42 protein-coding genes, 1 pseudogene and 1 riboswitch (2 of these 44 only partly in view) are annotated in these 57,671 nt (G+C 56.0%); of the genes and pseudogenes, 24 read left to right on the forward strand and 19 right to left on the reverse strand.

The genetic code is table 11. The features are described 5' to 3' along the window. From pilM to G5B47_RS07970, 3 genes are all read left to right on the forward strand, one after another. A protein-coding gene (gene pilM, locus G5B47_RS07960; protein WP_165096452.1) for a pilus assembly protein PilM crosses the window boundary here: on the forward strand, nt 1-200 show its final stretch. The gene continues 1,438 nt to the left of window position 1, outside the view; only the last 200 of its 1,638 coding nucleotides appear in the window; its start codon lies off the left edge, out of view; it ends in the stop codon at nt 198-200. Continuing rightward, complete coding sequence (gene pilO / locus G5B47_RS07965; RefSeq protein WP_165096454.1) at nt 184-849, forward strand: type 4a pilus biogenesis protein PilO; 666 nt, start codon at nt 184-186, stop codon at nt 847-849. The genes pilM and pilO overlap by 17 nt, the downstream gene beginning before the upstream one ends. 109 nt (nt 850-958) lie before the next feature. Next, nucleotides 959-1,138: a hypothetical protein gene (locus G5B47_RS07970; RefSeq protein ID WP_165096456.1), complete on the forward strand. Its 180-nt coding sequence runs from the start codon at nt 959-961 to the stop codon at nt 1,136-1,138. 31 nt (nt 1,139-1,169) lie between these two features. Here G5B47_RS07970 and G5B47_RS07975 read toward each other — a convergent pair whose 3' ends face one another. Beyond that, nucleotides 1,170-1,589 (reverse strand): CBS domain-containing protein, encoded by a 420-nt coding sequence (locus G5B47_RS07975; RefSeq protein ID WP_165096458.1) that lies wholly within the window; start codon nt 1,587-1,589, stop codon nt 1,170-1,172. A 385-nt stretch (nt 1,590-1,974) separates the two neighbouring features. Then, a complete protein-coding gene (locus G5B47_RS07980) occupies nt 1,975-3,402 on the reverse strand; it encodes a VanW family protein (protein ID WP_165096460.1) in 1,428 nt (475 codons plus the stop codon). A gap of 286 nt (nt 3,403-3,688) precedes the next feature. Here G5B47_RS07980 and ftsE point away from each other — a divergent pair, with 286 nt between their 5' ends. From ftsE to G5B47_RS08005, 5 genes are all read left to right on the forward strand, one after another. After that, nucleotides 3,689-4,375 (forward strand): cell division ATP-binding protein FtsE, encoded by a 687-nt coding sequence (gene ftsE / locus G5B47_RS07985; protein ID WP_165096462.1) that lies wholly within the window; start codon nt 3,689-3,691, stop codon nt 4,373-4,375. Further along, nucleotides 4,365-5,279, forward strand: coding sequence for a permease-like cell division protein FtsX (ftsX, locus tag G5B47_RS07990; RefSeq protein WP_165096464.1), 915 nt, complete (start codon nt 4,365-4,367; stop codon nt 5,277-5,279). Before ftsE ends, ftsX begins: the two co-directional genes overlap by 11 nt. Before the next feature lie 48 nt (nt 5,280-5,327). Beyond that, the gene (locus G5B47_RS07995) at nt 5,328-6,641 is read left to right on the forward strand and encodes a murein hydrolase activator EnvC family protein (protein WP_165096467.1); all 1,314 of its coding nucleotides are present in this window, start codon (nt 5,328-5,330) and stop codon (nt 6,639-6,641) included. 119 nt (nt 6,642-6,760) lie between these two features. After that, the gene (locus G5B47_RS08000; RefSeq protein ID WP_165096469.1) at nt 6,761-8,227 is read left to right on the forward strand and encodes a S41 family peptidase; all 1,467 of its coding nucleotides are present in this window, start codon (nt 6,761-6,763) and stop codon (nt 8,225-8,227) included. 209 nt (nt 8,228-8,436) lie between these two features. Continuing rightward, nucleotides 8,437-9,810, forward strand: a complete 1,374-nt coding sequence (locus tag G5B47_RS08005; protein ID WP_165096708.1) for a PDZ domain-containing protein — start codon at nt 8,437-8,439, stop codon at nt 9,808-9,810. 1,018 nt (nt 9,811-10,828) lie between these two features. Here the strand turns inward: G5B47_RS08005 and G5B47_RS08010 are convergent. After that, entirely contained in the window at nt 10,829-11,473 is a 645-nt protein-coding gene (locus G5B47_RS08010; protein WP_165096472.1) for a response regulator, read from the reverse strand. Nucleotides 11,474-11,519: 46 nt separating this feature from the next. Beyond that, entirely contained in the window at nt 11,520-12,758 is a 1,239-nt protein-coding gene (locus tag G5B47_RS08015) for a histidine kinase (protein WP_328804482.1), read from the reverse strand. A 231-nt stretch (nt 12,759-12,989) separates the two neighbouring features. Here G5B47_RS08015 and G5B47_RS08020 point away from each other — a divergent pair, with 231 nt between their 5' ends. The 4 genes and pseudogenes from G5B47_RS08020 to G5B47_RS08035 all read left to right on the forward strand — a co-directional run bounded on the left by G5B47_RS08020 (nt 12,990) and on the right by G5B47_RS08035 (nt 18,223). After that, the gene (locus G5B47_RS08020) at nt 12,990-13,925 is read left to right on the forward strand and encodes an ABC transporter ATP-binding protein (RefSeq protein ID WP_165096474.1); all 936 of its coding nucleotides are present in this window, start codon (nt 12,990-12,992) and stop codon (nt 13,923-13,925) included. Nucleotides 13,926-13,937: 12 nt separating this feature from the next. Further along, nucleotides 13,938-15,110, forward strand: coding sequence for an ABC transporter permease (locus tag G5B47_RS08025; RefSeq protein WP_165096476.1), 1,173 nt, complete (start codon nt 13,938-13,940; stop codon nt 15,108-15,110). Next, complete coding sequence (locus tag G5B47_RS08030) at nt 15,103-16,320, forward strand: ABC transporter permease (protein ID WP_165096479.1); 1,218 nt, start codon at nt 15,103-15,105, stop codon at nt 16,318-16,320. The genes G5B47_RS08025 and G5B47_RS08030 overlap by 8 nt, the downstream gene beginning before the upstream one ends. A 747-nt stretch (nt 16,321-17,067) precedes the next feature. Beyond that, nucleotides 17,068-18,223, forward strand: a pseudogene (locus G5B47_RS08035) (cation:proton antiporter). A 24-nt stretch (nt 18,224-18,247) separates the two neighbouring features. On the opposite strand, the gene G5B47_RS08040 reads toward G5B47_RS08035, so the two are convergent. Further along, complete coding sequence (locus G5B47_RS08040; RefSeq protein ID WP_165096482.1) at nt 18,248-19,171, reverse strand: DMT family transporter; 924 nt, start codon at nt 19,169-19,171, stop codon at nt 18,248-18,250. 172 nt (nt 19,172-19,343) lie between these two features. Between G5B47_RS08040 and G5B47_RS08045 the strand changes: the two genes are divergently transcribed. Beyond that, nucleotides 19,344-20,228 carry a LysR family transcriptional regulator gene (locus tag G5B47_RS08045; protein WP_165096484.1) on the forward strand — a complete coding sequence of 295 codons (885 nt, stop codon included), beginning with the start codon at nt 19,344-19,346 and terminating at the stop codon, nt 20,226-20,228. 213 nt (nt 20,229-20,441) lie between these two features. Further along, nucleotides 20,442-23,462, forward strand: coding sequence for an efflux RND transporter permease subunit (locus G5B47_RS08050; RefSeq protein ID WP_165096487.1), 3,021 nt, complete (start codon nt 20,442-20,444; stop codon nt 23,460-23,462). A gap of 191 nt (nt 23,463-23,653) precedes the next feature. On the opposite strand, the gene G5B47_RS08055 is transcribed toward G5B47_RS08050, so the two are convergent. The 3 genes from G5B47_RS08055 to G5B47_RS08065 all read right to left on the reverse strand — a co-directional run bounded on the left by G5B47_RS08055 (nt 23,654) and on the right by G5B47_RS08065 (nt 27,063). Beyond that, on the reverse strand, nt 23,654-25,450 hold the full coding sequence (locus tag G5B47_RS08055) for an EAL domain-containing protein (protein WP_165096490.1): 1,797 nt from the start codon (nt 25,448-25,450) through the stop codon (nt 23,654-23,656). A 276-nt stretch (nt 25,451-25,726) separates the two neighbouring features. Continuing rightward, complete coding sequence (locus tag G5B47_RS08060; protein WP_165096493.1) at nt 25,727-26,536, reverse strand: alpha/beta fold hydrolase; 810 nt, start codon at nt 26,534-26,536, stop codon at nt 25,727-25,729. A 41-nt stretch (nt 26,537-26,577) separates the two neighbouring features. Beyond that, nucleotides 26,578-27,063, reverse strand: coding sequence for a DinB family protein (locus G5B47_RS08065; RefSeq protein WP_165096495.1), 486 nt, complete (start codon nt 27,061-27,063; stop codon nt 26,578-26,580). Between the two features lie 216 nt (nt 27,064-27,279). Here G5B47_RS08065 and G5B47_RS08070 point away from each other — a divergent pair, with 216 nt between their 5' ends. Beyond that, entirely contained in the window at nt 27,280-28,230 is a 951-nt protein-coding gene (locus G5B47_RS08070) for a helix-turn-helix transcriptional regulator (protein WP_165096713.1), read from the forward strand. 125 nt (nt 28,231-28,355) lie between these two features. Here G5B47_RS08070 and gcvPB read toward each other — a convergent pair whose 3' ends face one another. From gcvPB to gcvT, 3 genes are all read right to left on the reverse strand, one after another. After that, on the reverse strand, nt 28,356-29,816 hold the full coding sequence (gene gcvPB, locus G5B47_RS08075; RefSeq protein ID WP_165096498.1) for an aminomethyl-transferring glycine dehydrogenase subunit GcvPB: 1,461 nt from the start codon (nt 29,814-29,816) through the stop codon (nt 28,356-28,358). Continuing rightward, nucleotides 29,813-31,165, reverse strand: a complete 1,353-nt coding sequence (gene gcvPA / locus G5B47_RS08080; RefSeq protein WP_165096501.1) for an aminomethyl-transferring glycine dehydrogenase subunit GcvPA — start codon at nt 31,163-31,165, stop codon at nt 29,813-29,815. The genes gcvPB and gcvPA overlap by 4 nt, the downstream gene beginning before the upstream one ends. Nucleotides 31,166-31,255: 90 nt before the next feature. Next, on the reverse strand, nt 31,256-32,359 hold the full coding sequence (gene gcvT / locus G5B47_RS08085; protein ID WP_165096504.1) for a glycine cleavage system aminomethyltransferase GcvT: 1,104 nt from the start codon (nt 32,357-32,359) through the stop codon (nt 31,256-31,258). Between the two features lie 403 nt (nt 32,360-32,762). Beyond that, a riboswitch (glycine riboswitch) is annotated at nt 32,763-32,859 on the reverse strand. Between the two features lie 183 nt (nt 32,860-33,042). On the opposite strand from gcvT, the gene gcvH reads away from it, so the two are divergent. Next, nucleotides 33,043-33,435, forward strand: a complete 393-nt coding sequence (gene gcvH, locus G5B47_RS08090; protein ID WP_165096506.1) for a glycine cleavage system protein GcvH — start codon at nt 33,043-33,045, stop codon at nt 33,433-33,435. A gap of 657 nt (nt 33,436-34,092) precedes the next feature. On the opposite strand, the gene G5B47_RS08095 is transcribed toward gcvH, so the two are convergent. The 4 genes from G5B47_RS08095 to G5B47_RS08110 all read right to left on the reverse strand — a co-directional run bounded on the left by G5B47_RS08095 (nt 34,093) and on the right by G5B47_RS08110 (nt 38,183). After that, nucleotides 34,093-34,734, reverse strand: a complete 642-nt coding sequence (locus tag G5B47_RS08095; protein ID WP_165096509.1) for a hypothetical protein — start codon at nt 34,732-34,734, stop codon at nt 34,093-34,095. A 146-nt stretch (nt 34,735-34,880) separates the two neighbouring features. Beyond that, nucleotides 34,881-36,104, reverse strand: coding sequence for an AGE family epimerase/isomerase (locus G5B47_RS08100; RefSeq protein ID WP_165096511.1), 1,224 nt, complete (start codon nt 36,102-36,104; stop codon nt 34,881-34,883). 427 nt (nt 36,105-36,531) lie between these two features. Continuing rightward, entirely contained in the window at nt 36,532-37,407 is an 876-nt protein-coding gene (locus G5B47_RS08105; protein WP_165096514.1) for a flagellar motor protein MotB, read from the reverse strand. Beyond that, nucleotides 37,404-38,183 (reverse strand): flagellar motor protein, encoded by a 780-nt coding sequence (locus G5B47_RS08110; RefSeq protein WP_165096516.1) that lies wholly within the window; start codon nt 38,181-38,183, stop codon nt 37,404-37,406. Before G5B47_RS08110 ends, G5B47_RS08105 begins: the two co-directional genes overlap by 4 nt. Nucleotides 38,184-38,365: 182 nt before the next feature. Between G5B47_RS08110 and uvrB the strand changes: the two genes are divergently transcribed. Together uvrB and uvrA are read left to right on the forward strand one after the other, a co-directional pair. Continuing rightward, nucleotides 38,366-40,357 carry an excinuclease ABC subunit UvrB gene (gene uvrB / locus G5B47_RS08115; RefSeq protein WP_165096519.1) on the forward strand — a complete coding sequence of 664 codons (1,992 nt, stop codon included), beginning with the start codon at nt 38,366-38,368 and terminating at the stop codon, nt 40,355-40,357. Between the two features lie 461 nt (nt 40,358-40,818). Then, the gene (gene uvrA, locus G5B47_RS08120; RefSeq protein WP_165096522.1) at nt 40,819-43,692 is read left to right on the forward strand and encodes an excinuclease ABC subunit UvrA; all 2,874 of its coding nucleotides are present in this window, start codon (nt 40,819-40,821) and stop codon (nt 43,690-43,692) included. A 139-nt stretch (nt 43,693-43,831) separates the two neighbouring features. Here the strand turns inward: uvrA and G5B47_RS08125 are convergent, their stop codons facing one another. Then, nucleotides 43,832-45,466, reverse strand: coding sequence for a nitrite/sulfite reductase (locus tag G5B47_RS08125; RefSeq protein ID WP_165096524.1), 1,635 nt, complete (start codon nt 45,464-45,466; stop codon nt 43,832-43,834). A gap of 473 nt (nt 45,467-45,939) precedes the next feature. Between G5B47_RS08125 and G5B47_RS08130 the strand changes: the two genes are divergently transcribed. From G5B47_RS08130 to G5B47_RS08140, 3 genes are all read left to right on the forward strand, one after another. Further along, a complete protein-coding gene (locus G5B47_RS08130; protein WP_165096527.1) occupies nt 45,940-46,149 on the forward strand; it encodes a hypothetical protein in 210 nt (69 codons plus the stop codon). A 143-nt stretch (nt 46,150-46,292) separates the two neighbouring features. Then, complete coding sequence (locus G5B47_RS08135) at nt 46,293-47,396, forward strand: S1C family serine protease (RefSeq protein ID WP_235949769.1); 1,104 nt, start codon at nt 46,293-46,295, stop codon at nt 47,394-47,396. Between the two features lie 27 nt (nt 47,397-47,423). Then, on the forward strand, nt 47,424-49,346 hold the full coding sequence (locus tag G5B47_RS08140) for a stalk domain-containing protein (protein WP_165096530.1): 1,923 nt from the start codon (nt 47,424-47,426) through the stop codon (nt 49,344-49,346). Nucleotides 49,347-49,531: 185 nt separating this feature from the next. Here G5B47_RS08140 and rfbC read toward each other — a convergent pair whose 3' ends face one another. Together rfbC and rfbA are read right to left on the reverse strand one after the other, a co-directional pair. Then, nucleotides 49,532-50,092: a dTDP-4-dehydrorhamnose 3,5-epimerase gene (rfbC, locus tag G5B47_RS08145; RefSeq protein WP_165096532.1), complete on the reverse strand. Its 561-nt coding sequence runs from the start codon at nt 50,090-50,092 to the stop codon at nt 49,532-49,534. A gap of 19 nt (nt 50,093-50,111) precedes the next feature. Beyond that, entirely contained in the window at nt 50,112-50,990 is an 879-nt protein-coding gene (gene rfbA / locus G5B47_RS08150; RefSeq protein WP_165096535.1) for a glucose-1-phosphate thymidylyltransferase RfbA, read from the reverse strand. Nucleotides 50,991-51,309: 319 nt separating this feature from the next. Here rfbA and G5B47_RS08155 point away from each other — a divergent pair, with 319 nt between their 5' ends. The 3 genes from G5B47_RS08155 (at nt 51,310) to G5B47_RS08165 (ending at nt 56,320) form a co-directional block, all read left to right on the forward strand. Continuing rightward, complete coding sequence (locus tag G5B47_RS08155) at nt 51,310-53,889, forward strand: U32 family peptidase (RefSeq protein ID WP_165096538.1); 2,580 nt, start codon at nt 51,310-51,312, stop codon at nt 53,887-53,889. A gap of 283 nt (nt 53,890-54,172) precedes the next feature. Beyond that, complete coding sequence (galU, locus tag G5B47_RS08160; protein WP_165096541.1) at nt 54,173-55,063, forward strand: UTP--glucose-1-phosphate uridylyltransferase GalU; 891 nt, start codon at nt 54,173-54,175, stop codon at nt 55,061-55,063. A 156-nt stretch (nt 55,064-55,219) separates the two neighbouring features. After that, nucleotides 55,220-56,320 carry a glycerol dehydrogenase gene (locus G5B47_RS08165; protein ID WP_165096544.1) on the forward strand — a complete coding sequence of 367 codons (1,101 nt, stop codon included), beginning with the start codon at nt 55,220-55,222 and terminating at the stop codon, nt 56,318-56,320. Between the two features lie 104 nt (nt 56,321-56,424). On the opposite strand, the gene G5B47_RS08170 is transcribed toward G5B47_RS08165, so the two are convergent. Beyond that, nucleotides 56,425-57,671 carry the 3' portion of an O-antigen ligase family protein gene (locus G5B47_RS08170; RefSeq protein ID WP_165096547.1) on the reverse strand. It continues 1,549 nt past the right edge of the window, so 1,247 of the gene's 2,796 nt are visible here — the last part of the coding sequence; the start codon falls outside the window, past its right edge; its stop codon occupies nt 56,425-56,427.

Genomic DNA, 57,671 nt, shown 5'->3' on the forward strand with positions numbered 1-57,671 from the left:
TTACCGTGGACGCTTCGATCCAGAAGCTGACGGAAGGCGATACCGGCGCAGGCCCCGCGTCAGCGGCGCTAACCAAATCGTATACCGCCATATACAAGGTAAATCTGACCCCCAATAAACCGAAAGAAGACGCGGACGGTACAGATACAAACGGGCAGGAAAACCAAGGGGAGGAGGCCGGAAGTGGAACAAATCAATAAATACCGTTCTCCGATTGTGCTTGGAGTGCTTATTCTTTTCCTGATGCTGCTGGCTTTTTATTTGCTGGGCTTGCAGCCTGCGAGCCGGAAGATCAGCGAACAGGAGGCGCAGCTTGCACAGCTCAATGAGCAGAATCAGCTGCTGCAGTCCCAAATCGACAAACTCCAAAGCTCCTCACCGGGAGCTGAAGAAAAGGAATCGCTGCTGGCGCAGCTTCCGCGCGGCGATAACAGTGAACAATTAATTCTCGATCTGCGGGCCATCGGCACGATGACAAGCGCCAGATTGAAGGACATCAGCTTTACGGCAGGAAATACAAATCCCATTCAGGAAATGACCGGTGCTTCCACTGCCGCCTATCCAACGGTAAAAGCATTGAAAATGACGGCCATCGTCGAAGGCGACTATACCAGCATCCGCAACTGGATGAAGGCGCTGCAAATGCTGCCGCGGATCATTAATGTGGATTCTTTTGTTTTTCAGCGGTCGAGCGCGAAGAATCCGGGTGCCGCCCAGAGCATGAACAGTATTTTAACGGCGACGGTGTCGTTTACGGCTTATTATGAAGAAGCGGATCAAGATAAGGCCGGGGACAAAAATACATGGACCCAATCGGGCTCCGATCAGACGGCTCTTGCCGGCCAATGACCCGGTCATGCCCATCCATATTTCGCTTAGCGTCCGGCTCCTGTAAGGAGGCCGGATTTTTTTCAGCGCCCCCTTTCGAAACCGTTTCCAATATTGCACCAAAAGGAGATTGATAGCCTGGAATCCGGGCATGATCAATAACCTGACGGCAACCAGTATCATCCCGCTCGTGGTCATGCCAAGAGAGGTGCTGGAGGAAGTTTCGCCCAATTCGAGACGTTTCAATATAACGGGCAGGAATGCCGAAGAAGGAAAGCGGGGAAGTGCAAAAAGCGAAAGCCTGCGTTGAGGAGAAACGTAGTAAAGAGAGCGGGTAATGTCTATGGCCTTAATGCGTGCAAATCGGAGACATACACCACTCCCGCCAGCTTGCCGCCGTCCGTAACGATAATGGCGTCGTTCCAATCCATCGGGTTGCGCCCGAGCGCCATAGCCAGAACCTTGCGGGGAGCAGAGCTAATGTCGACAATCAGCGGATGAACATGGGCCAGCTTCATTACCGGCTCTTTGTAAAAAGAATCTGTTTCGCCCCTGCCTGTCGCCGCCAACAGGAATTTCTCGCTCATCAGCAATCCAACCGGCTCGCCGGCTGCATTACAGAGAACAAGGCACTTGGACTCGGGGTGCTCAAACATGGTGCGAAGCGCCTGCCGGCATGTACGGCGGTCAAGAACTACCGGAACGGGCCGAATGATTTCCGCCAGCTTGGAGGCGGTTGATGCTGTCTTTGTGGTCATCATGTGAAGTCATCCTTTCCCGAATGTTAATCTAAAGTTAATTTTGAGTATATCACCAGTATATCAACCGATTGTTAAGGGAAGCACCGGGCTAGGTAAAGCTCAGATGAAATCATTGGAAAAAAGTGATGAAAAAGCCGGAACCGCAAATTGGCGATTCCGGCCTTTCTCGAAATATCAGAAAGTATAAGCTTCGCGCTTATCCTTAACCTGATATTTTTACGAGAAACGGATGCCCTCCTCCTGAGAGGACGGCGAAGCCGTTTCTTCTTAAAATACAAGAATTTATAAGTTTCACGCTTATAAAAGACCTTGTATTTCTACGAGAAACGCACTTGCGTCTTGAAAGACGCCGTCGGGCGTTTCTTCTTAGTTGTCCGGCTCCCGCTTAATTCACCTTCCGGATACCGTCCTCCACGAGCGGACGCTCCGTTGGCTCCGGCGTAAACAGCCCCCCGCTTCCCTGACCGACGGCGACAAGTGCCTTCTGCGGCCGGTAGATGTCGCGCGACAGCCGTTTCCGCTCCACGGCAATGCCATCGACCATACGGGTGAGATAGGTTTCCACGACATACCCCGCTTTGCCTCTCTGGAGCGTGCGGGAGGCTCCGCGCGGCAGCGAAGCGTCGGGGACGGTTCGGCTGCCGGGGGGCAGGATATCCACGGTTTTCGATTCTACCGTGTACGATACATTTTGCGGGAAGGTGCCGAAGAACTTGACCGTCAGCGTCCGGCCCCGGACCGCCGATCGGATCAATAAATAACGGCCGGTGTTATTGCGGAAACGGAAATTGATCGACCCTTGCGCGAAGGTCGCGTCCTGCCCCTTCGGCAGGTAGCTTACCGGAAGGGAGTGGTTGCGCCGCTCCACGATCTCAAGCCCCGTGCGGAGCGCCGCGTTGTACAGCGTGCTGGACACCTGGCAGATGCCGCCGCCGACGCCCGGCTGAAGCTTGCCGTTCACGATGACCGGCGCTTCGCGGAAGCCGGTGGTGCTCACCGCTTTTTCGATCGCTTTGCCGTAATCGAATATTCCGCCCGGGGGAAGGAGCGTGTCGTTCACCGCTTTTGCGGCGGACTCCACGTTATAGATCCTTCCCGGTCCGCTTGAGCCCAGCGAGGTGCTGAATTCGGTGATCTTCCGCGTCACGCCCTGCTCCTGCAGCGAATCAAGCGTCACATCGGGCTGCACCGTCTTGAGGGGAAGCCCGACGACGATTCCCGTGCTCCGCGCAGCCTCCGCCTGGCTAAAGCTGCCAGGCAGCGCGGCCCTCATCGCTTCTTCCAATCCGTTCCAGTCCACCCTCTGGGCGGTGCTTCCCGGCGTGTAGACAATTCCGTCGCTTTCCGTAATTCTGCGGGTGGCGTTCACTGGATCGCCGAAGGAGGCGCTCTCCCACTGGGGGCTCAGGCTGCGTTTCAGCAGCGCGCTGTCCCAATCGCCCTGAAGGCTCCAGACCTTCTGGAACCCGTAGCGGGCTTTCACCCGGTCTAGCAGGCTTCCGTCCGTCAGACGGTCCAGACCGCTCAGAAACGAATCCGCGTTGTACGAAACCCCCGCTTCCTTCAGGGTCAGCCGGATTTTGGCCTCTCCGCCGGCCGTCAGCGTGACCGGAACCGTATGGAGCGATTGCAGCTTTCGTTCCAGTTCCGTGCGCGCCTCGCCCATCTTCATTCCTCCGACCTTCCAGCCCGCGAGTGACGTCCCTTTGGGAACGCTGAGCTGCCCCGCATATAAATACAGCCCTCCGTATACGAGCGAAACCGCCAAAATCAGGCTGATTAACGCGATCAGGACGCCATGTAATTTTTTCATCGCAAGTCTCCTCTGGTACGATAATGTTGCGCCGGGAAGGCGCCGGTTCTGCCGCGCCCGGTCTCTTTAGAAACACGGTCCGCTATTCCGATATAGTTATAAAGACGCGCGGGGCAGGCGTGATATTTCAGATATATGCCCGGACCCGTCAAAACTTTCGGGTACTCAAGCAGTTACGGATTTGTTACAATAGAAACGTTGCGGGTACATTGCAGTTTATGGAAGCTTACGCGGAGGATTGTCGAAGCACGCGGGGCCGATAATGTCAGAATCGGGAAGTGATAACTTGATAGAAATGCAGGATATTTGGAAGACGTATCCCAACGGCACCCATGCCCTTCAGGGAGTGTCGGTCAAAATCGACCGCAACGAGTTTGTATATGTCGTCGGTCCGTCCGGTGCGGGAAAATCGACATTCATGAAATTAATTTATAGAGAAGAGACGCCGACCAAAGGACAGATTTCCGTGGGCGGTTTTAATATCGACAAGCTGAAGCCCCGCAAAATCCCTTATGTGCGCCGTAACATCGGCGTGGTGTTCCAGGATTTCCGGCTGCTTCCGAAGCTGACGGCTTTTGAGAATGTCGCATTTGCGATGGAGGTTATCGAGGCGCCGAAAAAGCAGATCAAGAAACGGGTGAACGAGGTGCTCGACCTCGTGGGCCTGCGCTCCAAAGCGAACCGCGAGCCTTCCCAGCTCTCCGGCGGAGAGCAGCAGCGAATTGCCATCGCCCGGGCCATCGTCAACAATCCGTCGGTTATTGTGGCGGACGAGCCTACCGGGAATCTGGACCCGGAGACGTCGTGGGGCATTATGCAGCTCCTGGACGAGATCAACTTTCGCGGCACGACGATTGTCATGGCCACCCATAACCGCGATATCGTGAACAAAATGCGCAAACGCGTGCTCGCCATCGAGCACGGTCAGATCGTTCGAGACCAGCTGAGAGGAGAATACGGATATGAGTTTTAAAACCTTCTTGCGGCATGTGCGGGAAGGCTTCAAGAACGTATTCCGCAACGGCTGGATGTCGGTGGCTTCCATCACATCCATCGTCGTCTCCTTGCTCGTGTTGGGTGTTTTTATTTTATTGGTATTAAATGTAAATTCATTGGCGGACAAGGCGGACAGCCAGGTGCAGATCAACGTTCATTTGACGCTGGAAACGCAGAAGGCTCTGCGCGATACGATTCAGAACGAAATCGCCGGCATGCCGGAGGTGAGCAAGGTTGAATTCATCTCCAAGGAACAAGGGCTCGCAGAGCTGCGCAAGGATTTGGGGCCAGATGCCGACAGCATTCTGGAAGGATTCGACAAGGACAACAATCCGTTGAACGACGCATTCCGGGTAGAGGTGGTTGAGCCGACGACCGTGCCGTTTGTGGCCAAGAAGATCGAGGCGCTGAACGACACGCATCCGGAGAAGCCGATATACAAGGTGAAATACGGTCAGGGCGCTATTGAGACGCTGTTCAAAATCACGCGTACGGTCCGCAATATTGGCTTTGTTTTTGTCGCAGGGCTCGGCCTGGTGTCGATGTTCCTTATTTCCAACACGATCCGGGTAACCATACTGGCCCGCCGCAAAGAGATTGGAATCATGAAGCTGGTGGGGGCAACGAACGCTTTTATCCGCTGGCCGTTTTTTGTGGAGGGCGCGCTGATCGGATTGCTCGGCTCACTGGTTACTGTTGGAGTGCTGTATGCCGGTTACACCGGGCTGAATTCGTCTATGAAGGGTGACCCGCTGATGGGGTGGAGTCTGCTGCCCTTTAACGATATCTGGATGCAGCTGTGCGGTCTGCTAATCGGCCTTGGGATGCTGATCGGCATATGGGGAAGCACCGTTTCTATCCGCAAATTTTTGAAAGTATAGCCGTTGGTCAAACTTGAACACTAATGAACAAAGGACGGGGAACGCGAGTTGAAAAAAATAGCCGCCGGATTAGCCGTACTGCTGCTGTCTGCCGTAATGTTCCAGCCCTCTGAAGGATATGCCAGGAAGACGACCGTCGCCGAAATCGAGAAGCAGCTTAAAGCGCTGCAGCAGGATGTGCAGGACGCCAAGGCGCAGCAGGAAAAAGCCTCTGCCCAGGGTCAGCAGGCCCAGCATTATAAAAATAAAACGAACCAAAATCTGCAGTACGTGCTCGGCCAGATCGCACAGGTCAAGGGGGAAATGACGCAGATTTCTTCCAAAATCGCCAGCACGGAGGAATCGCTGAAGACAACGGCGGCCGAGCTGGATGCCGCGCAGGAACGGGTAGATTCACGGAAAAAGCTGATCGAATCCCGCGTGCGTCTCATGTATACGGATGGAGCGGTATCTTATCTTGACGTGCTGCTCTCTTCCACGAGCTTCTCGGATTTTCTGGACCGCGCGGATTCTCTCAAGCTGATCGTCGATCAGGATCAGGATCTGCTGGATCAGCATAAACGGGATGAGGCGACCGTGACCGAGAAGAAGAAGGAGCTGGAAGGCCAGTATGCTCAGGCTAAGCAGCTGTACGCTGATCTGGAATCCCAGCGAAGCGTCCTGAAGGAAAAGGAAGCCGAGAAACAGCAGCTGATCGCTTATTACGATAAGGCGATTGAAGACGCCGAGGATATCAGCCAGGAGCAGAACGCCAAGCTCGTGCAGCTGGCGAGTCAGCGGGCCGCGCTTGAGGACCAGAAGGATAAGATCAAGGCCGAAGAAGCGGCAAGAAGAGCGGCTGCGGCCAAGGCGGAAGCGGCGAGAAGAGCGGCTGCGGACGCTGCAAAAAGGGCTGCTGCGGCGGCTAGCTCCGGGAATTCGGACGATGATCACGGCGGCGACGATTCGGGCGGCACTTACGCCAGCGGCGGCGGCCCGCTGCTGCTGCCCGTGGGCAACGCGCGGATTTCCTCGCCTTACGGCTACCGGATTCACCCGGTAACGGGAGATCGCAAGCTGCATACGGGCGTTGACTTTGCCGTTCCGCAGGGCACCGACATTCATGCGGCCGAAGCAGGAACGGTCATTGTCGCGGAATGGTGGAGCGGCTACGGCTACTGTGTGGTCATTGACCACGGCGACGGCATGTGGACGCTGTACGGCCATATTCGCGAAGGCGGAATCAAGGTTAGCGTGGGAGACAAGGTGGAGCGCGGACAGAAGATTGCGGAATCGGGTTCTACAGGGCGGTCAACCGGACCGCATCTTCACTTCGAGGTCCGGATTGACGGAAAGCCAGTCGAGCCGATGGATTACCTGTAGTTTCACGGAATTATAAATATTATTTAGGATTACGGCATATACTGGAAGTCAGACCGATTCTTGCGGACGACAGCTTTACAGGACCGGCAGGATGGACAAGAAGGGACGGTGAAGGCTTCATGTTAAAAAAGAGCACGGCGGTTTTTATGGTAATCGCCGCTCTGCTGTGCGGCAGCCTGCTGACGCTGGCCGTTACAGGTTCGCTATTATCCGGACAAGCTGCCGGAGAAAGCTTGGCGACGGCCCCGTCTATCGGGACGGGGCTAAAGCAGAGCGAAGCGAGGAAGCTGGGAACAACGCTCGGCCTGATCGAGAGCAATTACTACCAGAACGTGGATCGAACGAAGCTGATCGACGGCGCGGTTAACGGAATGATGGAAGCGCTCGGCGATCCTTATTCCAATTATATGGCCAAGGAGACGGCGGAGAAATTCGAGGAGAGCATCGAAGGCTCGTTCACCGGCATCGGAGCCGAGGTGTCTTCCGATAACGGCAAAGTCGTCGTCGTGTCGCCGATTAAAGGCTCGCCGGCGGAGAGGTCCGGTGTCCAGGCGAAGGACATTATCGTCTCCGTGAACGGACAATCGCTGGAGGGCATGGATCTGAACGATGCGGTCGCCAAAATCCGCGGCCCCAAAGGCAGCACGGCCGTACTGGTCATCCAGCGCAGCGGCTCTGCTGAACCGCTCACCTTGAGGATCGTTCGGGACGATGTGAAGCTGGAGACGGTTTACTCCACCATGGAACAGGGCGGCATCGGCGTGATCGAGATTACGCAGTTCTCGCTGAACACCGCGGACCGCTTCAAGGAAGAGCTGGACAAGCTGGAGAAGAAGGGCCTGAGAGGCCTGGTTATCGACGTCCGCAACGATCCCGGCGGCGTACTGCCGGTGGTCATCGATATTGCCGAGCAGTTCGTACCGAACGGCAAGACGATCGTTCAGGTGGAGAACAAGGAGAAGCAACGCGAGCTGACGACCTCCAAGGGCAGCGGCAAGGATTATCCGGTCACCGTGCTGATGAACAAAGGCAGCGCCAGTGCTTCGGAGATTCTGGCGGGAGCCCTGCAGCAGTCCGCCGGAGCCAAGCTGATCGGTGAGAACTCCTTCGGCAAGGGAACGGTTCAGACCAGCTTTGACAAGCAGATGGGTGACGGCAGCCTGCTGAAGATTACGATTGCCAAATGGCTGACGCCGAACGGCAGCTGGATTCACGGCAAGGGCATCAAGCCGGATATCGCCGTGGCCCAGCCGGACTACTTCTCGGTGTCGCCGATCGACAAGAGCCGGCCGCTGCAGTATAACATGAACAATGCAGACGTGAAGAGCGCGCAGACCATGCTGGATGGCCTTGGCTACAAGCCGGGGCGGAAAGACGGTTATTTTGATACCGGCACGAAGGAAGCGGTGCGGAAATTCCAAAGCGCATCCAAGCTGAAGGCTACCGGCATCATTGACGCCAAGACGGCGGAAGCGCTGGAAGCGGCCTTGATCAAGGCGATCCGGAAACCGGCGAACGACAATCAGCGCAACCGGGGGATAGAAGAGATCCGGAAGGAAATCGGCGCGAAGGCGGCGAAATCTTAAAGAAGGCTGCTTGCAGCCTTCTTTTTCTCTTTATATAAGCTTTTGAACCTAAGATCACCGTGGCGACGGACGGCTTGGGCCCATATTTTTCTATCCGCCAGGCCTGTCTTTGAGCGTTTGATTCCATTAGAATAGAGAAAGAGCCAATAGAGAAAGAGCCGCACTGAGGTGCCGCAGCCCAAAGGAGCGTGACGATCCGTTTGAATGACATGCTGGAACTGCTGGCAAGCTTGGGAAATGCCGCGCTGCATATGCTGATGCAGCCCTTTTATTATATCGCTTTGCTGTTCATCGCCTTTTATTACCGCAGGCAGACACTGCTGGAGCGGAAGCTTATCCATGTCAAAATGCATAGCTGGGGCAATGAAGTCTGGCGCGCCGTTTGGAGCGGACTGGCTGCGGGTGTTCTCGTCTCGGCAGCCGCCGTGCTGCTGGGCGTCTCGGTCACTGGCGCTGCTGTCGTCTGTATCTGGGGGGTCAGCGCCGTACTGATTATATTCCGGGTACGGTATTTCTGCTTCGCTTATTCCATCGGCCTGCTTGGGATACTGCAGTTCATCCTTTCCTTCTTTCCGGATTTCCGGCCCGGCGGGCTGGGCGGTGAAGCGGCCGCAGCGATAAGAGGAATGGATATTCCGGCGCTTCTTGCTTTGGCCGCCATTCTGCACCTGGCCGAGGCGCTGCTGGCCCGTTGGCAGGGACCAGCACTTGCGACGCCGCTCTTTCTGGAAGGCAAGCGCGGCCGGGTCGTGGGCGGCTACCGGATGGAAGCCTTCTGGCCGCTGCCGCTCTTCCTGCTCGTTCCCGCAGGAGCCGGGGCCGGCGACCTGCCGTGGCAGACGCTGCTCGGCGGCGGCTTCGGCCTCGTCTCGCTGCCGGTTATCATCGGCTTCAGCCAGCTGACGACCGGCATGCTTCCGCAGCGCAAGGCCGCCCGCGCTTCGGGCTGGCTGCTGCTGTACGGCGCCGTGCTGCTGGGCCTCGCCCTGGCGGCCGCCTGGTACAGCCCGCTGACGCTGCCCGCGGCGCTCGCGGCTCTGCTGCTGCACGAAGGGCTGGTGTGGTACGGCGCTCTGGAGGAGCGCCGCCGCAGCCCCTACTTCGTGCATCCGCCGCACGGCCTGAAGGTGCTGGCCGTGCTGCCCGGCAGCCCCGCGCACGAGCTGGGCATCCTGCCGGGCGAGGTGCTGCTGAAGGTCAACGGCGAAGCGTTGACCGGCCGGGCGCTGCAGCTGCACGAGGCGCTGCGGCGGAGTCCGGCGTTCTGCAAGCTGGAGGTGCAGAACGCCGCCGGCGAGAGCAAGTACCTGCAGCGCGCCATCTACGACGGCGACCATCATCTGCTGGGCGTCATTCTGGCGCCCCAGCCGGATGAGGATACGACGGCGCCGGAGAAGCCCGCGGGCATCTTCGGCATCGCCCTCATGAAGACAGGCGCCCGCCGCCGGCAGAGCGGCGGATCGGAGCTGCCGCCCCGGCGGGAGGCGGCAGCAGCGCAAGAGACGGCCGCTTCACCGGCTCCCGCGCCGGGAGCCTCCGGGGCGCTGCCCGGCCCCGGCGGAGCGGAATCGGCAAAGGGATAAAGCAGGGAAGAAGAGCCGCGGCCTGCGCTGTTGGTGCGATAAAGAAATGAAAAAGCCCGAATTTCCGACAGATCGTCGGAAATCCGGGCTTTTGTGTCTTTGCTCCTCTGCTGTAGCATCAAACCGGTCACCGCAGCAGGGGCGGCGCTTGTTTCCAAGCCAGGTTCTGCCGGCATGCATCCTGCACCAGGTGGCTTCACCTGACCGGATGTGCTGCATAACGCGGGTTCCCGCGACTGGATGCGCTACATAACGCAGATTCCCCCGGCCTGCGTATTGCATCACGCAGACTTACCTGGTCGGGCGTTCTGTACAGCGCAGATTCTTTCGGCATGCGAGTGGCATAACCTGACCTTACCTGGCATACGTTCGCATGATACAGCCACTTTCCATAGGTGTCGCATACCTCAGCCACTCTAATGCGTGCCGCATAACTCGGCCCCTCCTGGCGCGGTTGAGTGCAGCCTAAAACAACACGCCGGAAGTAGACCAATTACCGTCCATCGCAAAAGTAGAGACAGAAGAAGGTTCAATAGCCGTTTGTTCAGTTGAAAGCTGGCCGGGGGGCCTCCCGGCGAGGGAACAAGGGGGTCCCATTGCCGTTTGTTCATCCGAAAGGCGGAGCATTCCTGCAAACCTGCAGGTTTTTCAGGCGAAATCCCCCCCCCTTCATGGGAAATAGCTGCTAGAATGCAGTTATTTTGGTGCTCGGCACGTCAAATGGAGAGATGTGGGCGTAATGCCTGCGCATTTGCAGGAATTGAATTAGGGAGAGATTCTTGACGAGAAATAGATGTACAATTGCAGGAAATGTGCTTAATCACGCGGCCTCACCTGACTGGAAGCACCGTATCGCGTGACCTCCCCCGGCATACACGTCTGCACCTGACCAGACGTACTGCATCACGCGGCCTCATCCGGCATGGGAGCCGCATAACCCGCCCCCTCCCGCCACCGCCCGCAACAAGGATCAACCCCACTAGATAAATCCATCACTCCACTGCAAATACCGCCCGAATCACCGCTGATTTTTTAAATAAAAAATCGCGATCTGCGTCCGGTCCCGGAGGCCCAGCTTGCTTAAAATCTCGGTTATGTAGTTTTTGACCGTGCCCTCGCTTAGGAAGAGTTCGGCGGCAATCTCCTTGTTGGAGTATCCCTCGGCGATAGCCGCGACCACCGACAGCTCCGTCTTGGTCAGCCCGTAGGAGTCAAGCGAACAGGAGGCCGTTTCCGCGGCTGCGGGTTGCAGAAAGCCCGCCAGCTTGCGGGCAATGTCAGGATGAATGAGCATGTTGCCCTCATGGACGGTCTTGATCCCCTGGATGATGCGGTCCGGGGGGATGTTTTTGAGCAGATAGCCGCTGGCTCCTCCTTTGAGTGCCTCGATAATATATTCGTCGTCGTCGAAGGTGGTCAGCATCAGCACGGCCGCCTGCGGGAAGCTCCGCTTGATCAGCCGTGTTCCTTCCACGCCGTCAATCCCGGGCATGCGGATATCCATCAGCACGACGTTCGCTTCCGTGCCGCTTTCCAGCAGCTTCAGCGCTTCGCCCCCATCTGCCGCAGCCCCCGTCACCTCAATGTCCGGGTCCATGCCGACGAGCACCTTCAGACTCTCCCGGATAAAGGAATCATCGTCCACGATCACTACTTTTATCACGATAGCGGTTCCCCTCCTTTAAAGAAAACTGATCCAGCCAGCCGCTTTAAATGATTTCGCTCTGTTTGTAGACCGGCAGCGTCGTTATCACCGTAAAAGGATAAGCGGTCCGCACCCGGAGCGTTCCACCGACAAGCCGGGTCCGCTCCTCCATCCCCCTGAGTCCCATGCCGCCGCCCCCACCGGTAAGGGGGAATTCGTGATTCCCGCCTGACAACCGTCCCGCACCATTTCCATCGTCCCCGTTATCGCCATTAACCTCCGCAATCTCGCTTCCATCCGCCTCCATCTCCGCCTTACCGTTATTGCTGACCTCCATCGTCACCTCGGATGGGCTGTAGCTGACCTTGATGCCGACCGAGGTGGCAAGCCCGTGCCGGAGTCCGTTGGTGATCGCTTCGCGGGCATTTTTGTACAGCACCACCTGAAGGCTCGGATAGAGCGGATAAGGCATACCCTCCACCGTATAGGAGGTCTCGATGCCCGTGTCCCGTCCCGTCTCTTCCAGCAGCCGGTCCAGGGCATAGGCCCCTTCAAGCTGCGGCCCCCGGCCGATGCGCCTTACGGCGAACCGCAGATCGTCCATGCACTCGGCCAGCTGGTCGCGAACCTGACCCATCATGGTCATGCCCGCTTCGGGAGCGGAGGGGAGCGTGTGCAGCGCGGCCTCCATCATCATTTTGACGCGGATCAGCCGATGGCCGATATCGTCATGCAGCTGGCGGGAAATCCGCACCCGCTCCTCGGCCTGGGCGGCATTTTCCACCTGGGCGGCGAACTGCAGCAGGCGGCTGCGCGCTTCGTCGAGCTCGAAATGCTTTTTCCGCAGCTCGTCGTACAGATGAAGCGTCTCTTCCTGGCCGCGTCCCGCCGAATGCAGCTGGAAGGACAGCGCGGCAGCCAGCAGAAACACAAGATTAACCCAGGCGCGGATCAGTGGAGAAGCCTCCATGACGGCGGCGTTCAGGGCGGCCAGATGGATCACCGCAAACACAAAGGGAAGCGGCCGGGGGAGGAAGCGGGAATAGACGAGCAACGCGGACAGAGAGGGAAGGGCCATGAGGCTTCCGTACCGGAAGCACAGCCAGGAAGCGTACAGCATTTCCGCCGCGGCCATCGCCGCCGTGAAGCGAGCGGGAAGTCGCCCTCCCAGCGCCGCCAGCAGCAGAAGGATCAGCAGATGCAGGGTGAACCGGTCATAACTGATATATTCCTGGACGTACATCGAGAGAAAAGCGGGCACGGCAATGAGTCCGTACCTCAGCAGCTTCAGCTCCTTGGTCACGCATCGTCATCCTTTTCGGTCAAAATAGAATTTGCCCTTCCATCTTAGCACATCCCCCTAGCTTCGGTACGCGTCCCCTGCCAAAAAAGCAGAACTGCCGCGCTTCTCCCCTGGCCTTACCTGAAGAGATGACTTAAGTCACCTTCACATCATGACCTTCCGTACCTTCGGCGTCCCTCGGGCTGCGGTACAATGAAAACATGAAGAATACAAGGGCAGGAGAGATGAGCAATGGCGCTTGCGCAGCTAACCGATGTGGTGAAAAGATACGACAGCAAATTGACGGTGGATCATGTGAACCTGAGCATTAAGGAGGGGGAAATATTCGGCCTGCTCGGCCCGAACGGCGCGGGCAAAAGCACGACGATCAGCATGCTCTGCGGCCTCTTGAAGATGGACGGGGGAAGCATAGTCATTGATGGCATTTCCGTAACGAAGCAGCCGCTTGAGGCCAAAAAAAGAATCGGGCTCGTCCCCCAGGACCTTGCGCTGTACGAAGATTTGACCGCTTGGGAAAATGCCTCCTTTTTCGGCAAACTGTACGGCCTGCGCGGCGAACTGCTGAAGGAACGGGTGAAGGAGGCGCTGGAATTTACCGGACTGGCGGACCGGGCCAAGGATAAGCCGTCCACTTTTTCCGGAGGGATGAAACGGCGGCTCAACATTGCCTGCGCCATCATGCACCGCCCCAAGCTGATCATTATGGACGAACCGACTGTCGGCATTGACCCGCAGTCCCGCAACCATATCCTTGAATCGGTCAAAGCGCTCAACAAGCTGGGCTCAACCGTCATCTATACGAGTCACTACATGGAAGAGGTCGAAACCCTTTGCGACAGGGTGGCGATTATGGACAAGGGGCATATTATCGCCTGCGGGACGGAGAAAGAGCTGCGGGAGCGGGTCGCGCACGAAGAGAAGATCGTCATCAAAGCGGGCAGCATCACGCCTGAACTGATTCGAGAGCTTAAGCAGCATCCCCGGGTGACCCGGGTGGAGGCGGAAGGAGAGACGGTGGAGCTGTATTTGCCGTCGTCCCAAAGCGAGCTGCAGGACATCCTGTTTATTTTCGCCAAGCATGGGGGCGTCATTCAGGCACTGCAAATTGAAGAGCCGGATCTGGAGACATTATTCTTGAGCCTGACCGGGCGGACCTTACGGGATTAGGAGGGGAGAACAATGGCTAATATATGGACGATTGCGTCTTATGAGCTGCGGCGGCTCCTCCGCTCCCGCTCCATGCTGATCAACCTGTTTCTGCTGCCGATTTTGCTGATTTTCCTGCTTGGTTCGGCGCTTTCCGGCGTTATGGATGGAGGTAAGGACCAGAAGATCGATTCTTTCCGGGTGGGCATTGTCGATGCGGCAGCGAACCCCTCCGAACGCTCGCAGCTGATCACGAGCTTTCTGAAGTCGCCGGAGGTTACGGAGATTATTACACCGGTAACGGCGGACAGCCGGGAAGCGGCGGTAAGCGGCTTGCGTTCAGGAGAATACAGCTATGCGGTTATCGTTCCGGCGGGATTCGACAAGAATATCATGAGCGGGAAGGAAGCGCGGCTTGAATATATTCTCGGTAAAAATCGAACGGACAATATGGTCGCGGCGACCGTGTTCGATAATTTCTTAAGCAGCATCAATTACAGGCAGGCCGCCGCCATGACGCTTGGACCTCAGACGATTCCCGCGATGACAGTGTCCGGGGAAGGCGGTCCGGCCGCGGTACTCGGCAAGCTCAATGAAGAAGCCCCGGCCTACACCGCCTCCCAGTATTACGCGGCTTCGATGCTTCTGATGTTCCTGCTTCTGTGCGGACAAATGGTGATCACCAGCCTGTACAGCGAAAAGGATAACCATACATTGTTCCGGATCGGCTCCATGCCGGTCAAGGGAGGAGAGCTCTTTATTGGAAAAATGTTCGCCATCGGCCTTGTATCAGTCCTTCAGTGCGCCTCCATTATTATAGCCACGCACTTTCTGTTCGGCGTGTATTGGGGCAACCGCCCGGGGCTGCTGGCGCTGTTATGCCTGCTGATGATTTTCGCTTCGCTCACTTTGTCGGTCGTTATATGCATGTTCGTCCGTACTGCAGCGCTGGCACGCTCCATTTTAACCGGGCTCACGGTAGTGATGACGTTTATCAGCGGAGGGATGGCTCCCCTGCCGGATTCCTGGTTGAATACGGGCGGTGCGTTTTCCATCAATCATTGGGGGATGAGGGGCATCCTGCGGATGATGCTGGAGTCACCGCTTTCGCAGATTTCGGGCAGTATCGTGATGCTGTCGCTGATCGGTCTCGTGCTGATGAGCTTGGCATTTTTCTCATACCGAAAGGTGGGTTATCATGCATAATATCCTTACCATTGCCTGGAATCTGATCAAACGGATGATTGGCAGACGCAAAGGCGTGATCGCCTATATTCTTATGCCTGGCGTCATTGTTTCCTTCATTATATGGATGACCGGCGGTACCGTGGATCATAAGACGAACGTGCTGTACACGAACCTTGACAGCGGCCCCGCTGGAGCGCATGTCATTGCCGAACTGGAGAAGACCGGAGATTATAACCTGATTGAAAAAAAGAGCGAGGATGAGCTGCGCGCCGGAGTCCTTAATGAGGAAGGAAGCGCGGGACTGGGAATCCCGGCGGGCTATACCGCTTCGCTGCTCGCCGGCCAGGCTCCGCCCATCCATATCTATGAGCTGAAGACGTCTGAAGCGTCGATTACGCTTAAGATGAAAGCCGGGGAAATCGGCGACCGGCTCCGTGAGCTGGCCTTAGCGGTAAGCGCAGCCGGAACCGGAAGTGCCGCAGGTAAGGCTGAGGCTCCAGTCGCGGCTAAGACGTCTGAAGCGGCGGTCAGTACGGCTCCTGCGCGTGAAGCGCGGTTGTCCACCATCCTGCAGCTCGCGGGGCAGCATCTCGTTGGCAGCGAGAAGACCGATTATAACCTGTACCCCCGTGAAAGTCTTAGTGTCGTTACCGGATTTATGCTGATGTTCCTGATGGCTATGGTTACCAGCTCCGTTTCGTTCGTGATGGATGACCGCAGGCAGAGAACGATGATGCGGATATTCAGCGCGCCGGTTCGTTCTTATGAAATTGCGCTTGGCAATTTTCTGGGCAGCTTTACGGTGGGCGTGATCCAGGTCGCCGCTGTGCTTCTGGTTGGCCGGTATGTGCTGAACTACAACTTTGAGCTTCCGATAAATCTATATTTTCTGATCCTGTCGGCCTTCATGCTCGTATCGATGGGGCTGGCCAGCACGGTTGCCGGACTGATCCGCAACCCGAACAATGCGGGCATGCTGAATGCGCTCATCCTGACCCCGACCTGTATGCTGGGCGGCTGCTTCTGGCCGATCTCGATCATGCCGGACTTCATGCAGAAGGCCGCCAATTTCGTCCCGCAAAAATGGGCGATTCAGGCCGCCGACCTCGCCGCAACCGGCAGCGGCTGGAGCGAGCTGTGGCTGCCCTTTGCGGTGCTGGGCCTGATGGCCGCCGTTCTGCTGGCGATCGGCTCCGCCATCCTGCGTCCGAACGAGGCGGCTGTATAGAGCTGCCTGCTTCCAGCTGTAATGGCAAATTGATCACTTTCGAACGTCCTGATCCATTCCACTGAATGGCCGGGGCGTTCTTTGTCTTTTTAGGGGAGGTATTCAGTATCAATATTGAGGAAGCGCCAGCAGCATTTACCTTGGTACCATTTGCGGAGCAGAACAGGAGAACGAAAGGGCCGCCCTACGAGCGGGGGCATAGGGATGCCGAGAAGTTGTTTTATGTACGAGCTTCGGCGAGGCGCGATGAACCAAATGATGCAGAAAACCTGAAATTGTACATCTTTTCTCTGACGTAGAACCCTCACTGAATAAAATACCTGAAAAGATGCAGTTTTTTACTCGTTTAACCTCGAATGCAGTTGGCACAGCCTTAAATTCCTGCACAATCGGAGGTTTATACTGCTGACAAACGCTTCTGATCGAAAAAACCTGCACTTTAGCCGGTTTACAAGACGCTGAACTAAAAATCATAACCAACTTAGCTCCTTCAATGGTGGAGCTTTTCGATCTGAACAGCTTAATTTTAAATGTATGACCATAGGCGATTATCCCAGCTAGTTTGCTTCTACTCCTTACAATGATTCTAAACAAGGGTATATTTATAGGGATAATTTTAAAAAACCGAATAAACTATCGTTTTATGGAGGAGCCTGTCACCAAGGGCTCCTTTTTGCCGTTTTCAGGGCATTTTACTGAAATCGGTTATGGCTTTTCCCATCTTACTAAGAATTGGAGCGTTGATCGATGGAATTTATTTTAACCTTGCTGCTGATATTGCTGTCCACCAAGCTGGTCGGAGATCTTGCGGTGCGCCTGGGCCAGCCAGCCGTGCTCGGCAAGCTGATTGTGGGAATCGTGCTCGGCCCGGCGGTGCTGGGCTGGATTCGGGACGGGGAATTTATTCATTTTATGTCCGAAATCGGCGTGCTTCTGCTGATGTTCATCGCGGGACTTGAGACGGATCTGGACCAGCTGCGGCGAAGCTGGAAGTCGTCCATTGCCGTCGCTGTGGGCGGGATCATTCTCCCGCTTTTTGGAGGAATGGGCATTGCGGAGCTGTTCGGCTTCTCCTATACGCATGCGCTGTTCCTGGGGGCGATCTTGAGCGCGACCTCCGTCAGCATTTCCGCCCAGGTGCTCAAGGACATGAACAAGCTGAATTCCCGGGAAGGCTCGACGATTCTGGGAGCGGCTGTTGTTGACGATATTCTGGTTGTGATTATGCTTGCGGTGCTCATGAGTCTGTTCGGCGAGGGGGAATCGGTCTCCCTTGGACTGCTCATCGGTAAAAAGCTGCTCTTTTTTGCCGTAGCCCTTATTGCCGGCTGGCTGATCGTTCCCCGGATGCTCAAGTGGCTGGCACCGCTAAAAGTTACGGAAGCGACCGTCAGCATCGCGCTGGTCATCTGCTTTGCGTATTCCTGGTTCGCCGAATGGACCGGAATGGCCGGTACTATCGGCGCGTTCGCCAGGGATCGCCGTCTCGCAGACCAACTATAAACACAACGTTCAGGAAAAGCTGGAGCCGATCGCCTACGCCATGTTCGTTCCGGTGTTCTTTGTCAGCATCGGGCTGAATGTCTCGTTCAAAGGCGTCGGCGGCCAGATCGGCTTTGTCGTTGCGCTGTCAATCGTGGCGGTGCTGAGCAAGCTGCTCGGCGGCGCTCTCGGCGCGCGTCTGACCGGATTTAACAATCACTCCTCCATAGCCATCGGCGCGGGGATGATTTCCCGGGGAGAAGTGGCCTTGATCATTGCGGCGATGGGACTCGGGAACGGACTGCTGCATCCGGATTATTTTACCTCGGTTATTATTGTCGTCATCCTGACAACGCTCGTGACCCCGCCGATGCTGAAAGGCATGTTCCGCGAGAAGGTCAAGCCGGTGCAGGAAGAGTAGCTCCAACTTTCATTCGGGAAGCCTTCAATTCTTTGCCGATTTGAACGCCATCCCCGGCGGCTTGCTTGTAGTGGCGGATTCCATCCCCTTGGGACTCGTGCGCCCACGCTTCATCTCTGCAATAAATAATCCCGATAGAATCAGCGCCGCTCCGATATAGCCGCGTACGGAGAGATGCTCATCGGCAAAGACGTAGGCGAAAGCGGCGGCAAACACAGGCTCCAGTGCAAAAATAAGTCCCGTATGGGTCGGTGTCGTATACTTTTGCGCAATTGATTGAATGATGTAGCCCGCCGCGCTGCACACAACGCTGAGCATCAGGACGGAGATCCAGCCTTCCAGGGATACAGGGACCTGAGGGGACTCGAACAGGAAAGAGAACAACAAGCCGAGGCCCCCGGCGAACCCCAACTGCAGGATTCCGAGATTCAGCGGATCGGCAACCTTGGCCGCCGCTCCCGTCACCAGGATATGGACGGCGTACAGCAGCGCGGCAAGGATGCATAATAAATCGCCCGGCTTTACGCTCATGGGCCCGCTGAGTGTCAGCAGCCCGATGCCGGTCATCGTCACGCATGCTCCGGTTATGAGCCTCGCTCCGGGCTTTTGGTTCAGTACAACCACCGACAAGGCGGGAACAAAAATAACGGTTAAGCTGGCTAGAAAGCCGGCATGGGACGTTGATGTGCTGCGAAGGCCGAAAATGACGGAGGCGGACACAGCGAACAACAGAAAGCCGAGCACCAAGGAATAACCGAGCGTTCTTTTATCCGCCAGGCGCAGCCGCTTAAACCATACAGCCCCGCACAGGATGAAGGCCAGAAAGAATCGAAGGGCAACCAGATTAAACGGTGAGACTGAATTCAATCCGTTCTTCATAAACAGATACGAAGAGCCCCAGCTCAACGTGACAAGCATCATCAGTAAATCTGCGTTTCTTTGTTTCATCGTAACCGGCTCCTTTGGGGTCAGTCGAATGTGCCAAGGAAATCGTTTTTCGGAAATCAGCACTGGACATATCCTTATTCTAAAAGCTAGTATAAAACTGAATTTGGATTAAATAAATTGAATGTTTATAAAGGTATTCTTGAATAAAATTCATCTATTGGAGGCGGGATCATTGAGCCTGCTCAAATATGAAGTCTTTCAAACCATTGTTGATTTGGGAAGCCTTGCCCGGGCCGCCGAAACCCTTGGCCTTACCCAGTCCGCGGTCAGCCATGCTCTCAGCAGTCTTGAAGACGAACTCGGCTGCGTCCTGATGATCCGGAACCGGACGGGGGTGCGTTTGACGGCGAATGGCGAGCGTGTACTGAAGCATGTGCGGAATATGCTTGGCTGCCACGAACAGCTCAAGCAGGAGGTTGCGGCCATCAATGGAATTGAAGCCGGGATGATCCGGATCGGCACCTTCTCCAGCATCTCCATCAATTGGCTGCCGGGAATCATCCGCCGCTTTCGGGAGGAGCATCCCCGGATTGAAATCAGGCTCGTGAACGGCGATTTTGACGAGATCGAGGAAGGGCTTAAGAACGGCACGATCGATCTCGGCTTCATGTCCCTCCCCGCCTTGGGCAATTTCGAGACCATTCCGCTCAGAGAGGACCGGATGGTGTGTATCGTACCGGAGGAGCATCACTTAAGCGGAATGGAGCGGATCACGTTCGCCCAGATGGAGCAGGAGTCTTTTATCATGCCTACCCCTGGCTGTGATCAAGACGTCATGCGTGTACTCCAGAAGCTTCCCTGCCAGCCCCGCGTGCAGTTCCTCGCCGGTGACGATTACGCCATCATTGCCATGGTCGAGAACGGGCTGGGGATCAGCATTATCTCCGAGATGATCCTGAAGAGCCGAGGCTCCCGGGTCGCCATGCTGGAATTGGAAACGCCCTGCTCCCGGTCTCTGGGAATCGTCGTTCCTTCACGGAAGCAAGCTTCACCAGCAGTCCATAAATTCATCGAGCTTGCGCGGCGTTGGGTAGAGGAATGGAGACTGCCCTCATGATGAACGGTCCGCTTCGCGTATTCGTGCACCCCGTCCCCATCCTTTGGTAGGGGAAGTTCTCCGTCCAGAGGCTGAGAATCAAACCCGCCGTACGACGGTTTTAAGCCTGCCGGAAAGAAACTAAACTGAATCATGAGAAAAGCTGAACATACATACCAAGAAACAGACAGCAAGAGCATCACCAATACTGGGGAGTGGAAGGAGAAATTAATAATGACATGGTTGACAAAATGGGCGTTCGGCAATAAAGCAGCCGCAGGGCTGCTGATTGCGATGGCGCTCGTCGTAGGAGTGATGAGCTACAGCTCATTGCCGATGGAGTTCATGCCAGAGGCGGATAATCCGCAGGTGACAATAACGGCGCTCGGTCCCGGACAGAATGCGCATTCGATGGAAGAGAAGGTAACCAAGCCGATCGAAGCGGCCGTGTCCACGGTTAAAGGCAAGACGGGAATGACGTCCACCTCGGGAGACAGCTTTACAAAAGTGGACCTTAATTTCGACTCCAAGACAAATATGAAGGATGCCGCTCAGGAGGTTCAGAAAGCAGTCGATGCGCTGCAATTCCCGCAAGGGGTGATGAAGCCGTTCGTGCTTCAGCTGAATACCTCGATGATTCCCGTTTCCGAGGTTACCCTCGCGTTCGATGCAGGAATCACTGAAGAGAATCTGAAACTTGCGGAGACTACGATTATTCCCGAGCTTCAAAAGATCGAAGGAGTAGCGAATGTTGCGCTGTACGGCAAAACCGCGCCGCAGGTGACGGTTAAGCTGGACCCGCGTCTTATGGCAGAGAAGAAAGTGTCCGTCCAGCAAATTACCAGCCTGCTTCAGGGCCGGAACGTATCGGCTTCCATCGGGGAGCAGACGCTTGGCGGCCAGACGGGCAGCGTGAGCGTCGTATCCTCTATCGATAGTATCGATACATTGAAGAAGCTGCCGGTCTCGCCCGGGGTAACGCTGCAGGATATTGCGACGGTTCAGGAGAAGAGCGATCAGGAAAGCGTCAGCCGCTCGAACGGCAAGGATGTGCTGTTCGCGATAGTGACGAAGGAAGCCAATGCCAACGCGGTCGGCGTAGGCAATAAGGTAAAGGATGCGGTGGACCGCATCAATAAGGATGTGAAGGGAACCGAAGCTGCGGTCATATTCAGCACCTCGGATATGGTCGTCGATTCCGTGAATAGCATGATGCGCGAAGTGCTGCTCGGGGCCTTGTTTGCGACAATCGTCATTCTGCTGTTCCTGCGTAATCTGCGGGCAACGCTCGTGACGGCCGTTTCCATTCCGCTGTCGCTGGCCGTTACGTTATATCTGCTCGATATCTCCGGGATTACCCTGAACATTATTACGCTCGGCGGGGTAGCCGTTGCGGTCGGCCGTCTGGTCGACGACAGCATTGTCGTGATCGAGAACATTTACCGCAGATTGCAGAAAGAGTCCTTCTCCATTGACATGATGATCAGTGCGACCAAAGAGGTGGCCCGGGCGATTACGTCCTCGACGGTTGCGACCGTCGCCGTCTTCCTGCCGATGGGTCTGCTGCGCGGCAGTCTGCAGGCGTTCCTGCTGCCTTTTGCCTTAACGGTTACGTATTCGCTTCTGACATCGCTTGTGGTCGCTTTGACTGTCGTTCCATTGCTCAGCTCCGTGCTGTTGCGGAACACCTCGATGAAAGAGCATGATCCGTCCAAGGGTTTCCAGCGCTTCCTGAAGTGGAACCTGAACCATAAGTGGGTGTCGTTGTCGCTGGGACTGATTATTCTGGTGTCTTCCATCGCCGCTTATATGAACATGCCGAAGGGCGCTCTTGACGCTTCCGATGCAAGCATGGTCTCGGTAGAGCTGAAATACCCGAATGATACACCGGTTGCGGAGGTTCTTGAACAGGGGAAACGGCTGGAACAGGAATTGATTAAACAACCTCAGGCCGAGACGGTAATCATGCAATCCGGGAACAGCGCCGATGCCGCTAAATGGGGCAACGTATCCTCGGCTACCGCGGTCAACTTTACCGCGACTATGAAGAAAGATGCCGACGCCCAAGCGTTCTTGGATACCGTTCGCGGCCTGCAAAACACCTTTAAGGGAGCTACCCTAACGGCGAAAGAGGCCAGCATTATGCCTTCGGCTTCGACGAGCGAGTACATTGACATCGCCGGCGAAGATCTCACCCAGGTTACTGCGGCGGCGGGTCAGGTTATGGATAAGGTCAAGACAATTAACGGCATCCAAAAAATCTCCAGCAATATGGAGGATACGAAGCCGGTCTTTGCCTTCAACGTGAATCCGGCGCAGGCCAACGCGCAGGAAGTTTCGATGCAGCTGGCCGCTATGCTGAATCCGATCCCGCTCGGCGAGATGCAGCTGAACGGCTCTCCGGCATCGGTTGTACTGTCGCCTCTGGCCGAGCCGAAGTCTCAGGCGGACCTGCAGAATATTACACTGATGACTTCAACCGGGCCGAAGCCGCTGTCGCAGCTGGCCAGCCTGGAGGTTCGGGAAGAACCCGCCATGCTGTACCGCAAAGAAGGCAAACCTTACGTTCGCATTACGGCTGAAGTTGATCCGAAGAAGGTATCCGAAATCGGGGCCTCGATCAAAAAAGAAACCGACAGCGTCAAGCTGCCGGAAGGCGTAACGATCATCTCGGGCGGCGCCTCCGCCGACCAGGCGGGCGATTTCAAAGACCTCGGGATGACGGCGCTCATTTCAATCGGTCTCGTCTACCTGATCATGGTGATCACCTTCAAGACGCTTCGCGCTCCGCTGGCGATCATGTTCTCGCTGCCGCTCGCGGCCATCGGCGCAGTCGTCGGTCTGCTGGTATCGGGAGTGACCCCCGATTTCACCGCCGTATTCGGCGCGCTGATGCTGATCGGTATTGTGGTCACGAACGCGATTGTGCTGATTGACCGCGTTAAGCAGAATGAAGCGCACATGAGCATCCGCGATGCGATTCTCGAAGCGGCGGGAACGCGGATGCGGCCGATTCTGATGACGGCCATCGCGACAATCTGCGCGATGCTGCCGCTGCTGTTCGGCCATTCCGAGCAGGGCAGCATCGTCTCGCAAAGTCTGGCCATCGTGGTCGTCGGCGGCTTGACCGCCGCCACGGTGTTGACACTGATTATCGTGCCTGCCGTTTACGAGCTGTTTTACTTCCGCAAGTCGGCGAAGCAGCGCAAAAAAGCGCTGAAACCGGCGGCTTATCCAGCAGCAGGCACGAATTAACCGGACCTGTAAAGAACCTTCTGAATAACCGCCTCACGGGACATTGCCGAACCGGCATCCAGCGTCAGGGCGGAAGAAATGAATTGCGGAGCGGGATTCCCTGGTATTTTACCGGGAGAATTCCCGCTCTATTTTTGCGCAAAAAAATACCCTCATGCACATGAGGGGGAACTGCCGGACACCCGGCGTATTCAGCAAGTTTCTGTCGATTTGGAAAAGAACAGTCCGGAGCTTTCCCAGCCGGCCAACAACCGCTCCACATCTCTCGCGGCGAGCGGCTTGCTGAACAGATAACCCTGGATTTTGTCGCAGCCCTGCTCCTGCAAATAGGCCAGCTGTTCCGCTCTTTCTACGCCCTCCGCAATGACGCACATGTTCATCCGTTTGCCGATCATCAACATTTGTTCGAGCAGTATTGCCTGATTCGTTTCCGCCGGAATGGAGTCTATAAAGGACTTGTCGATTTTTAATGTGGAGATCGGCAGGTGGGTCAGATAGCTTAAAGACGAATACCCTGTCCCGAAATCATCCAGCGCAATTTTGATGTTCTTGTCTCTAAGCTCGTTCAGTTTGGTGCCGACATGCTCGTAGGATTCGATCAATATGGACTCCGTGATTTCCAGTTCCAGATAATCGGGCTCAAGCCCGGAGGAATGCAGCGTGTCCAGGACCACCTCATTAAAATCGGTTTGCAGCAGCTGCAGCATCGAAATGTTGATGGACATGGTCAAATGTTCGAAGCCCTGCTCATGAAGATTCTTCAAAAATGCGCAGGCTTTGCGCAGAACCCAGCTTCCCAAAGGAATAATCAAATGCGAATCCTCGGCCACTTTAATAAATTTGAATGGAGAGACAGGTCCTAGTTCGGGGCTGTTCCAGCGTAGGAGTGCTTCCAGACCGGTCACCTTGTTCAGTGCCAGATCCACCTGGGGCTGATAGTAGATGTCGAACTCATTCCGTTCCATCGCGGTGTATAGCTGCTTCTCAATGTTCATTCGTTCGGTAAATGTATCATTAAGGGGGTTATCGAACACGATAAAGTTGCCTTTGCCCGCTTCTTTTGCCTTGTACATGGCGATGTCCGCCCGCTTGACCAGCTCCATAATATCGCTGCCATGATCGGGATAGAGACTGATTCCAACACTGGTGCTGATGTGAACCAGGCTGTTGTCGATGTCGACGGCCTCTTTAAGTCCGGCCAGAATGCGGGACGCCATCATACCGGCCTGTCCCTTGTCCGTCAGGGAATGGAGAAGAATAATAAATTCATCGCCTCCGAACCGGTATATAACCCCGTGATCTCCCACGATGGAAAGCAGCTTCTTGCTGGCTTCTACAATGAGACGGTCTCCGAAGCCATGACCCATCGTATCGTTGATATACTTAAAGTTGTCGATATCCACGAACATTAAGGCCGCACTGCCGCTGGAGCCTGCGAGAAGATTTGCCCCGTTCTCGTACAAATTCAGTTTGTTGGGCAGATCCGTCAGCAGGTCGTGGTAGGCCAGATGCTGCATTTTCTCTTCACTATCGCTCAGCTTGCGCTGATTCTCGATCAACTGATCATACTGCTGCCGCAGCTCCTCTTCGGTAGCCGTGATCTCCTCGTATGCGGATTCCAGATTTTCATGGGTGTTCATCAGATTTTTATAGGATACCTCTAAATCTTCTTCCACCTTCCGAATTCGCTTAAGCGTTTCAAGAATGAGCACAAAGATCAGAAGTGCCGTCATAAAAACGAAGAACCATCCCTTGACCATATTGATTGTGGCGATCAAATCGGCATTGCTGGTGAGGGCGGAAACGGCCTTGTCGGTCAGCAGAATCCATAAACATCCGATAATAAAATAAATACCTGCAATTCTCGAGGCTCCCCATAGAGGACTGAAGCTTTGGGTGTTCAGATGCTGCGGACGGATTTCTTCGTAGGAGCTTCTCCTGAGCCAGGTGGAGTTTTGGGTACTTTTATTGTTGTTTTTTCGCAGCATTATGCCCTCCGTATTCATCTATATCAACGTTATTAATGCCTTTTAAAATTCGATGTTATCATTCAAAATCCTCTATTTTCCATTAATATTTTCATAAATTTGCATACATAAATCAAGTGAATATTATCGAAAATTGTCCGTATGCGAGACATCGGACGGTCACGGCCGGCTGCCTTGCCGGCACCTTCCTGTAAACGCAAAAAAGGACAGGCGAAAGGAGATCTGCGCCCAAGGCGCTTCATCTTCCTTTGCTCTGTCCCTTTTTCCTAAAAGCCGCTAAGAATGGGTGCCGGTCTCGGTCAGAAACTGCTCAATTTCCTCCAGGTAACGATCCGGTGCGTCAAAATGAATGGTGTGCCCGGCATCCAAATGGACGAGCTTCGTGTTCGGCCTACTTCGCGCCATTTCTTCCGCCTGCCCGTAAGACAGGCAGCTGCTTCGCATACCGTGAAGCAGCAGGGCGGGACAACCAGTCGCGAGCCAGTCGTCCCAGTGGCTGCCGTTCAGCTTCTGCTGGGAGCGAATCATATCCTCAGGGACAAATGGCAGTCCCCACCCGTCCTCATACTGCCGCATCGAGTAAGCGAAAGCCGGACCCAGACGCCCAAGAGCGGCAATCAGCGCTTCTCTGGTCGGCATACGCCGCGGCCACTCGGCCGCAAAGCCCAGATCGTCGTCCACGGCCGCGCCGATATCTTCAATAAATAGCGCCCGTACCCGTTCCGGCCGGCGGGCGGCGAGCCGGTAAGCTACGACGCCGCCGAGAGAGTGCCCGAGCAATACGGCATGATCGATGCCGAGATGATCGAGCAGCGCCAGCGCATCGGCGACATAACGGTCGTTATCAAAGCTTGCGGGACGGCCGGATTCGCCATGCCCTCGCTGATCCAGCGCGATGACCCGGTATTCGCGGGCGAATCTTTCGGCCAGCCGCCGGGCGAACAATCCCTCGTTCATATGGCCGTGCAGAGCCACCAGCGGAGGTCCCCCGCCGCCAAAATCGATATACGACAAAACTGTGTCTGGACCTTCAAAGGATTTTCGATGATAGCTTACGGAATCATGGTCTGGTATAGGATCGGCCATCTATTTTTCCTCCTTTTCTGGGGCAGTCTCCGGCTCGGTATTCAGTACAGATCAAACATATTCACTTCATAGCCCAGTTCCTTCAGGTAATTGAAGAGCTGCGCGCGGTGGTGCTGGGCATGGGTGACGATTTCGATCAGCCATTTCGCCTGCACCGACCCCTGTTCCAAATAAAAAGGCTTGGTGGCTTTGTGAAGAAAATCCTCTTCGCTTAAGCCCTCCATGTAGGCTTTCAAGTCCTGAAAGCCTTTGTCCATCCACGCCGACAGTCTCTCCGCAGTCCGGGCTTCGTTAATCTCATCTTCTACCCGGCGGATGTCGGGCTGCCCTTGCTCCTGCAGAATCAGCAGATCGACGGAGGGAACGGAGACGAGATGCTGCGCCAGCTCCAGCAGGGAGCGCATATTTTCCCGGGGGCGGTATTCCCAGTGGCCGGGAGAGATTTTGCCAATCAGACTGGAAGAGGTTCGGACGATATGCTCCAATTCATGCAGGAGAAGACCTTTCATTTCAATTACGGCTTGCATAAGCTCACACCTTTCGGATTTTTGGATTTGGCTGGCGGCGCACCGCAACCGGATCATTCGTTCAAGAAGCGAGGGTCGCGGCATGCGGCGCTCTTGGGTTCGGTTCTCATTGTAGTCTATAATAGTGACAAGTATTGTCATAAAACAATCGGAAGATTCCACCCAAGAGAGGAAGGAGGCTCGGCGCCCATGTCCCCACATGATAACCGGGATACTATGTCTAAATCGAAAAGGTTGCTGGAGCTAATGCTGACCGTCAACCGGAAGAGGAAGTTTACCGTCAAGGAGCTGGCGCAGGAGTTCGGCGTGTCGCCAAGGACGATATTAAGGGATTTGCAGGAGCTTGGCGAGCTGGGCGTTCCCTTGTATTCGGAAGTGGGGCCGCACGGGGGCTATCAGGTGCTGAACGAACGGATTCTGCCGCCCATCGCTTTTACCGAGGAGGAGGCGGTTGCTCTATTTTTCGCGTGCCACGCCCTGCGTCATTATTCTTTCATTCCCTTTGAGACGGAGGCGTCATCGGCGCTCGGCAAATTCTATCATTATATGTCCGGCGACGTGCGGGACCGGATTGACCAGATGAAGAACCGGGTGGATTTCGTCATTCCGGCCAGGCAGGCGGAGTCTCCCTTTCTATCGGCGCTGCTTGAGGCGGCCGTGATGCAAAAGGTCTTGCGGATCGGATACAAATCGCAGGAGAATGTTACGGTCCGGGACATTCAGCCGATCGGCATTTATGCCAGTAGCGGGCTGTGGTACTGTCCGGCGTACTGCTTCCTGCGCGCCGGGGTCCGCCTGTTCCGATGCGACCGGATCATCAGCGTGGAGGAAGGGGACCCCGAAATCAAGTCGCTCGACCTGCGCAGCATTCATCTGGACAACTGGGAAGCTTCTTTTTCGGACACAAGCCGGTATACACGCTGCCGTGTTCAATTGAGCCAGGAGGGGGTGAGGGTGTGCGAGGCGGAGCTGGGACGGCGGGGGCTGCTGCAGGTTCGGAAAGACGGCACCGGCTGGATTGACGGAGATATTCCGATTGGTGAAATTCCTTACTTCGCCAGACTGTTCATCGGCCTTGGCAGCGATGCCGAAGTGTCGGAACCGCCGGAGCTGATTGGCTGCATGAGGGCAAAACTGAAGGAGCTGCTGGCCAAGTATGACGCGTAAAGGGAACAGGTAGGGAGTACACCCCTCTCAGCAACGTAAAAAGTCCCTCTTGATTCATCCGGTTTGAAAGGTGATCGGATGTTCAAGAGGGACTAACCTTGTGTTAATAACGCGCTGCCGCCCGCTTATCCGCAGGAGCAGTTCAGCACAGGCTTCCTCGCTGCCTGCGTCTCGTCAAGACGGCTGATTTCCGTAGTATGCGGCGCGTTCAGAACGATTTCCGGCGTTTCCTTCGATTCCTGCACGATGCGGATCATCGTGTCGATGAACCCGTCGAGTGTTTCCTTGCTCTCCGTCTCGGTCGGCTCGATCATAATACATTCCTCGACATTGAGCGGGAAGTAGACGGTCGGCGGATGGTAGCCGAAATCAAGCAGACGTTTCGCGACGTCGAGCGTGCGGACGCCGTATGGCTTCAGGTTTTTGCCGGACAGGACGAATTCATGCTTGCAGATGCCGGGATAAGGCACGTCAAAATGCGGCGCGAGGCGGCTCAGCATATAGTTGGCGTTCAGCACGGCGTTCTCCGATACTTCGCGCAGTCCGTCCGGACCGTAGGTGCGGATGTAGGTGTAAGCGCGGACGAGAATGCCGAAGTTGCCGTAGTAAGCCTTCACGCGGCCGATCGACTGCGGTCCGCCTGCTTGAAGCTTGAAGCCGCCGTCTTCCGTTTTGGCCACGGTCGGGCCGGGCAGGAACGGAGCCAGCTTCGCTTTGACGCCGACAGGACCAGCCCCCGGGCCGCCGCCGCCGTGCGGCGTGCTCATCGTCTTGTGCAGGTTGAGATGCACAACGTCGAAGCCCATGTCGCCGGGGCGGGTGATGCCCATAATCGCGTTCGAATTCGCGCCGTCATAGTAGAGCAGGCCGCCCGCTTCATGCACGATCCGGGCGATCTCCACAATCTGCGTCTCGAACAGGCCGAGTGTGCTCGGGTTGGTCAGCATGAGCGCAGCGGTGTCACTGCCGACCGCGTGCTTCAGCGCCTCCAGATCGACCATTCCCTGTTCATTGGACGGAATGGTCACTGTCGTCAGTCCGGCCGCCGAAGCGCTGGCCGGGTTCGTGCCGTGCGAGGAGTCCGGAACGATGACCTTGGTCCGGACTTCGCCGCGCGCTTCGTGATAGGCGCGGATCATCATCAGCCCGGTCCATTCGCCGTGCGCGCCGGCGGCGGGCTGGAGCGATACGGCGTCCATGCCGGTCAGCGCCGCCAGGTCGCTCTGCAGCGTATGCATCAGCTCCAGCGCGCCCTGGATGCTCTCTTCCGGCTGGTACGGATGAATCTTCGCGAATCCGGAGAAGCGGGCAACATCCTCGTTGATCTTCGGATTATATTTCATCGTACAGGAGCCGAGCGGATAGAAGCCGTTGTCGACGCCGAAGTTGCGGCGGGACAGGGCGGTGTAGTGGCGGATGACATCCACCTCGGACACTTCGGGAAGCGCCGCCGGTTCGCTCCGCAGCAGCTCAGCGGGAATCAGCGCATCCAGGCCTTCCTCAGCCGGCACATCGCATTCCGGCAGGGAGTAGGCGGCCCGTCCGGGACGGCTTAGTTCAAAGATAAGGCTTTGTTCCGGTTTCATAAGCACCCCTCCAGTACGCTTGCAAATTCGTCGATTTCACTCTTGCTCCGTTTCTCCGTTACGGCAATCAGCATGTGGCCGGCAAGCTCGGGATAGTCCTTGCCGAGATCGTAACCGCCGAGGAAGCCCTCTTTCAGCAGCTTGGCGTTAACCGCGCCCGGATCGCTGCCCTCCGGCAGCTTCAGCACGAATTCGTTGAAGAACGGGGAGCCGAAGGCGACCTTGACGCCTGGGATGACCCCGAGGCGGGAAGCGGCGTAATGGCTTTTGCGGATATTCAATCCGCCGACCTCTCGCATGCCTTCCTTGCCCATAACGGACAGGTAGACCGAAGCGCAGAGCGCGAGCAGCGCCTGGTTGGAGCAGATGTTCGACGTCGCTTTTTCGCGGCGGATATGCTGCTCCCGGGCCTGAAGCGTCAGCACGAAGCCGCGCTTGCCGCTGCGGTCGACCGTCTGGCCGACGATGCGGCCGGGGATGCGGCGCATGAGATGCTCTGCGACCGCGAAGTAGCCGCAGGTCGGCCCGCCGAGCGAGGCGTTGATGCCGAGCGGCTGAGCGTCGCCGACGACAATGTCGGCGCCCAGCTTGCCCGGCGTTTCGAGCACGCCGAGGGCAAGGGGGTTGGCGCTGACAACGAGCAGCGCTTTGGCGTCATGCGCCAGCTGCCCGGCGGCGGCCAGATTCTCGATGCACCCGAAGAAGTTCGGGTATTGCACCAGCACCGCCGCCGTGTCGCCGTCAATCGCCTGCGCCAGCAGCGCAAGATCGGTGACGCCGTCCGTGCAGCCGACCTCGGTGATCTCAAGGCCGAGTCCGGCGGCGGACGTCTTCAGCACCTGCCGCGCTTCGGGATGAACCGCGCTGCTGACGATGATCTTCTTGCGCTTCGCGGCGCCGGAAGCCAGAACTGCCGCTTCAGACAAGGCCGTCGCGCCGTCGTACATGCTGGCGTTGGCGACCTTCATGCCGGTCAGCTCACAGATGTATGACTGGAATTCGAAGATCGCCTGCAGCTCGCCCTGGCTGATCTCCGGCTGGTAAGGCGTGTAAGCCGTATAAAATTCCGAACGGGAAATGACATGGTTGATGACGACGGGGACATGGTGATCGTAGAGGCCCGCGCCCAGAAAGCTGATGTGGCTGTCGAAGTCGGCGTTTTTGTCCGAGAGACGCTTCATATACCGCAGCAGGGCGTATTCGTTCAGCGCTTCTGACATGGGCAGCCGGCCCATATAGCGCACGGCTTCGGGAATATCGGCGAACAGCTCCTCCACGGACTGAATCCCGATTTCCGCCAGCATTTCCTGGCGGTCCTGCTCGGTCATTGGCAGATAACGATGCTTCATTTTCGGATTCACTCCTTAGCTGATTAATGATGAAGCTGATTAATTATAAAGCTGATTAAATGAATAGGTAATGTCCTGCACAGGCAGGTTCTAACGGCTTTTCTTGTAAAAAGGGGCTTTCACGACGGCAGCTTTAAGCCGCTTGCCGCGGATCTCCACTTCCAGTTCCGTACCAATCTCGCCATAGCGGGCATCCACCAGGGCAAGTCCCAAGTTCCGCTTTAGCGTCGGCGACTGCGTGCCGGTCGTAATCTCACCGATTTGCTGGCCGCCCGCGTATACGGGATAATGCGGGCGGGGAATGCCTCGGTCGATCATTTCAATGCCGACCAGGCGGCGCGGAACGCCCTGCTCCTTCTGGGCCAGCAGCGCCTCGCGGCCAATAAAATCGGCCTTATCCAGCTTCACGAAGAAGCCGAGCCCGGCTTCTAGCGGCGAGATCTCCTGCGACAGCTCCTGGCCGTACAGCGGCAGCTTCGCTTCGAAGCGAAGCGTGTCGCGCGCGCCGAGGCCAGCCGGCATAAGCCCGTGGGCGCTGCCCGCTTCGAGCAGCCCGTTCCACAGCGTCGCCGCAGCATCTACCGGAGCGTACAGCTCGAAGCCGTCCTCGCCGGTATAGCCTGTGCGCGACAGCAGCACTTCCACGCCGCACACGGCCGCCCGTTCCACGAAATGGAACGGCTTCAGATCCGCCAGCGGCACATCGGTGACTTCGCTTAAGATCCGCTCGGCATGCGGCCCCTGAACCGCGAGCAGCAGTGTCTCCTCCGAGCGGTCCGTAAGCTCTACGCCGCTCTCCGGCAGATGGTCCTGAAGCCACTGAAAATCCTTGCCGATGTTGGAGGCGTTCACGACCAGCATGTAGCGTCCTTCACCCAGACGATAGACAAGCAGGTCGTCGACCGTGCCGCCGTCCGGATAGCAGAGGAGCGAATACTGCGCCTGGCCGTCCGCGAGCCTGCCAACATCGTTGGTCGTCATGCGCTGCAGGTAAGCTTCCGCTCCGCTGCCGGTCACCATAAATTCGCCCATATGCGAGACGTCGAACAAACCCGCACGGCTGCGCACCGCTTCGTGCTCTTTCTGGATGCCGGCGAACTGCACCGGCAGCTCCCAGCCGCCGAAATCAATGCTCCTGGACTCCGGATAAGCGGAGTAGAAGGCGAAAAAAGGCGTTCTTTTCAAAGCGCTCATGTCGTCACTCCCCGTGGTTTTTTTTAAAATACAAATATATTTTCAAAAGAAACGTAGCAGCGTCCAGCGGGGACCCCGTCCGGCGTTTCTTCGTGCCGAGCCCAAGTATTCCGCAAAAATGTAGCTTTCCCACTGCAGCCCATTCCAAAACCAGATGCGTGAATCCCGTTGGCGACTCTAGTGGCAAGCGCAAAAAAGGACAGCCGAAAGACGAATTGCGCAGCATTAGCACACTCGTTCGTCTTTCGCTCTGTCCTTTGTACCTGAGAGTTACCCCGCTTTCGGACTTCGGCAGTCCGGCTGTTCAGCTCAAGTCGCGGCCGTTCTGGCTGCGCTTTGGCTTTGAGCGGGTTTCCCCGTTGGTGACCGTTCGCTGTCAGGCGCCCGGTGCTCTCCAGAGATGCGTCCGGCAGAGGTCCTTTTGCCTGAGAGATTCACCTTGGTGCAAGGCTTACTCCTTCGGCGCCGTCTTCAGGGACGGTCTCTCCCTATGCCATCATTCGCAGTTGTATGTGACTATTCTCACTCCATTAATACTGGAATCCCATCCCGATGTCAACATAATTCGATCAAAACCGGATGAAATATATTTTCCTGTCAGATATATTGACACCTGATAAGGGCATAACTTAGTCTATAACTAATTTAAGACTCCCAATAACGAAAAGAGGCGGCAATCGAAAATGAGTGAAGTGCTAGACAATCTTCGGTACAGCGAAGAGCATGAATGGGCGCAGCAGGGCGAGGGCCAAATCGTCCGCGTAGGCATTACCGACCATGCCCAGCATCTGCTTGGCGATATCGTGTTCGTGGAGTTTCCGGAAATCGGCGCGGCGGTGAGCGCCGGCGACAGCGTAGGCAGCATCGAATCGGTCAAGACCGTATCCGAATTATATTCTCCGATTTCGGGAACGGTGACACGGGTCAACGAGGCGCTGGAAGACAGCCCCGAGCTGCTGAACGAGCAGCCGTACGGCGAGGGCTGGATTTACGAGGTGGAGATCGAGGGCGATTACGCTTCCGCGACGGCCGGGCTGCTGGATGCGGCGGCTTATCGTGAGCTGGTTGGAGAGTAGGAGACCGGTAATCGGCCAACCTGCTAATCGGCTAAATAAGTTAATGGGATAATTCTGTTCGTACCTGGACCGGCATCGGATTTCTGAGTGAACGGGAAAACCTCCGGTTTATTTTTGGGAAAAAAGATAATTCGCTCAATAAACAGGAAAACCTCCGGTTTATTCGCTGTTTTTTCTTCATTTCCGGCTAAAGCGCCGAATTAAGAGGGAAATTTTCCAGCTTAGTTCGGAAAGAGGTCTCTTTTTGGAAAAATAAAAGGGAGAAATTCCGCTTCGTCTCTTTCGGCTTGTTTCGATTTTGGCGGGTGGAAGAGCGAATGCCACTCTGCTGAGGTTGCCGGAGGCGGAATTTGAGCCATATTGCATACGGAATTATAAACGAAAAAACACCACGGGTGGCTTTGGACAGTGGCAAATTTGCCGGACCAATGCCGGATTTTAGCGGGCTTGGCACAGCGGCGGATTCACCGGACCAGGTCCGGAATCTACGGTCGGGCTTGGTACAGCGGCGGATTCGCCTAACTCTGGCCGTCTTACTGGGCAGGCTTTTGACAGCGGACCGATCTGCTGGACCAAGGCCCGCCTTTTTTGTTTTTTGCATGATGGGTGAGGTTGTTTAGCCTTGCGTCTTGTTGCTTCCAGCCGTTCCGCCTGCCGCTACCGAGTCGGAAACCCGGCGATTCCCTCGTAGATCGATGGCGCCAGATGCCAAAAGTAGGGCTCCAGGAACAAGCAGGCCGCCGCAAAAAGAATCCACAGTCCGAGAAGCCTTCCTATCTTCCGGGGCCTCCGGATAGAGGGGGAAAGCACCAGCCAATAAACGGCTGCGGAGTAGAAAGGGAACAGCGAAGCGGTCATCAAGGCGGTGCTCATCGTAAAGGTGATCTCGGCGACCGGGGTCGGAATCATGGCATTCGGATTGTTGACCGGATCGGCAAAATACACCCCCGCGAGAAGAGGCAGCCAGGCGGCCAGTACATGAAGCGGAAACGTCCGGATCTTGCCATCTTTTAAAGCCCGCAGAATCCACCAATACCCGCACCAGACGAGCGCGTACAAAGCGCCAAAGGCCAGCAAGTAGCTCCTTATCACCGCAAGTCTCCAGCCTGTCGGCATACCTGATGGAACATCCCAGAACAGATGCGGAGAGACCCCTAAGAAAAATACAAACCCGCCGAAACTCATTAGAAACATTAGAAAAATGGCATGAAAAACGAGACTGACCAATGGCAGGCCAACGGTATCCCCGATAGTTCGCCACCGGTTCGGATCGCGTAAAGCGCGGACAAGAGAAGCCATGGCTATCGCAACATCTCCTTTGCTTACTCTTTCCACACAATGTATATTTTTTCCTGTTCAATTACGCATGAATTTCCTGTGAATTTCCCTGGATTACCTCTGAATCTCCCGGCCTAAAGCCGCTCCCATTCGAATTGCGTATCCGCTCAAAAAGGCTTGCCTGCTGCGGTTTCCCAAACGGAAATAGCCGTTATGCAGTTGGTGATGGGATGATAGTCGGTCTTCGGCGGCGGACTTTTGATGCTGTTGTACTTCCGGTTAGACTCATCCAAAAGCTGATACCACGCTCCATAAGTATGGTCGACGAAATGGGTCCAGCAGTAGCCGAAAATATCCTCGTAAAACTTCCGGTATTCCGGCTGCCCCGTGCCTTCGGCGAGCAGGGCGGCAGCGCCAATCGTCTCAGCCATGACCCAGTACCGCTTATCCGAATCGATGATTCGTCCGTCCTCAGGAGACATTGAATAAAAAATACCGCCATACCGCCGGTCCAGCCCTTTATCCACCGCCTCCCGGAATAACCGCTCCGCCTGCGGCACAAGCCATGCTTGCGGACACAACCGCTTAAGCAATAGCAGCAGCTTGGCCCACTCGATGGAATGGCCGAAAATATAGCCGTAAGGCCGAAATTCGTTCTTGATATTCCCCTTGTTGTAATTCCAGTCGATTACCCAGTCGGCGGTGAAGTGCTCCCAGATTAGCTGGCCCGATTGCGGAAGCAGCTTGAACATGACGGAATGCGCGAGCGTATTGGCGCGGTCAAGATAGAGCTTTTCGCCGGTAGCCTCGTAAGCCGCCATCATCGCTTCGGTTAGATGCATGTTTGCATTTTGTCCGCGATAGGGAGACACATCAGACCAGTCTCGGGACGCCTCATCAGCGTACAGGCCGTCCTGTTCATTCCAGAAATGCTTCTCCAGTACATCATAGACTTCACCGATCATCGCCCCCGCTGTGGGGATTCCCGCTTTAAGAGCGGTAGAGGCTGCCAGTAAGGCAAAAGCGTGCCCGTAAGCGAGCTTTCTTTTGTCAACCGGATTCCGGCCCTTCAGTATCCAAAAATATCCTCCGTGCTCATGATCCCATTGGTACTCCCGAAGAAAGCGCAGCCCGTGCTCCACAGCCCCGCGGTACTCCTCAGGCCCTCCAACCAGCAGAGCGGCGCTGAACGTATAAATGAACCGAGTCATTCCCACCAGATGTTTCGTCTCGTAATCGCATACGGTCCCGTCGTCCAGAAAGCAATTGATGTAACCGCCGTTGACATGGTCGATGCAGCGGGGAGCGTAGAAACGAACCGAATCCAGAATATGCCGCTTCAAAAATGAAGGATCAGCGAAATCGGGACAGGTGAATGGCGAATCGTTCATGGATCATCCCTCTTTTATTAAAAGATAAGAATTTATAAGCCGAGCGCTTATTGCCATTCCTTCTACTTAAAGTTATTAATGATTAAAGTTGTTAATAATTGTATATGCATATTGTGGCTAGGATTAGTCATTATGATACTTAACGCAATTAAGGAAGAGGTAAACTTGGCGGCGCCATTAAAGTCCTTGAGTCCGGTCGGGCAGGAGAACCTGTGCATAAAAAAGCAGCACGAAAAAGCCGATTTTAGTGAACGGCAATGGGTGCCGCCGAAAATCCGCTTTGCAGGCTTATTCGTGTTTTGCTGCTTCAGTTATAGTTGGCTGTTCCCGCAGGCTTCGTCCTACACCGGGTTCAGCAGGGAGTCTACGCTATGGGTCGGGCATGTGGCGCGTTTGGTTCAAAGACGCTCTTGGCTTTCAAAGCCATTCATTCCTCCTGCAGCTGCCGCAGGACGATAATCTCCACCCGGCGGTTCTTCTGGCGTCCGCTCTCCGTGGTGTTGTCTGCGGCGGGACGCGTATCGGCGTACCCCGCATACTGGAACTGGCCGGGGCTCAGGCTTTCCTCGTCGAGAAAAAAGCGCAGGACGGACAGCGCGCGCGCTCCCGACAGCTCCCAGTTGTCCGCATACCGGGAGGAAGGAAGCACCGGCGTGTTGTCGGTATGACCCTCGATGCTGACCGTCGCGCCGATGCCGCGGAACAGACCGGACAACTGGCGCAGCGCGGGGAGCGCCGCGGGCTTGAGGTCCGCCTTCCCGACGTCGAACAGGAAACGGTCGCTGAGGGTGATGGCGATGCCCTGCGGCTTGTCCGCGACAAAAATCTGGTCGCCGAGGCTATTGTCCTTCACGTACCTCGTGATCACGTTCATCAGTTCGGCCAGCTTCTCTTCCTGCCGGCGGAAGGCCAGCTCGCGGGGCGACGGCGGCTCTTCCGCGCCAGGTGTCGCTCCGGCCTGGCCGTTTTCGCCACCCGTTCCGGCTGATGCTCCGGCGCTCGGTGCGGACGAGGGGGAGGGAAGGCCCGTAGAGCCGCCGCCGGCGCCGTTCTGCCCGTTTTTCAGACCGTTCTCGCCGTTCAGCACCCCGCTTCCGCCGTCCAGATTGCCGCTCCCGGTCTGGAAGGAGCGCTGAAGCGAGGCGATTACGCTGCCGTATTTTTCCTGATCGAGACTGCTCATGGCATATAAAACAACAAAAAAGATCAGCAGCAGCGTAATCAGATCGGCGTAGGTGATCATCCAGCGGTCCCGGCCCTCCCGGCTCTCCCGCCGGCGAATCCGCTGTCCCCGCTGCCTCATGACGGGGCTCCCGCCATAGTGTTCTCATCCGTCCCTTCCTGACGGAAGGACGCCAGCTTTTTGCGTACGAGCAGGGGGGGATCTCCATTTTGCACCGACAGAATGCCTACAAGCAGCATCTCCATGCCGTGCAGCCGGAGCTGGCTCCGCGCCTTGATCTTCGAGGCAATGGGCAGGAGAAGCAGGTTGGCGCTGGCGACCCCGTAGAGCGTTGCGGTGAATGCGACAGCAATCGAAGGGCCGAGATGCGAAGGATCGGTGAGGTTGCCGAGAACGCGGATAAGCCCCATGACGGTTCCGATAATGCCCATGGTGGGCGCGTAGCCGCCTGCGGCCTCGAATATTTTGGCATAGCGTTCAGCTTTAAGCTCCGCCGCGTCCATCTCGAGCTCCAGGATTTGACGAACCTGTCCGGGGTCCGTGCCGTCCACGATAAGCTGCAGACCTTCGCGTGTAAAGGGATCGGGATGCGCCTCCGCCCGGGACTCGAGTGACAGGACGCCGCTTCGGCGGGAGATCTGAGCCATTTCCACCAGCTCTTCAGCCTGCTCGTCAAGGCGGGTCCGGCTTCGGCCGAAGGCCATCTTCACCGCTGCCGGAACGTCCCGCAGCGTGCGGGCGGGAAAGCTGATCATGACCGCGGCAATCGTGCCTCCGAACACAATCAGGGCGGCGTTCCATTGCAGGAGGCCTGACACGCGTCCCCCTTCCCAGAAAAATCCGCCGATCAGGGCGGCGAGCCCGGCAATGATACCGATTATTGAGGTTATATCCATCGGGTATACTCCTTAATTGTTCTATATAATTAGGTTTGCATGAATGCGGCAGGACATGTATAATTGACGGGAACAAGTATTCTTATATTCCTTTTTTTCACTTTCGTATGAAGAACGGTATTTGAGATAAGAATGGTTTAATATATTCATATATTTTAGACGATTAAGGGGGAGACGGGCAAATGAATGATATTGTCGTCAGTACGAAGACCTTCCAGTTGGAGTCCGAGTACACACCCCAGGGCGATCAGCCCCGCGCCATCGGAGAATTGGTGGAAGGCCTAAGCGCGGGCATGAAGCACCAGACCCTGCTGGGAGCGACGGGTACGGGCAAGACGTTTACCATTGCGCAGATGATCGCCAAGGTGAACCGGCCTACGCTGGTCATTGCGCATAACAAGACGCTGGCGGCTCAGCTGGCGAGTGAATTCAAGGATTTTTTTCCGCATAACTCGGTCGATTATTTCGTGAGTTATTACGACTACTACCAGCCGGAGGCCTATATCCCGTCTTCGGATACTTATATTGAGAAGGATTCCAGCATCAATGAGGAGATCGACAAGCTCCGCCACTCCGCGACGAGTTCGCTGTTCGAACGAAGGGATGTCATTATCGTTGCGAGTGTGTCCTGCATTTACGGCCTCGGTTCGCCGCAGGAATACGGCAGTCTGCTGCTGTCGCTTCGGGTGGGGATGGAAAGACCGCGGAATCAGATCTTAAGCCGGCTGGTGGATATCCAGTATCAGCGGAACGACATCAATTTCGTGCGCGGCACGTTTCGGGTGCGCGGCGACGTGGTCGAGATTTTTCCCGCTTCGCAAGGGGAGCATGCGATTCGCGTCGAGCTGTTCGGCGACGAAATCGAGCGGATTACCGAGATCGATGTGCTCACTGGGGAACTGATCGGGGAGCGGGAGCATGTCGCTATTTTTCCGGCTTCCCACTTTGTTACGCAGGAAGAGACGATGCGCCTTGCTCTGGTCAACATCGAGCGGGAACTGGAAGAGCGCCTGGCCGTACTGCGTGACGCCGGCAAGCTGCTGGAAGCACAGCGGCTGGAGCAGCGGACCCGCTACGACATTGAGATGATGAAGGAGGTCGGCTTCTGCTCCGGCATCGAGAACTATTCCGGACCGCTGACCTTCCGCGAGCGCGGGGCGACTCCTTATACGCTGCTGGATTATTTCCCGGACGACATGCTGATCGTCATCGACGAGTCGCATGTGACGCTTCCGCAAATCCGGGCGATGTATAACGGTGACCAGGCGCGCAAGACCGTGCTTGTAGAGCATGGCTTCCGGCTGCCGTCCGCCCTCGACAACCGGCCGCTGAAATTCGAGGAATTCGAGGAGAAGGTCAAGCAGATCGTCTACGTCTCGGCTACGCCCGGTCCTTATGAACTGGAGAAATGCGACACGATGGTGGAGCAGATCATCCGGCCGACCGGTCTGCTCGACCCCATCATCGAGGTGCGTCCGACGGAAGGGCAGATCGACGACCTGATCGGCGAAATCCGCGAACGGCTTGACCGCGACGAGCGCGTGCTGATTACGACGCTGACGAAGAAGATGGCGGAAGACCTCACCGATTACCTGAAGGAAATCGGGATCAAGGTGCGATATCTGCATTCCGACATCAAGACGCTGGAGCGGATCGCGATTCTGCGCGACCTGCGGCTCGGTACGTTTCACGTTCTCGTGGGTATTAACTTGTTAAGAGAAGGACTGGATTTGCCGGAGGTCTCGCTGGTCGCCATTCTCGACGCCGACAAGGAAGGCTTCCTGCGCTCCGAGCGATCGCTGATCCAGACGATCGGACGCGCCGCCCGTAACTCGGAAGGCAAGGTGCTCATGTACGGCGACCATATCACGGAATCCATGGACAAGGCGATTACCGAGACCCAGCGGCGCCGGTCCATCCAGATCGCCTACAACGAACAGCACGGCATTACGCCGCAGACGATCCACAAGAGAGTGCGGGACGTTATCGAGGCGACGAAGGTTGCCGAATCCAAGGCCGACTACCTGACCGGCGCGGGCGGCAAGATGAGCAAGAAAGAACGTCAGAGCCTGATGCAGCGGCTTGAAGCCGAAATGAAGGAAGCCGCGAAGAACCTCCAGTTCGAGCGCGCCGCCGAGCTGCGCGACGCCTTGCTGGAGCTTCGGGCCGAGTAAACAGAAGAGAAGCCTGGCATCACGATAGCATGTGCATTTATTCGAACGGCGCTAATTCTTAGGCCGTTCTTCGTGCTTTTTGCCGGGGAGCCGGAGGCTTGAGCCGACCGAAGCGTATCCCGTAAGGAGAGCGATCCAAGCAGACTGAGTGGAAATAAACGCACGAATCGCTAGCGAAAAGCGAATCCCGGAAGGGAAAGCGATCCTTGCCGGCAGTCGCACTACAACCAATCACCCTCGCGAGCGCAAACGTTCGAGCGGTCCCGCAGGGATAAGCGGCTTCCTGCACAGAAGCAACTAAACAGAGTCAACCTGCCTCCCCCCACCAAAAATTTGCGGGTGTCCAGAGGTCGGAACCCTTGGGGCCCTCCTAAAAGTTTTCCGAAGGGAAACTCGCTTCGGAAGCATAGCCTTGGGAGGGTTTGGGAGGATAAGCACCACACATTAAGGAGGACATACCGTTGGCGAACGAAAACATAGTCATCAAAGGCGCGAGGGCGCATAACCTCAAAAATATTGACGTGACGATACCGCGCGACCGGTTTGTCGTCCTGACGGGTCTGAGCGGCTCCGGCAAGTCGTCGCTGGCCTTCGATACCATCTATGCCGAAGGGCAGCGCCGGTATGTGGAATCCCTGTCGGCTTACGCGCGCCAGTTCCTCGGCCAAATGGAGAAGCCGGATGTTGATTCCATCGACGGCTTGTCTCCGGCCATTTCCATCGACCAGAAGACGACGAGCCGCAACCCGCGTTCCACCGTGGGAACGGTGACGGAAATTTACGATTATCTGCGGCTATTGTTCGCGCGGGTCGGACATCCTCACTGCCCGGACCACGGCATAGAGATCACGTCACAGACGGTCGAGCAGATGGTCGACCGGATCATGCAGTATCCGGAGAAGACAAGATTGCAGATTCTCGCTCCGGTCATTTCGGGCCGCAAAGGCGAGCATAAGAGCCTGTTTGCAGACATTTCGAAGCAGGGCTTCGTACGCGTACGTGTGGACGGCGAGCTGCGTGATTTATCCGAGGATATCGAGCTTGAGAAGAACAAGAAGCATACGATCGAGGTTGTGGTTGACCGGATCGTTATCAAGGATGATATTGAATCGCGGCTTTCGGATTCGATTGAGACGGCCCTGAAGCTATCAGGCGGAAAAATCCTCGTCGACATCATTGGACAGGAGGAGCTGCTGTTCAGCTCCAACTTTGCCTGCCCGATCTGCGGCTTCAGCATGGAAGAGCTGGCCCCTCGCATGTTCTCCTTTAACAGTCCATTTGGGGCTTGCCCGGAATGCGACGGGCTCGGAGCGCAAATGGTCGTCGATCCCGATCTGCTTGTACCGGAACCGGAGAAATCGATTGAAGACGGCGCTTTTTTGGCTTGGACCGGCAGTACGTCGAACTATTACCCGCAGTTTCTGAAATCGGTCTGCGAGCATTTTCATATTCCCCAGGATGTCCCGGTCAGCGAGCTGTCGCCTGAGCATATGAACAAGCTGCTGAACGGCACGGGCAGCGAGAAGATCCGCTTCCGCTATGAGAACGACTTCGGGCAGCGGAAGGAAGCGCTCGTTCCCTTCGAAGGCATTATCCCGAACCTTCAGCGCCGCTACCGGGAGACTGCGTCAGATGGCATCCGGGAATTTATCGAAGGCTTTATGAGCGCCAAGCCATGCCCTGTGTGCAAAGGCAAACGGCTGAAACGTGAAATCCTGGGTGTGACGGTGGGCGGAAAGAATATCGCCGACGTCACCGATCTGTCGATCGGGGACGGCCAGCGCTTCTTCGGCGAACTCGTCCTAAACGAGAAAGAAGCGGCCATTGCCAATCTTATTCTCAAGGAAATCAGCAGCCGTCTCGGGTTCCTCGTCAATGTCGGCCTCGATTATTTAACGCTCAGCCGTTCGGCCGGTACGCTGTCCGGCGGAGAGGCCCAGCGTATCCGGCTGGCGACACAGATTGGCTCCAGCCTCATGGGCGTGCTGTATATCCTGGACGAGCCGAGCATCGGTTTGCACCAGAGGGACAATGACCGGCTGATCTCGACGCTTGCGCATATGCGCGATCTCGGCAACACGCTGATCGTCGTCGAGCATGACGAGGATACGATGCTGGCGTCGGATTATATCATCGATATCGGTCCGGGAGCGGGCATCCACGGCGGCCGGGTTATCGCCCAGGGAACACCGGAGGAAATCATGAACGATCCGAACTCGCTGACCGGCGAGTATCTCAGCGGACGCAAGTTCATTCCGGTTACCTCCAAGCGGCGCGAGACCGACGGGCGCTGGCTGGAAATCCGGGGCGCGAAGGAAAATAACCTCAAAAATGTGAACGTCAAAATTCCGCTCGGCGTCTTCACGGCGGTAACGGGCGTGTCAGGCTCCGGCAAGTCGTCGCTGGTCAACGAAATTCTGTACAAGAGTCTGGCCAGGGAGCTGAACAAAGCGGTTAAGGTGCGTCCGGGCCAGCATAAAGAAATTCGCGGCCTTGACCTGCTGGACAAGGTCATCGATATCGACCAGTCGCCGATCGGGCGTACGCCGAGATCTAATCCGGCAACGTATACCGGGGTGTTCGACGATATTCGCGACTTGTTCGCCAAGACGAATGAAGCGAAGATCAGAGGCTATCAAAAGGGCCGCTTCAGCTTTAACGTCAAGGGCGGCCGCTGCGAAGCCTGCCGGGGCGACGGCATTATCAAGATCGAGATGCACTTCCTGCCGGACGTCTATGTTCCATGCGAAGTCTGCAAGGGCAAACGTTACAACCGCGAAACGCTGGAAGTTAAGTACAAAGGGAAGAACATTTCCGATGTGCTGGAGATGACGGTGGAGGACGGAACGGAATTTTTCCAGAACATACCGAAGATTCACCGAAAGCTGCAGACGCTTCTGGATGTAGGCCTCGGCTATATCAAGCTTGGCCAGCCGGGAACGACCCTTTCCGGCGGGGAAGCCCAGCGTGTGAAGCTCGCATCGGAGCTGTACCGCCGGAGCACAGGCAAGACGTTGTATATTCTGGACGAGCCGACGACCGGTCTGCATGTCGACGATATCGGACGTCTGCTGGAGGTGCTGCACCGCTTGGTTGAATCGGGCGAGTCTGTGCTTGTTATCGAGCATAATCTGGACGTCATCAAGACGGCGGATCATATCATCGACATGGGGCCGGAAGGCGGAAGCGGCGGCGGAACGGTTGTGGCAACCGGGACGCCGGAGAAAATCATCGAAGTGCCGGAATCGTATACCGGGAAGTATTTGAAGCCGATTTTGCATCGTGATCGGGAACGTACGGAGGCGTTGACGCTCCAGGCGGCGGAAGCGAACTAAGCAAGGAAGGTATTTAAAAGGAAATAGAGGCTGTCCCCAAAGTATGCAAAAATTTAGCTGGGAACAGCGCAAAAATGACCTCAACCCCACGAGACTGTGGAGGTTGAGGTCATTTGTTTGTAGCCCAAGTAATAATCCATCAAGAGGCTGGAGCGGCCAGGATGGAGCTAAGCTTGTCCTGGAAGGCCGGCAGGCCAACCCGTTCAGCGAAAGCATGGAAGCCTTCGTCGGCAGTGCGCTCGCTCTTGTAGAACAGAAGAAGCTGCTCAAGCACGCCAGCTACTTCATCCGCCTTGACGCGCCCTTTAAGCGGCTGCGCGAACTTCGCGGCCGGTCCCTGCGCGCCGCCGCCCAGCGTACCGCCGATGGCGATATCGAAGGCTTCGACCATGCCCTCAGGGGTCTTCACCAAAGCTCCCTGCAGCCCGATGTCGGCGATCTGCTTCTGCCCGCAGGCATTCGGGCAGCCGATGATATGAATGCGCACGTTCTCTTCGAGTGCCAGGCGTTCGTCCAGGAACTCAGCAATGGCGACGGCCCGCTTTTTCGTCTCCACCAGAGCCAGACTGCAGAACTCGTTGCCGGTGCAGGCGACAGTACGGCTGATGAAAGGCTTCGGTGCAGGCGTGAGACGCTTCAGCAGAGGCGCGGCCAGCAGATCGTCGACCTTGTCGTCAGGTACGCCGCTGAGAATCGCGTTCTGCGACATCGTCGTCCGGATATGTCCGTCGCCATACGCGTCGGCCAGATCGGCCAGCTGCGTTAGCTCATCGGCGTTAAGCCGCCCTACGGGAACGTTCAGGCCGACATAATTCAGTCCCTGCTGCGGCTGCGGCTGCACGCCATAGAAATAGGCGGCCTGCCAGCCGATCGTTTTGTCCTCGCCCCGTGCAGGCAGTTCTCCGATCAGTTCAACCAGCTTGTCCTTGAATTTCTCCGCGCCCCAATCGGCCATCAGGAATTTCAACCGGGCATGGTGCCGTTTCTCACGGTATCCATAGTCGCGGAAGATCGTAGCCACGCCTGTCGCCACTTTAAGCACCTCTTCCGGGCGAACGAAGATATCCAGCTTCTGCGCCAGATGCGGCTTGGCGGATAGTCCTCCGCCGACCATCACATGGAAGCCGATGACTTCCTCACCGTTAATCTCCTTAATGGCAGGCGTAAACGCCAAATCGTTGATCTCGGCATGGGCGTTGTTATACGGATTGGCCGAAATCGACATTTTCAGCTTGCGCGGCAGGTTGGAGAAGTCGCGATTCAGCATGAAGAAGCTGTTCACTTCATCGACAAGGGCTTTCGTATCCAGCAGTTCGTCTTTGTCGATTCCGGCGAGCGGATTGCCGACAATGGTACGCGGGCAGTCGCCGCACGCTTCGAACGAATATAACCCAGCCGCATCGAGGCGTTTAAAGATGTCCGGAAAGTTCTCCACCGTCAGCCAGTGGAACTGAATCGCCTGCCGGGTTGTAATATCGACGAGCTCTCTGCCGTAAAGCCGGGAAATATCGGCCAGCGTCCGGGCCTGTGCGGAAGTCATAATGCCGGAGTTAATACGGACACGCATCATAAAATGCCCGTTCTTCGGCTTTTGCTGGTACACCCCCGCCCATTTGAACAGGTCCAGATCATCGACCGGAATGGAATCGTAGCCCTCCAGCGCGTATTTTTCAATAATGGTACGGATGACGTCCAGTCCGTCTTTTTCCAGTTTGACCAGTTCGAATTTGGACAGCTTGTCCGGTTCTTTGGTCCAGATCGGCTCGTATGCCATTGTTGCAGCCTCCTTCTTCAATCCTTGACGGTTTGCGCCTGATTTGCGCTCATTTCTGATCTAAATCCGACGAGGTCCCTGTGATATTTGTTTATGGTATCAAATGTACGCCCTCCCGTATGTGAAGTAAGGTATACCTCATATAACAATTGTTTATGGAATCTCCAGATTCCGTTGATAAATAACTAGGTATATGCCGGGGCAGCGGCGCGTAAGATTCAAACAGGGACAAACCCGTTGATATAGATAGAAGCAGAAGATTGATAGATTTCCCGGTTCAGGCCCCTTGAGAATTTAATATGCGCATTGGGTGTCAATGAATGTGGTCACAAGTACATAGGTTTTTGGAAAAAATTCTATTGCGCGCCGTCTTTGGTAACGGTAACATAGAGGTGATAAGGCATGGTGCAAAAGGGCGGACTATGCGGCTGACGGGCAGGTCCGCTTGACAATCCTGATAAGGAGGTAGGGCTATGCTGCTTGCGGAAGCCGCTACGGCAACTGCGTCCAGATTTCATACCTTTGATGTGTTTATGATTTTGTTCACGGTGCTCATAGCGACCGGGGTGGTCCGGCTGATCAGGGCCCCGCAGAAGAACAAGTTCGCGATTGCCTTCGGAGTCGTCAGTCTGCTGGTCTTTCTCATTTCCGACTATGCCATGGTTAAATATTGGCTGAGCTGAAGAACCGGTTTTTCACGAATGATTCAGAAAAAAAGTTTCGTTTACCGAAAGACACCTTTGCCGCCTGCGGGAGTAAGGGTGTCTTTTTTTCGGATGCGAGGCGGCCGAGCGATAATACAGAACAGTAAAAAGGGGATAAACCTATGGGAAGATTCAGTATGATGCGAAACAAAGCTTCGCGCTTGCTGCTGTGCGGCCTTGCCGTGGGACTGGCCCTATCTTTAAGCGTACCCGTGTCCGCAGCGGCTGCCTCCGTGAACCCATCCTCTAAAAAGGCGGAGCTGCAAGCCGCGGACCCGGTACCGCAAATCTATGCACGCGTGTCTCCGTCCGTCGTCGGCATTATCGGCAAAGCCCAGGGCGGAAAAAATACGGGGCTGGACAACCGCTACAATCTGGTGCACGGTTCGGGCGTGATTCTTACAAGCGGCGGCTGGATCGTCACCAATGCGCATGTTATCAAATCCATGCAAAAGGCCACGGTTGTGACATCTGACGGCAAATCATACAGCGTCACCGATTATTATGCGGATGAACTCAGCGATATCGCGATTCTCAAAATCAACGCGGCCCATCTGAAGCCGGCCTCTCTGGCCGGAGCATCCAGTGTGAAAGTAGGCGAAAAGGTCGTCGCGATTGGCGCGCCCTTGTCTTTTGCGCTCCGCAATTCCGCCACCGTCGGCGTCGTCAGCGGCTCCGGGCGGGTGGTCGATGCCTCATACCGCCTTCTGCAGAGTGATGCCGCCATCAATCCGGGGAACAGCGGCGGTCCCCTTGTCGATATGAACGGTAAAGTCATCGGGATCGTCAGCATGAAATATTCGGCGGTCGGTGTGGACAATACGGGATTTGCGATTCCGGCCGAAACGGTCCGCTATATCATTAAGCAGCTGTTCACTTACGGTGAAGTGAGGCGTCCAAGCCTGGGGCTTGAGCTTCAGCAGAGCTGGTCCGCCATTGTCGGCCTGCCTGCGGAAGACCCGCTGACGGTTACCAAGGCGGTCTCGGCGGCAGCGCGGAAGGCCGGTATTGCCGAAGGCGACGAGTTGTACAGCATCGATGGCCACCGCGTGACCTCGGCGGTCGATATCAATGAGCTGTTCAAAAGCTATCGCCCGGGACAGACTGTACAGCTGCTCATGCAGAGCGGAGGGGATATCGTTCAGCGAAAGCTGGTGCTGGGTGAGGGAGATCCGATCGTGGGTACGGATGACGGCGGCAGCGCAGATGATAAAACGGAAGAGTAACGGGAAGCGAAAGCGGGGAGAGCCGATATGAACAAAATGTGCTTGAAAGTTCTGCATGCCGCGCTCGCGGCGCTGATTATACTGGCCATGCTGCCAGTGAACGATGCAGGGGCGGCGGAGAAAGAGAAGCTTATGCTGACGCTGAAAGTGGGCAGCAAGCAAGCCAAAGCGAATGGTCAGGGTATCGTCATCGCCCCGCCTTTTTCCGAGAATGGCAGTGTCCTGGTCCCGCTCGGGGTGTTCAAAAAAGCGTTCGGCAGCGGCGTCTCGCTCGCAAAAGATAATGTTATTAAAGTGACCTTCGGTCCGCATACAGGCGCAATGACGATCGGCGGGACGACTGCCTGGAGGGACGGGCAGAAAGTAAAGCTGGCCGCTCCGCCGCGCATGGTGAACGGGGTTCTTATGGTTCCGCTGCGCTTTGTCGCCGGGGTCATCGGTGCGGAGGTGTCTTCCGGTAATGGAGGAAGTATCGTTGTGGCGCTCCCTGCCGCAAATTCGGCAAATTCGGGAGATGGCAGCCTGCCGGAGGGGGGCATTGACAGTGAAGCGGGCAAGACGAAGGTCGGCAACAGCTACGAGGAATGGAGCATGCAATATCCGGCCGGGCTGATCATCGGCGACAGCGGCGGCGAGGAGGGCGTGTCTTCGTTCATGAGCGCCGATAACGCCTATTATCTGGAGGTGCATGTTGCGCCGCAGGTGGCCGCCTCGGACGCAGACGACCTGCTGGATCAGCTTGTGCGCAGCTCTGAGGACGGCGGCGAGGTCGTGCTGGACCGGGAGGTTTTTCCGAAGGCTGTCGTTCCCTATGCCCGCATTGTCAGCAAGGACCCTTCCGGGGCTTTATGGGAAGGCCGCGCTTATTACGCCAACGGGCGATTGTATAAGCTGTATTTGACCGATGATCAAGCAGAGAATTACAAAGATTTTGCCAAGTACGCCGGGCTGCTGAATTCGTTCCGCCCGTCTTTCGACGAGAAGGATCGCTCAATTAGGGACCTGTCCACGGTTCGGAACGGTATGCGCTCTGCCGGCAGTGACGATTACGGCATCTCGCTTGAAGTCCCCGCCGGATGGAGCATGGACAACCGCCATCTCCTCTATGGGAGCAAAGACGGCAGCTATCTGAAGCTGAATATCAGCTCGGCGCCGCCGGCTTCGACGCTGGATAGCTGGGAAGAGGAGCTGCGTCAGAAGGATGCGGAGCTTTTTGTTCCGGAAGCCTGCAGTGAGCAGGGGATTACGGATGCGGAGATCTCCGGCGTTCCGGCGAGGGTGCGGGAAGTCCGCTATAATGACGGCAGCGGGTGGATGACGGTTTACCAGACGCTGCTGCTAAAGAACGGCTACCGCTACTATGCAGAATATGCCGCTGCAGCGGGGCAGGACGAAGATCAGGCGAAATTCGCGGCTGTTCTCGCGTCGCTGAAGATTGATTTTGACACCGTCAAAGAGAACTTCGGCCGCCTGGAGCAGGATGACTATCCCTCGCTGAAAAATAAAACCGTCACCAAAACATCAAAAACCTACGGGTATTCTATCGACATGCCCCGGTTGTGGACGCCTGTCCAGGGTATATTCGACCTGCAGGTCGTCGATTACCGGTTCACCGGCGGCAGATTCCAGATCGCGGTTCTGCCCGAAGGCTCGATGGAGTATACCGTTAATCAGCTTAAAGAATTTTACCGGAATACGGCCGGCGACCCGCAGGGTCCGTTCATCGAGCAGGAGCGGGAGACAACCTTTGCCGGAGTACCGGCGGTGGAAATGACCGTGCGACACAACAAGAACGGCATTCCCTTGCACATTCGGGTCTTCGTCTTCAGCCGCGAGGATATCGTGTATACGTTGACCGCCACGCTGGGCGATGCGAACGCGACGGAGGCGCAGCAGGCGATGCTGGATCGGACGTTTCAGTCGTTCCGGTTCACGGACGAGGGCAAGTAAGAGTAAGAGACCGTACTTGATGCTTCAAACGCAAAAAACCTCCAGACCGCAAAAGGGCGGTTTGGAGGTTCTCTTTTTACAAAATATAAGAATTTATAAGCTGAGCGCTTATCATTTTGTCTTATATTTCTACGAGAAACGGATGCCTTCCTCTTTCAGAGGACGGCGAAGCCGTTTCTTCTTGCTTAAGCATTGTACACGAAATTGAGGTTCGCATCCTTAAGCAGCGGCGCCTTCTCGTCTTTGGCCGACAGCACCGGCACCACATCGATCGGCCACTCTACCCCGATGTCCGGGTCGTTCCACAGAATGCCTCCGTCGCAATCCGGCGCGTACAGCTCGTCGCATTTGTACTGTACCTCGACGTCCTCGGTGAGCGTCATGAAGCCGTGGGCGAAGCCTTTGGGGATCAGCAGCTGCTTCTTGTTCTCCGCGCTCAGCTCGATGCCGAACCACTGGCCGTAGGTAGGGCTTCCTTTGCGAATATCGACAGCGACATCATAAATGACGCCGCGCGTGCACCGGACGAGCTTCGTCTGCGCTTTCGGGTTCAGCTGGTAATGGAGTCCGCGCAGCGTGCCTTTAACCGCCGAGTAGGATTGATTGTCCTGAACAAAGGTCAGATCGATCCCCTGCTCCAGAAATTTTGCCTGGCTGTAGGTTTCCATGAACCATCCGCGATGGTCGCCGAACACGGCAGGCTCAACGATCAGCACGCCTTCCAGATTCGTTTTGGTGAATTTCATCTATTTCACTCTTTCCGCGTTAATATTTGATTCTGCCGGTGGCCACTTTGATCAAATACTGGCCGTAGCCGGTTTTGCTCAGCTTCTCGCCGCAGGCCAGCAGCTGATCCTCGGTAATCCACCCGTTAATATATGCAATTTCCTCGGGGGCGGCGATTTTGATACCCTGATGGTCCTCGATCGTTCTGACAAAATTGGTCGCGTCCACCAGACTCTGATGCGTACCGGTATCGAGCCACGTAAAGCCCCGTCCCAGCAGCTCCACATCCAGCTCGCCCAGCCGCAGATACTCCTCATTAACCGAAGTGATTTCCAGTTCGCCCCGCTTGGACGGTTTGACGCTGCTCGCAATCGAGACAACCCGGTTATCGTAAAAATACAGCCCCGTAACCGCATAGTTCGACTTGGGCTGCTCGGGCTTTTCTTCGATGCTGAGGACTCGGCCGTCCTGGTTGAACTCCACAACGCCAAACCGATCCGGGTCGGGAACGTGGTAACCAAAAACTGTGGCGCCCGATGGTTTTTCCGAAGCCCGTTTCAGGATTTGCCGCATACCGGCGCCATAATAAATATTGTCGCCGAGAATCATCGCAACCGAGTCGCTGCCGATAAAGTCTTTGCCAAGGATAAAAGCCTGTGCCAGTCCGTCGGGACTCGGCTGGATTTTGTACTGAAGCGAGATACCGAACTGGGAACCGTCGCCCAGCAGACTCTCGAATCTCGGTGTATCCTCGGGAGTGGAAATAATCAGAATGTCCTTGATCCCCGCGAGCATAAGGGTGGATAAAGGATAGTAAATCATCGGCTTGTCATAAACCGGCAGCAGCTGCTTGCTCGTAACCATGGTCAAAGGATAGAGTCGCGTGCCGCTGCCGCCTGCTAGAATAATGCCTTTCATCTTCTGGGTCAGCTCTCCCTACTACAATATAGTATAAGTAAACTTGGCTAGGTATATTTTACGCTTAACGCTCGATAGATGTCTATTTCTCTTTTCCATATGCTTGAAGAAATCCATTCCAGTTCCTTTCTGCTTCGTTTCAAGTGATAGAATAATGTAGAAGATTGGTATGGATAAGCTTGTAGCATGCAGATGTGATATTTGATACAATAGATAGGTTAAACGACCTTAAATCTGTTTTAAATCCGTGGAAGTCTGGATCACCTGGACTTTTTGAATATGAATAGACCCGTCCCTCGGACGGTTTGGGAGGATATAGATGAAAGAAAGGGATATGCGCAGGGAAGACGTGGAACTGCTTGCTCCGGCGGGCGACTGGGACTGCATGCGCGCAGCGGTGGCGAACGGGGCGGATGCCGTCTATTTCGGCGTAGAGAAATTCAACGCCCGGGCAAGAGCGAATAATTTTCGGATGGACGAGCTGCCGGAAATCATGGCCTTTTTGCACAGCTATGGGGTTAAAGGGTTTTTGACGTTCAATATTCTGGTGTTTGAAAATGAATTGGAGGATGCCCGCGAATTAATCGAGGCCTGTGTCGACGCCGGCGTGGACGCGGTCATTGTGCAGGATCTCGGGCTGGTGAAGCTGATCCGCGAGATTTCGCCGGATTTTCCGATTCATGGCTCGACGCAGATGACGATTACTTCGCCGGAAGCGGTGGAATTCACTAAGCCGTTTGAGATGGAACGCGTCGTGCTCGGCCGGGAAAATAATCTCAAGCAGATCCGTACGATAGGCGATCAGGCCCGTCTGCCGATGGAAGTGTTCGTGCACGGCGCGCTGTGCGTCTCTTATTCGGGCCAATGCCTGACCTCGGAGATGTGGGGCGGCCGTTCCGCCAACCGTGGCGAATGCGCGCAGGCCTGCAGGCTGCCGTACGACCTCGTCGTGGACGGAGAAGTGAAGCCGATGGGCGATATCGCTTATCTGCTGTCCCCGAAGGATTTGGCGGCGATCGAGCTTATTCCGGAGCTGATTGAAGCGGGCGTGACTTCCTTCAAAATCGAAGGACGGATGAAGAGTCCTGAATACGTGGCGAATGTGGTCGGCAAGTACAGCAAGGCGCTTAAGCGTCATTTCGATGGAAAATGGTCGGCGCCCTCCAAGGAAGAAATGCGGGAGCTGCAGCAGAGCTTCTCACGGGGCTTCACCCACGGCTTCCTGGAAGGGACGAACAATAAAAAGCTGGTGGACGGCACCTTTCCCAAAAGCCGGGGCGTCTACCTTGGCACCGTGGAGCAGATTCTGCGCGACGGAGTCGTCTGCCGGATTGAAGCGCCGATCAAGCGCGGCGACGGCATTGTATTCGATGCGGGCGATCCCACGAAAAAAGAGGAAGGCGGCCGCATCTACGATTTGCGCCGCAAAGGCGTGAAGCTCGAGGGCGAAGCGCAGGAAGGCTGGATCGTCGATATTATCCCGGGACGCAGCGACGTCAACCTTGGCCGCCTGCATGTCGGCGACCGCATCTGGAAGACGAACGACCCGGCGCTGGACAAGGCGCTGCGCCAGACGTTTGAGACGGAGAAGCCGTACCGGGTATTCCCGGTCCACGTCAAAGCGGCGGGCCGTGCGGGCGAGCCGCTCTCTACCTGGTGGACCGACGTGCAGAAGGACGTCACCGTCCGCGTCGACTCCGAGCTTGTGCTGGAGACGGCGAACAAGCGGCCGATGGACGCCGCGCTGCTCGAAGAGCAGTTCGGCCGCCTCGGCGGCACGATCTTCCAGCTTGAGCGGCTGGACGCCGAACTCGAAGGCGGCGTCATCGTGCCGATGCGCGAGCTGAACAGCATCCGCCGCCGCGCGGTGGAGCAGCTTGCGGGCGAGCGCCCGAAACCGCCCGTATACGTGAAACGGGCGGTGGAGGTGTACGGCGACGCCGCTTCGCGCGGCGCCGGAAGCGCCGTCCCGGCACGGCCGGACGGCGTGGGAACAGCCGCCCCGCTCGGAGCGGGCGGCGCCTTTGCCAGCGGCGGTGACGCGCAGCTCACCGCGCTGTGCCGCAGCCTGCCGCAGGTGCAGGCTGCCCTGAAGGCCGGCGTAACGTTCATCTACGCCGACTTTGAATTTATCAAGCAGTTCCCGGCAGCGGTGGAGGCCGTTCGGGCAGCGGGCGCGAGAATCGCGCTGGCGACGCCGCGCATCCATATGCCCGGAGAGAACGGCTACCATGCCAACATCCTGCGCCTTCAGCCCGATGCGGTGCTGGTGCGCAATACCGGCGCGCTGTATTATTACCTGCGCCGCCGGCAGGAAGAGCCGGATGCTGTGCATCCGCAGCTCATCGGCGATTTCTCGCTGAACATCGCCAACCACAAAGCGGTTGACCTGTTCCTGGAAGCCGGCTGTGACCTGGTAACGCCGTCGTATGACCTGAATATCCAGCAGATGGTCGATCTGCTGCGGCGCACCCGCACTTCACAGCTGGAAGTTGTCATCCACCAGCATCTGCCGATGTATCATACAGAGCACTGCGTCTACTGCACCTTTTTGAGCGAAGGAACCGACTTTACCAACTGCGGCCGTCCGTGCGAGAGCCACCGGGCTTCCCTGCAGGACCGGATCGGTATGTCCCATCCCGTCCGTGTCGATGAAGGCTGCCGCAACACCGTTTACAACGCGATCGAGCAGTCCGGCGCCGAGTATCTGAACAACTTCCGCGAACTGGGCGTATCGACGTTCCGCGTGGAGTTTCTGGAAGAGACGCCCGAGCAGGTAGCCGAGGTCATTGACCTGTACAGTAAGGCGCTGCGCGGCGAAATTTCCGGAACCCAGGTCTGGAAGACGCTCAAAGCGACCAACCAGCTTGGCGTTACCCGGGGACAGCTCGTCAAGTAACTGATGAAGTAATTGGAACAGAACACTTCGCCAAAAGGTCCGCATGCACCTCAAACGTTCTACAGCTCCCGTCATCTTGGCGGGGGCTTTTAAAATTTGATAGTGTCATACTTTCCGACATTTTTTCTTGCGAGTTTTCCCCATCGTTTTTCCATTCTTTCGCATGACCAAATCTGACAATATACCCATGAAGCTGATATAATAGTAGTATAACAACCGATCTTACATCCTAATGAATGTGTTCTACATAACGGAATCTAACTTTACTCAAAGGAGCCACACTATGACTAAAATTCGCAAAGCTATTATTCCAGCCGCCGGTCTCGGTACCCGCTTCCTGCCCGCCACGAAGGCGATGCCCAAGGAGATGCTGCCGATTGTGGACAAGCCCACCATCCAGTACATTGTGGAAGAAGCGGTCGCTTCCGGCATCGAAGATATCATTATCGTAACCGGTAAGGGCAAACGGGCAATCGAGGACCATTTCGACAATTCCTTCGAGCTGGAATTCAATCTGGCCGAGAAGCAGAAATGGGAACTGCTGAATTCCGTCCGCAAATCGTCCGAAATGGCCGACATCCACTATATCCGGCAAAAAGAGCCCAAAGGTCTCGGACACGCCATCTGGTGCGCGCGTAAATTTATCGGCAACGAGCCGTTTGCCGTACTGCTGGGTGATGATATTGTCGAGTCGGACAAACCCTGCCTGAAGCAGATGATCGAGGTCTTTGACCAGTATAAGTCGTCCATCGTAGGCGTACAGCCGGTGCCGTGGGAAGAGGTTTCCCGTTACGGCGTTGTCGACGGCACGGAGCTGGCGGAGCGGGTGTACAAAGCTAACCGGCTTGTCGAGAAGCCGAAGAAAGAAGAAGCGCCTTCCAACCTGGCCATCCTTGGCCGGTACATTTTGACTCCGCGCATCTTTGATTTGCTTGGCGAGCAGCAGGCGGGGGTAGGCGGCGAAATTCAGCTGACAGACGCCATTGCGCGTCTCAGCGAGGTAGAGCGCATTTTGGCTTTCCACTTCGAAGGACATCGGCATGACGTTGGCGAGAAGATGGGCTTTATCCAAACGACGATCCATTATGCGCTGCAGCATGAGGAGCTCAGGGAAGATCTGCTTGTCTATCTTAAAGGTCTGATTGAGCAAGAAGCTTCAAAGACCGTATCGTAATCATATCTTGATTAAATAAAACGGTGCACGTTTATCGTGCCTGTCTACAGCACAGAAATGGCAGTTTCGGGAGATAGCCCGAGCTGCCATTTTAACGTTATATCTGTACGGTTTGTCTTCCGTTGTTAACACTTTAATTGATTAGGAGTGGGTACATTGACCAGAAGTATCCTGTCACCGGCCAAGTATATTCAAGGCAGGGGAGAAATCCGTAGCCTTCCCCGTTATTGCGCCGATCTAGGTGCCAAAAAAGCTTATATCATCGCAGATTCGTTCGTACTTTCGCATTATGAGAAGGAAATCACCGGAGGCTTTCAAGAAGGGGATGTATCCTGTGTTCTGCTTCCTTTTGCCGGAGAATGTACCATGAAGGAAGTGGAGCGGATCGCCCTGGCGGCCAAGGAATCGGAAGCGGACGTCATTATAGGGGTTGGGGGAGGGAAGGTACTGGACGTAGCCAAAACAGTCGGCTTCTACAGCCGCCTGCCGCTGATCGTCGCACCAACCGTTGCTTCGACCGACGCGCCGTGCAGCGCCTTGTCCGTCCTGTATACGGAAGACGGCCGTCTGGATAAGTACTTATATCTGCGGAGTAATCCGGACAGAGTGGTGGTCGATACAGAGCTTGTGGCGGGGGCGCCTGTCCGCCTGCTGGTGGCTGGCATGGGTGACGCGCTGTCGACCTTCTATGAGGCGCGGGCCTGCCGGCGGTCTGCCGGGAGTCGCGGCCTGGATAAAAGCGCCATCGGCGCTTACGCCCTCGCACAGGCTTGCAGAGACACGCTGCTGGCTGACGGGGCGCAGGCCAAACGGGATGCGGAGAACGGTATTCTCACCGAAGCTGTGGAGAATATCATCGAAGCCAATATCTACCTCAGCGGCATTGGCTTCGAGAGCGGCGGGCTTGCCGCCGCCCATGCGATTCATAACGGACTAACCCTGCTGGAAGAGACACGGCCTGTCATGCACGGAGAAAAGGTCGCTTTCGCGACCATTGTTCAGCTGATTCTCGAGAATGCGCCTTTACAAGAACTCGAGGAGGTTATATCGTTTAACCGCAGTACAGGGCTGCCTGTAACTTTGAAGGAGATGCATCTTTCGGCGGAACAGCCGGACAGACTCCGGATTGCGGCGGAGGCCAGCTGTGCCCCTGGTACGCCCATGACCAACATGCCGGTTACCGTAACATCTGAAAGCGTGGTGAAAGCCATGTTGATGGCGGATCAATTGGGGAGACAACTCCCGCTTAAGTTTTGAGGAAGAGTTTACGGTTTTCAAAAATAGCTGCATATCAAAAAACGGGTGCCGTCAATGGACGGTACCCGTTTTTTCCTGGCATATACAAAATGTATAAGCGGCGGTTACGATAAGGGCCTCATCGCCGCAATTTCATCAATCTTTGCCGCTTCTCCGGCATCGGCTGCAATAAGCTTGTTATATACATCCTGATCCTGGGCGCTGTTCAGTTTCTTCAATGCGGCCAAATACCAGCGTGCCAATTCGCGATTAATTGCATCCGAATAATCTTCGCTCAGCCCGGCTTTCAATGTGTTCACCGCCGTCCGGACATCACCTGAGAGAAATTGCATTTTACCCACAACCAACGTAGTGGCAGACGGAAAGGCGTTTGTTTCGCCATTTGTCTCCCTCATGACCTGATTATATGCCTCAAGCCCAGTGTTAAAGTTGGCCTTCGCGTTAGCGGCTATCGCTTGATCATCAGAGCCTGCGGAGATTAATTTGTTGTACCACTGCGTATAGGGGGCCTGCCCCAGATCATAAGAGCGGCCGATTAAATCAATGTACCAAGCCCTACTCCACAGATCACTACGCGATGCAAGATCGGCGTAACTGTCTGTAAAGCCTGTCTGGATGATTGCTGCAGCGGCCTCAGCATTCCCAGTTACCAGCTTAATCTTACCTGCCCCCAGCGCGATTAACGGAGTTACCGAGAAAGGCCTACCCTGAAGTTGTCCAGAGGGCAGTGTCTTGAGATAAGCGACACCATCAACTACATGGCTGTACGCAGCAAGCCCAATCTGGAAATATTCCTGCTCCTTGGCGCTGTCCTGCTGCAAATGAGCCTGCGTGCCCAAATCGGATGCTCGGGTAATAAGTGGCTCATACCATTGGATATCCCAAATATATTTGTCCTGGTTGTCTCGGTAAACGGCTAATGCTTCTTCACTTTTTCCCTGCAGGTCATATAGTGCGATTAACTGCTGCAGCATCTGCTTATTGTTCGGTTCATCCTCCAACCCTCGGGTCAGCACGGCGAGGGACTCGGCCGCGAACTGTTCGTTCTGGTTCTGGCTGTAAACCTGGTTATCCATTGAAGCAAGAATGATCACAGATTCCGGATGGCTCGGTCGGTTTTTAAGCGCCTTGATCAGCGGAGCCTTGATTTCTTCATACGACTGGCTTGTCTGGGCGATCGCCTTGGCATCCGCAGCAGCATTGGCGGAACCGATATTTCGGAGGGATACGAAGAGCAACGCTAAAGTTCCCAGACAGGCCAAGGCCAAATAGCCAAATCGCAGCCCCGAAGAGTTCCATTTGACCGTGAGCGGTTTAGCATCCATAGCTGCGGCCATACCCGCAAGCCCAA

It is taken from the genome of Paenibacillus apii (assembly GCF_011043685.1).
Lineage (GTDB): Bacteria > Bacillota > Bacilli > Paenibacillales > Paenibacillaceae > Paenibacillus_AQ > Paenibacillus_AQ sabinae.

Excerpts from the sequence above, each read along its gene's own strand:
- G5B47_RS08100 (WP_165096511.1), bottom strand. The coding sequence starts at position 36,104 with ATGAACGATTCGCCATTCACCTGTCCCGATTTCGCTGATCCTTCATTT.
- G5B47_RS08135 (WP_235949769.1), top strand. The coding sequence starts at position 46,293 with ATGGGAAGATTCAGTATGATGCGAAACAAAGCTTCGCGCTTGCTGCTG.
- G5B47_RS08020 (WP_165096474.1), top strand. The coding sequence starts at position 12,990 with ATGGCGCTTGCGCAGCTAACCGATGTGGTGAAAAGATACGACAGCAAA.
- ftsX (WP_165096464.1), top strand. The coding sequence starts at position 4,365 with ATGAGTTTTAAAACCTTCTTGCGGCATGTGCGGGAAGGCTTCAAGAAC.
- G5B47_RS08005 (WP_165096708.1), top strand. The coding sequence starts at position 8,437 with ATGCTGGAACTGCTGGCAAGCTTGGGAAATGCCGCGCTGCATATGCTG.
- G5B47_RS08055 (WP_165096490.1), bottom strand. The coding sequence starts at position 25,450 with ATGCTGCGAAAAAACAACAATAAAAGTACCCAAAACTCCACCTGGCTC.
- gcvPB (WP_165096498.1), bottom strand. The coding sequence starts at position 29,816 with ATGAAACCGGAACAAAGCCTTATCTTTGAACTAAGCCGTCCCGGACGG.
- gcvH (WP_165096506.1), top strand. The coding sequence starts at position 33,043 with ATGAGTGAAGTGCTAGACAATCTTCGGTACAGCGAAGAGCATGAATGG.
- G5B47_RS08095 (WP_165096509.1), bottom strand. The coding sequence starts at position 34,734 with ATGGCTTCTCTTGTCCGCGCTTTACGCGATCCGAACCGGTGGCGAACT.
- G5B47_RS08110 (WP_165096516.1), bottom strand. The coding sequence starts at position 38,183 with ATGGATATAACCTCAATAATCGGTATCATTGCCGGGCTCGCCGCCCTG.
- G5B47_RS08050 (WP_165096487.1), top strand. The coding sequence starts at position 20,442 with ATGACATGGTTGACAAAATGGGCGTTCGGCAATAAAGCAGCCGCAGGG.
- G5B47_RS07975 (WP_165096458.1), bottom strand. The coding sequence starts at position 1,589 with ATGATGACCACAAAGACAGCATCAACCGCCTCCAAGCTGGCGGAAATC.
- G5B47_RS08105 (WP_165096514.1), bottom strand. The coding sequence starts at position 37,407 with ATGAGGCAGCGGGGACAGCGGATTCGCCGGCGGGAGAGCCGGGAGGGC.
- uvrB (WP_165096519.1), top strand. The coding sequence starts at position 38,366 with ATGAATGATATTGTCGTCAGTACGAAGACCTTCCAGTTGGAGTCCGAG.
- gcvT (WP_165096504.1), bottom strand. The coding sequence starts at position 32,359 with ATGAGCGCTTTGAAAAGAACGCCTTTTTTCGCCTTCTACTCCGCTTAT.
- G5B47_RS08040 (WP_165096482.1), bottom strand. The coding sequence starts at position 19,171 with ATGAAACAAAGAAACGCAGATTTACTGATGATGCTTGTCACGTTGAGC.
- G5B47_RS08070 (WP_165096713.1), top strand. The coding sequence starts at position 27,280 with ATGTCTAAATCGAAAAGGTTGCTGGAGCTAATGCTGACCGTCAACCGG.
- G5B47_RS07980 (WP_165096460.1), bottom strand. The coding sequence starts at position 3,402 with ATGAAAAAATTACATGGCGTCCTGATCGCGTTAATCAGCCTGATTTTG.
- rfbC (WP_165096532.1), bottom strand. The coding sequence starts at position 50,092 with ATGAAATTCACCAAAACGAATCTGGAAGGCGTGCTGATCGTTGAGCCT.
- galU (WP_165096541.1), top strand. The coding sequence starts at position 54,173 with ATGACTAAAATTCGCAAAGCTATTATTCCAGCCGCCGGTCTCGGTACC.
- G5B47_RS08130 (WP_165096527.1), top strand. The coding sequence starts at position 45,940 with ATGCTGCTTGCGGAAGCCGCTACGGCAACTGCGTCCAGATTTCATACC.
- G5B47_RS08140 (WP_165096530.1), top strand. The coding sequence starts at position 47,424 with ATGAACAAAATGTGCTTGAAAGTTCTGCATGCCGCGCTCGCGGCGCTG.
- G5B47_RS08060 (WP_165096493.1), bottom strand. The coding sequence starts at position 26,536 with ATGGCCGATCCTATACCAGACCATGATTCCGTAAGCTATCATCGAAAA.
- G5B47_RS08000 (WP_165096469.1), top strand. The coding sequence starts at position 6,761 with ATGTTAAAAAAGAGCACGGCGGTTTTTATGGTAATCGCCGCTCTGCTG.
- G5B47_RS08065 (WP_165096495.1), bottom strand. The coding sequence starts at position 27,063 with ATGCAAGCCGTAATTGAAATGAAAGGTCTTCTCCTGCATGAATTGGAG.
- G5B47_RS08125 (WP_165096524.1), bottom strand. The coding sequence starts at position 45,466 with ATGGCATACGAGCCGATCTGGACCAAAGAACCGGACAAGCTGTCCAAA.
- G5B47_RS08030 (WP_165096479.1), top strand. The coding sequence starts at position 15,103 with ATGCATAATATCCTTACCATTGCCTGGAATCTGATCAAACGGATGATT.
- gcvPA (WP_165096501.1), bottom strand. The coding sequence starts at position 31,165 with ATGAAGCATCGTTATCTGCCAATGACCGAGCAGGACCGCCAGGAAATG.
- G5B47_RS08025 (WP_165096476.1), top strand. The coding sequence starts at position 13,938 with ATGGCTAATATATGGACGATTGCGTCTTATGAGCTGCGGCGGCTCCTC.
- rfbA (WP_165096535.1), bottom strand. The coding sequence starts at position 50,990 with ATGAAAGGCATTATTCTAGCAGGCGGCAGCGGCACGCGACTCTATCCT.
- G5B47_RS08155 (WP_165096538.1), top strand. The coding sequence starts at position 51,310 with ATGAAAGAAAGGGATATGCGCAGGGAAGACGTGGAACTGCTTGCTCCG.